At 59.8% G+C, this 56,310-nt stretch carries 52 protein-coding genes (2 of these 52 cut by a window edge); 26 read left to right on the forward strand and 26 right to left on the reverse strand.

Annotated features, from left to right (window positions below; all coding sequences use genetic code 11):
- Window positions 1–520, reverse strand: the 5' portion of a protein-coding gene (locus AC3WJW_RS16945) for a YciC family protein (protein WP_102673646.1). 155 nt of this gene lie to the left of the window's left edge; 520 of the gene's 675 nt are visible here — the first part of the coding sequence; it begins with the start codon at window positions 518–520; its stop codon lies beyond the left edge, outside the window.
- Window positions 521–698: 178 nt separating this feature from the next.
- Between AC3WJW_RS16945 and AC3WJW_RS16950 the strand changes: the two genes are divergently transcribed.
- The 3 genes from AC3WJW_RS16950 to AC3WJW_RS16960 all read left to right on the forward strand — a co-directional run bounded on the left by AC3WJW_RS16950 (window position 699) and on the right by AC3WJW_RS16960 (window position 2,799).
- Entirely contained in the window at window positions 699–1,475 is a 777-nt protein-coding gene (locus tag AC3WJW_RS16950) for a DUF2076 domain-containing protein (RefSeq protein WP_493726745.1), read from the forward strand.
- A 211-nt stretch (window positions 1,476–1,686) separates the two neighbouring features.
- A complete protein-coding gene (locus AC3WJW_RS16955; protein WP_015096943.1) occupies window positions 1,687–2,166 on the forward strand; it encodes a LabA-like NYN domain-containing protein in 480 nt (159 codons plus the stop codon).
- A 21-nt stretch (window positions 2,167–2,187) separates the two neighbouring features.
- Window positions 2,188–2,799 (forward strand): 3'-5' exonuclease, encoded by a 612-nt coding sequence (locus tag AC3WJW_RS16960; protein WP_493726746.1) that lies wholly within the window; start codon window positions 2,188–2,190, stop codon window positions 2,797–2,799.
- A gap of 126 nt (window positions 2,800–2,925) precedes the next feature.
- On the opposite strand, the gene AC3WJW_RS16965 is transcribed toward AC3WJW_RS16960, so the two are convergent.
- Window positions 2,926–3,378, reverse strand: coding sequence for an Lrp/AsnC family transcriptional regulator (locus tag AC3WJW_RS16965; protein ID WP_116581852.1), 453 nt, complete (start codon window positions 3,376–3,378; stop codon window positions 2,926–2,928).
- A gap of 165 nt (window positions 3,379–3,543) precedes the next feature.
- On the opposite strand from AC3WJW_RS16965, the gene yedA reads away from it, so the two are divergent.
- Window positions 3,544–4,476 (forward strand): drug/metabolite exporter YedA, encoded by a 933-nt coding sequence (gene yedA / locus AC3WJW_RS16970; protein ID WP_493726747.1) that lies wholly within the window; start codon window positions 3,544–3,546, stop codon window positions 4,474–4,476.
- A 78-nt stretch (window positions 4,477–4,554) separates the two neighbouring features.
- Entirely contained in the window at window positions 4,555–5,895 is a 1,341-nt protein-coding gene (gene rhlE1, locus AC3WJW_RS16975) for an RNA helicase RhlE1 (RefSeq protein ID WP_015096940.1), read from the forward strand.
- A 133-nt stretch (window positions 5,896–6,028) separates the two neighbouring features.
- On the opposite strand, the gene AC3WJW_RS16980 is transcribed toward rhlE1, so the two are convergent.
- Entirely contained in the window at window positions 6,029–7,267 is a 1,239-nt protein-coding gene (locus tag AC3WJW_RS16980; RefSeq protein WP_493726748.1) for a TIGR03862 family flavoprotein, read from the reverse strand.
- A 282-nt stretch (window positions 7,268–7,549) separates the two neighbouring features.
- Window positions 7,550–8,470, reverse strand: coding sequence for a histone deacetylase family protein (locus AC3WJW_RS16985; RefSeq protein WP_218502569.1), 921 nt, complete (start codon window positions 8,468–8,470; stop codon window positions 7,550–7,552).
- 79 nt (window positions 8,471–8,549) lie between these two features.
- On the opposite strand from AC3WJW_RS16985, the gene AC3WJW_RS16990 reads away from it, so the two are divergent.
- The 3 genes from AC3WJW_RS16990 (at window position 8,550) to AC3WJW_RS17000 (ending at window position 10,684) form a co-directional block, all read left to right on the forward strand.
- A complete protein-coding gene (locus AC3WJW_RS16990; RefSeq protein ID WP_126047689.1) occupies window positions 8,550–9,119 on the forward strand; it encodes a GNAT family N-acetyltransferase in 570 nt (189 codons plus the stop codon).
- Window positions 9,120–9,224: 105 nt separating this feature from the next.
- Window positions 9,225–10,094: an acyl-CoA thioesterase II gene (gene tesB, locus AC3WJW_RS16995; RefSeq protein ID WP_493726749.1), complete on the forward strand. Its 870-nt coding sequence runs from the start codon at window positions 9,225–9,227 to the stop codon at window positions 10,092–10,094.
- Window positions 10,091–10,684: an HAD family hydrolase gene (locus AC3WJW_RS17000; protein ID WP_493726750.1), complete on the forward strand. Its 594-nt coding sequence runs from the start codon at window positions 10,091–10,093 to the stop codon at window positions 10,682–10,684. The genes tesB and AC3WJW_RS17000 overlap by 4 nt, the downstream gene beginning before the upstream one ends.
- 123 nt (window positions 10,685–10,807) lie before the next feature.
- Here the strand turns inward: AC3WJW_RS17000 and AC3WJW_RS17005 are convergent, their stop codons facing one another.
- Both AC3WJW_RS17005 and ypfJ read right to left on the reverse strand, forming a co-directional pair.
- On the reverse strand, window positions 10,808–11,767 hold the full coding sequence (locus AC3WJW_RS17005; protein WP_493726751.1) for an alpha/beta hydrolase: 960 nt from the start codon (window positions 11,765–11,767) through the stop codon (window positions 10,808–10,810).
- The gene (ypfJ, locus tag AC3WJW_RS17010) at window positions 11,768–12,661 is read right to left on the reverse strand and encodes a KPN_02809 family neutral zinc metallopeptidase (RefSeq protein WP_218502562.1); all 894 of its coding nucleotides are present in this window, start codon (window positions 12,659–12,661) and stop codon (window positions 11,768–11,770) included.
- 166 nt (window positions 12,662–12,827) lie between these two features.
- Here ypfJ and AC3WJW_RS17015 point away from each other — a divergent pair, with 166 nt between their 5' ends.
- The gene (locus AC3WJW_RS17015; protein ID WP_493726752.1) at window positions 12,828–13,604 is read left to right on the forward strand and encodes an IclR family transcriptional regulator; all 777 of its coding nucleotides are present in this window, start codon (window positions 12,828–12,830) and stop codon (window positions 13,602–13,604) included.
- Between the two features lie 125 nt (window positions 13,605–13,729).
- Window positions 13,730–14,614, forward strand: a complete 885-nt coding sequence (locus tag AC3WJW_RS17020) for a DMT family transporter (protein WP_493726753.1) — start codon at window positions 13,730–13,732, stop codon at window positions 14,612–14,614.
- Between the two features lie 126 nt (window positions 14,615–14,740).
- Here AC3WJW_RS17020 and AC3WJW_RS17025 read toward each other — a convergent pair whose 3' ends face one another.
- A complete protein-coding gene (locus AC3WJW_RS17025) occupies window positions 14,741–16,078 on the reverse strand; it encodes an MFS transporter (protein WP_493726754.1) in 1,338 nt (445 codons plus the stop codon).
- A 365-nt stretch (window positions 16,079–16,443) separates the two neighbouring features.
- Here AC3WJW_RS17025 and quiC point away from each other — a divergent pair, with 365 nt between their 5' ends.
- Both quiC and AC3WJW_RS17035 read left to right on the forward strand, forming a co-directional pair.
- Complete coding sequence (gene quiC / locus AC3WJW_RS17030; RefSeq protein WP_493726755.1) at window positions 16,444–18,345, forward strand: 3-dehydroshikimate dehydratase QuiC; 1,902 nt, start codon at window positions 16,444–16,446, stop codon at window positions 18,343–18,345.
- 102 nt (window positions 18,346–18,447) lie between these two features.
- Window positions 18,448–19,125 (forward strand): TetR/AcrR family transcriptional regulator, encoded by a 678-nt coding sequence (locus AC3WJW_RS17035; protein ID WP_015096928.1) that lies wholly within the window; start codon window positions 18,448–18,450, stop codon window positions 19,123–19,125.
- Between the two features lie 79 nt (window positions 19,126–19,204).
- Here the strand turns inward: AC3WJW_RS17035 and AC3WJW_RS17040 are convergent, their stop codons facing one another.
- The 3 genes from AC3WJW_RS17040 to AC3WJW_RS17050 all read right to left on the reverse strand — a co-directional run bounded on the left by AC3WJW_RS17040 (window position 19,205) and on the right by AC3WJW_RS17050 (window position 21,555).
- Window positions 19,205–20,059, reverse strand: a complete 855-nt coding sequence (locus tag AC3WJW_RS17040) for a shikimate dehydrogenase (protein ID WP_429519622.1) — start codon at window positions 20,057–20,059, stop codon at window positions 19,205–19,207.
- Window positions 20,060–20,064: 5 nt separating this feature from the next.
- Window positions 20,065–20,505 carry a type II 3-dehydroquinate dehydratase gene (gene aroQ / locus AC3WJW_RS17045; protein WP_008022574.1) on the reverse strand — a complete coding sequence of 147 codons (441 nt, stop codon included), beginning with the start codon at window positions 20,503–20,505 and terminating at the stop codon, window positions 20,065–20,067.
- A 138-nt stretch (window positions 20,506–20,643) separates the two neighbouring features.
- A complete protein-coding gene (locus AC3WJW_RS17050) occupies window positions 20,644–21,555 on the reverse strand; it encodes a LysR family transcriptional regulator (RefSeq protein WP_104451373.1) in 912 nt (303 codons plus the stop codon).
- A gap of 226 nt (window positions 21,556–21,781) precedes the next feature.
- Between AC3WJW_RS17050 and AC3WJW_RS17055 the strand changes: the two genes are divergently transcribed.
- Together AC3WJW_RS17055 and AC3WJW_RS17060 are read left to right on the forward strand one after the other, a co-directional pair.
- A complete protein-coding gene (locus AC3WJW_RS17055) occupies window positions 21,782–22,210 on the forward strand; it encodes a DUF4160 domain-containing protein (RefSeq protein ID WP_493726756.1) in 429 nt (142 codons plus the stop codon).
- Complete coding sequence (locus tag AC3WJW_RS17060; protein ID WP_493726757.1) at window positions 22,207–22,653, forward strand: DUF2442 domain-containing protein; 447 nt, start codon at window positions 22,207–22,209, stop codon at window positions 22,651–22,653. The genes AC3WJW_RS17055 and AC3WJW_RS17060 overlap by 4 nt, the downstream gene beginning before the upstream one ends.
- 54 nt (window positions 22,654–22,707) lie before the next feature.
- Here the strand turns inward: AC3WJW_RS17060 and trmA are convergent, their stop codons facing one another.
- Both trmA and AC3WJW_RS17070 read right to left on the reverse strand, forming a co-directional pair.
- The gene (gene trmA / locus AC3WJW_RS17065; RefSeq protein ID WP_493726758.1) at window positions 22,708–23,787 is read right to left on the reverse strand and encodes a tRNA (uridine(54)-C5)-methyltransferase TrmA; all 1,080 of its coding nucleotides are present in this window, start codon (window positions 23,785–23,787) and stop codon (window positions 22,708–22,710) included.
- Window positions 23,784–25,079 carry an NCS2 family permease gene (locus AC3WJW_RS17070; protein WP_223459172.1) on the reverse strand — a complete coding sequence of 432 codons (1,296 nt, stop codon included), beginning with the start codon at window positions 25,077–25,079 and terminating at the stop codon, window positions 23,784–23,786. Before AC3WJW_RS17070 ends, trmA begins: the two co-directional genes overlap by 4 nt.
- A gap of 222 nt (window positions 25,080–25,301) precedes the next feature.
- On the opposite strand from AC3WJW_RS17070, the gene AC3WJW_RS17075 reads away from it, so the two are divergent.
- Window positions 25,302–25,748 carry a DUF4879 domain-containing protein gene (locus AC3WJW_RS17075; protein ID WP_493726759.1) on the forward strand — a complete coding sequence of 149 codons (447 nt, stop codon included), beginning with the start codon at window positions 25,302–25,304 and terminating at the stop codon, window positions 25,746–25,748.
- Window positions 25,749–25,816: 68 nt separating this feature from the next.
- The gene (locus AC3WJW_RS17080) at window positions 25,817–26,368 is read left to right on the forward strand and encodes a DJ-1 family glyoxalase III (RefSeq protein WP_007975779.1); all 552 of its coding nucleotides are present in this window, start codon (window positions 25,817–25,819) and stop codon (window positions 26,366–26,368) included.
- A gap of 5 nt (window positions 26,369–26,373) precedes the next feature.
- Here AC3WJW_RS17080 and AC3WJW_RS17085 read toward each other — a convergent pair whose 3' ends face one another.
- Window positions 26,374–27,624 carry an MFS transporter gene (locus tag AC3WJW_RS17085; protein WP_104451444.1) on the reverse strand — a complete coding sequence of 417 codons (1,251 nt, stop codon included), beginning with the start codon at window positions 27,622–27,624 and terminating at the stop codon, window positions 26,374–26,376.
- Between the two features lie 485 nt (window positions 27,625–28,109).
- On the opposite strand from AC3WJW_RS17085, the gene AC3WJW_RS17090 reads away from it, so the two are divergent.
- The 3 genes from AC3WJW_RS17090 to AC3WJW_RS17100 all read left to right on the forward strand — a co-directional run bounded on the left by AC3WJW_RS17090 (window position 28,110) and on the right by AC3WJW_RS17100 (window position 30,798).
- A complete protein-coding gene (locus AC3WJW_RS17090) occupies window positions 28,110–29,546 on the forward strand; it encodes a cytochrome ubiquinol oxidase subunit I (RefSeq protein WP_007975777.1) in 1,437 nt (478 codons plus the stop codon).
- A gap of 3 nt (window positions 29,547–29,549) precedes the next feature.
- Window positions 29,550–30,557 carry a cytochrome d ubiquinol oxidase subunit II gene (gene cydB / locus AC3WJW_RS17095; protein WP_056728750.1) on the forward strand — a complete coding sequence of 336 codons (1,008 nt, stop codon included), beginning with the start codon at window positions 29,550–29,552 and terminating at the stop codon, window positions 30,555–30,557.
- A gap of 73 nt (window positions 30,558–30,630) precedes the next feature.
- The gene (locus AC3WJW_RS17100) at window positions 30,631–30,798 is read left to right on the forward strand and encodes a DUF2474 domain-containing protein (RefSeq protein ID WP_007975773.1); all 168 of its coding nucleotides are present in this window, start codon (window positions 30,631–30,633) and stop codon (window positions 30,796–30,798) included.
- Between the two features lie 64 nt (window positions 30,799–30,862).
- Here the strand turns inward: AC3WJW_RS17100 and AC3WJW_RS17105 are convergent, their stop codons facing one another.
- Both AC3WJW_RS17105 and AC3WJW_RS17110 read right to left on the reverse strand, forming a co-directional pair.
- On the reverse strand, window positions 30,863–31,987 hold the full coding sequence (locus AC3WJW_RS17105) for a methyltransferase (RefSeq protein ID WP_493726760.1): 1,125 nt from the start codon (window positions 31,985–31,987) through the stop codon (window positions 30,863–30,865).
- Window positions 31,988–32,162: 175 nt separating this feature from the next.
- On the reverse strand, window positions 32,163–32,876 hold the full coding sequence (locus AC3WJW_RS17110; protein WP_493726761.1) for a helix-turn-helix transcriptional regulator: 714 nt from the start codon (window positions 32,874–32,876) through the stop codon (window positions 32,163–32,165).
- Between the two features lie 308 nt (window positions 32,877–33,184).
- Here AC3WJW_RS17110 and AC3WJW_RS17115 point away from each other — a divergent pair, with 308 nt between their 5' ends.
- Window positions 33,185–33,961: a ferredoxin--NADP reductase gene (locus AC3WJW_RS17115; protein WP_493726762.1), complete on the forward strand. Its 777-nt coding sequence runs from the start codon at window positions 33,185–33,187 to the stop codon at window positions 33,959–33,961.
- A gap of 43 nt (window positions 33,962–34,004) precedes the next feature.
- Here AC3WJW_RS17115 and mscL read toward each other — a convergent pair whose 3' ends face one another.
- Window positions 34,005–34,418, reverse strand: a complete 414-nt coding sequence (mscL, locus tag AC3WJW_RS17120) for a large-conductance mechanosensitive channel protein MscL (RefSeq protein WP_493726763.1) — start codon at window positions 34,416–34,418, stop codon at window positions 34,005–34,007.
- A gap of 608 nt (window positions 34,419–35,026) precedes the next feature.
- On the opposite strand from mscL, the gene radA reads away from it, so the two are divergent.
- Window positions 35,027–36,394, forward strand: a complete 1,368-nt coding sequence (gene radA, locus AC3WJW_RS17125; protein WP_007981045.1) for a DNA repair protein RadA — start codon at window positions 35,027–35,029, stop codon at window positions 36,392–36,394.
- A 103-nt stretch (window positions 36,395–36,497) separates the two neighbouring features.
- Here radA and AC3WJW_RS17130 read toward each other — a convergent pair whose 3' ends face one another.
- Window positions 36,498–36,866 carry a PilZ domain-containing protein gene (locus AC3WJW_RS17130; RefSeq protein ID WP_493726764.1) on the reverse strand — a complete coding sequence of 123 codons (369 nt, stop codon included), beginning with the start codon at window positions 36,864–36,866 and terminating at the stop codon, window positions 36,498–36,500.
- A gap of 160 nt (window positions 36,867–37,026) precedes the next feature.
- On the opposite strand from AC3WJW_RS17130, the gene AC3WJW_RS17135 reads away from it, so the two are divergent.
- From AC3WJW_RS17135 to yjiA, 3 genes are all read left to right on the forward strand, one after another.
- Window positions 37,027–39,093, forward strand: coding sequence for a carbon starvation CstA family protein (locus AC3WJW_RS17135; RefSeq protein ID WP_493726765.1), 2,067 nt, complete (start codon window positions 37,027–37,029; stop codon window positions 39,091–39,093).
- A gap of 15 nt (window positions 39,094–39,108) precedes the next feature.
- Window positions 39,109–39,306, forward strand: coding sequence for a YbdD/YjiX family protein (locus AC3WJW_RS17140; protein WP_008052036.1), 198 nt, complete (start codon window positions 39,109–39,111; stop codon window positions 39,304–39,306).
- Window positions 39,307–39,468: 162 nt separating this feature from the next.
- Complete coding sequence (yjiA, locus tag AC3WJW_RS17145) at window positions 39,469–40,440, forward strand: GTPase (RefSeq protein ID WP_493726766.1); 972 nt, start codon at window positions 39,469–39,471, stop codon at window positions 40,438–40,440.
- A gap of 123 nt (window positions 40,441–40,563) precedes the next feature.
- On the opposite strand, the gene AC3WJW_RS17150 is transcribed toward yjiA, so the two are convergent.
- The 6 genes from AC3WJW_RS17150 to AC3WJW_RS17175 form a co-directional block, all read right to left on the reverse strand.
- A complete protein-coding gene (locus AC3WJW_RS17150; protein ID WP_493726767.1) occupies window positions 40,564–41,244 on the reverse strand; it encodes a GntR family transcriptional regulator in 681 nt (226 codons plus the stop codon).
- 25 nt (window positions 41,245–41,269) lie between these two features.
- Entirely contained in the window at window positions 41,270–41,974 is a 705-nt protein-coding gene (locus AC3WJW_RS17155) for a FadR/GntR family transcriptional regulator (protein ID WP_493726768.1), read from the reverse strand.
- A 48-nt stretch (window positions 41,975–42,022) separates the two neighbouring features.
- Complete coding sequence (locus tag AC3WJW_RS17160) at window positions 42,023–43,336, reverse strand: C4-dicarboxylate transporter DctA (protein ID WP_102702058.1); 1,314 nt, start codon at window positions 43,334–43,336, stop codon at window positions 42,023–42,025.
- A gap of 280 nt (window positions 43,337–43,616) precedes the next feature.
- Window positions 43,617–44,198, reverse strand: a complete 582-nt coding sequence (locus tag AC3WJW_RS17165; RefSeq protein WP_493726769.1) for a hypothetical protein — start codon at window positions 44,196–44,198, stop codon at window positions 43,617–43,619.
- 240 nt (window positions 44,199–44,438) lie between these two features.
- Window positions 44,439–45,692 carry a serine hydroxymethyltransferase gene (gene glyA, locus AC3WJW_RS17170; RefSeq protein ID WP_102701738.1) on the reverse strand — a complete coding sequence of 418 codons (1,254 nt, stop codon included), beginning with the start codon at window positions 45,690–45,692 and terminating at the stop codon, window positions 44,439–44,441.
- A 209-nt stretch (window positions 45,693–45,901) separates the two neighbouring features.
- Entirely contained in the window at window positions 45,902–49,750 is a 3,849-nt protein-coding gene (locus AC3WJW_RS17175; RefSeq protein WP_493726770.1) for a sensor domain-containing protein, read from the reverse strand.
- 288 nt (window positions 49,751–50,038) lie between these two features.
- On the opposite strand from AC3WJW_RS17175, the gene ettA reads away from it, so the two are divergent.
- Together ettA and gdhA are read left to right on the forward strand one after the other, a co-directional pair.
- Entirely contained in the window at window positions 50,039–51,703 is a 1,665-nt protein-coding gene (gene ettA, locus AC3WJW_RS17180; protein ID WP_007970893.1) for an energy-dependent translational throttle protein EttA, read from the forward strand.
- A gap of 347 nt (window positions 51,704–52,050) precedes the next feature.
- Entirely contained in the window at window positions 52,051–53,388 is a 1,338-nt protein-coding gene (gene gdhA, locus AC3WJW_RS17185) for an NADP-specific glutamate dehydrogenase (RefSeq protein ID WP_102701736.1), read from the forward strand.
- On the opposite strand, the gene AC3WJW_RS17190 is transcribed toward gdhA, so the two are convergent.
- From AC3WJW_RS17190 to AC3WJW_RS17200, 3 genes are all read right to left on the reverse strand, one after another.
- The gene (locus AC3WJW_RS17190; protein WP_493726771.1) at window positions 53,385–53,879 is read right to left on the reverse strand and encodes a GreA/GreB family elongation factor; all 495 of its coding nucleotides are present in this window, start codon (window positions 53,877–53,879) and stop codon (window positions 53,385–53,387) included. The two genes, gdhA and AC3WJW_RS17190, sit on opposite strands and share 4 nt — an antisense overlap.
- A 70-nt stretch (window positions 53,880–53,949) precedes the next feature.
- Window positions 53,950–54,306, reverse strand: a complete 357-nt coding sequence (locus tag AC3WJW_RS17195) for a hypothetical protein (protein ID WP_493726772.1) — start codon at window positions 54,304–54,306, stop codon at window positions 53,950–53,952.
- Window positions 54,307–54,489: 183 nt separating this feature from the next.
- Window positions 54,490–56,310, reverse strand: partial view of an Lnb N-terminal periplasmic domain-containing protein gene (locus AC3WJW_RS17200; protein ID WP_493726773.1) — the 3' portion only. 33 nt of this gene lie beyond the right edge of the window; only the last 1,821 of its 1,854 coding nucleotides appear in the window; its start codon lies off the right edge, out of view; it ends in the stop codon at window positions 54,490–54,492.

Raw genomic sequence — 56,310 nt, forward strand, 5'->3', positions numbered from 1 at the left:
CCCCCTTGAGCAGCCACAGCGGCCCCATTACACACAGAATGCACAGCAGGATGCGCAGGAAGTGACCTTGGGTCATGCGCAGGCTTTCCTTCATGGCCGCCAGCGGTGCCATGCCGCGCAGCACCAGCAGATATTCGCCAAACGCCAGGGTCACCATCAGATAGATACCCGGCAGGAAATACAGCGACAGGCCCAGCAGAATCAGTACGGTATTGAGCGCCGTCAGCAGGGCGAAACGCGGCCACAGGCTCGCCGCCATCGCCAGCAGGTCGCGGTTGCGCGGTGATTCACCCCGGCTGCGGGCGTCGAGAAACAGGATCAGCGCGGCGGTGTACAGCGGATACACCAGCAAGCCGACAATCACGCTGATGCCGGGGAAACTATCCGGCTCCGTGGAGTGGTCGACCACTTGTTGCAGCAGCGCCTCAAAAATGACCAGCGGCAGGCACAGCTGCACGATCTGGCCCAGATTGCGCTTGAAGAAATACAGAGAGTCACGCAGCACATCTAACGGATTCATCGGTTGGTATCGCAGGTTGGAAGCAGTGGTCCACTTTAACCGATCAAGTGCCGGGAGACGCAAACGTAAACGTTCAGTAAAGGTCATTGAAACAGTTTGTTTCAGCCTCCATTAAGGTCGTGCACCTTATCCTCATTGGATAAAGGCAACGATTTTCCCGGCAATCTACGAGGTCGCCATGAACAGCGAAGAACAAACCCTGATCGATGGACTGTTTTCCCGGCTGCAACAGGCCGAAACGGACTCAGCCCCGCGCGACGTCCAGGCCGAGGCGCGGATCAAGGAACACCTGACGCGCCAGCCTGCGGCAGGATATTTCATGACCCAGGCGATTCTGGTGCAAGAGGCAGCGATCAAGAGCCTCGATGAGCAGAACCAGCAACTGACCCGGCAAGTCCAGCAATTGCAGGCCGAACTGCAACAGGCCAAGGCCCAGGCGACCCCGGCTCCGGCGTCGAGCAGCGGTGGCTTCTTGTCGAGTATCTTTGGCGGCGCTTCCCGTGATCCACAACCGGCACCGACCCAGAACTCGATGCCATCGAGCGGTGGCTGGCGTGAACCGGGGCGCTCGTCGTTCGGTTCGCAAGCGCCACAGCAGAACTTCGGTGCTCCGCAACAGAACTCTCCACAACAGGGCTATGCCCCGCAGCAGCAAGCACCGGCAGCGGCCGGCAGCAGTTTCCTCGGTGGTGCGCTGAAAACCGCCGCTGGCGTGGCGGGTGGCGTGATGCTGGCACAAGGCATCAGCAGCCTGTTCCATCACAATCAGCAACCGGAAGTCGTCGAAGTCATCAAGGAAGAGCCGGCCCAGGTCAACGACCAGGGCAACAATGGCTGGGGCGATGACCAGCGCATGGCCGGTAACGACTCCTACAGTAACGATCAGGGCAGCTTCAGCGACGCTGACTACAGCGATGACTCGTTGTTCGGCGGCGACGACGATTCCTTCGTCTGACACCCAGTGGCGAGGGTGCTTGTCGGATCGCCGCACCGTCCCGCTGGGGTGCGAAGCAGCCCCCTTACTTTAGAACCCGCGGGGTTGCTACGCAGTCCAACGGGAGCAAGCTCCCTCGCCACATAGCCGATTATTCGCGGAACAATCCTCTGGGCTGGCATACTGGGCGACCTTTCGGGCCTGGTGCCTGATTCAGCCTTGAGGAAAGCCGGTGAAAAAAATCGCAGTGTTCGCCGATGTCCAGAACCTCTACTACACCGTGCGTCAGGCTTATGGTTGCCACTTCAACTATGCCGCGCTGTGGGCGGACATCAGCCAGCAGGGCGAGATCGTCGAAGCCTACGCCTACGCCATCGACCGTGGCGACAGCAAACAGCAGCAGTTCCAGCAGATCCTGCGTAACCTCGGTTTCACCGTGAAACTCAAGCCGTACATCCAGCGCAGCGATGGTTCGGCCAAGGGTGACTGGGATGTGGGCATCACCCTCGACATCATGGATGCCGCCGACCATGTCGATGAAATTGTCCTGGCCTCTGGCGATGGCGATTTCGACATGCTGCTCGAACGCATCATCAGCAAGCATGGCGTGCAAGCCGTGGCCTACGGCGTGCCGGGGCTGACGGCCAATTCACTGATCCGCGCCGCCAGCCGCTACGTGCCGATCGAAGGCGCGTTGTTGCTCAAGAATTGATTTTTACGGAGTTGAACCAGGTTGGAACGCATCGCAGTCATCGACTTTGAAACCACCGGGATCTCCCCGAGCAGCAGCTGCCGGGCCACGGAAATTGCCGTGGTGATCCTTGAACAGGGGCGCATCGTCGAGCGTTACCAAAGCCTGATGAACGCCGGCGTGCGCGTCCCGGCTTTCATCGAGCAGCTAACCGGCATCAGCAACGCCATGCTGCGCACCGCGCCGTCGGCGGAGCAGGTGATGAACGAAGTGAATGAGTTCGTCGGCACCACACCGTTGCTCGCGCATAACGCCGCGTTCGACCAGAAATTCTGGGACTTCGAACTCGGGCGAATCAAACGCACCCGCTTGCAGAACTTTGCCTGTTCGCTGCTGTTGGCCCGCCGCCTGATGCCTGCCGCACCGAACCACAAACTCGGCACCCTCACCATGTTTGCCAACCTGCCGCACACCGGCAAGGCTCACCGGGCCATGGCCGATGCCGAGATGGCGGCCAACCTGACGGCGCATCTGGAGGAAGAGTTGCTCCAGAAGCATGGCCTGCGCGAGCTGTCCCATGACTTGCTGTGCAAGTTGCAGAAGGTGCCAGCGGCGAAAGTGGGTGAACATCTCAAGCGCTATCGCGGCTTTTGAATACACCGCGAATCCCCTGTAGGAGCTGTCGAGTGCAACGAGGCTGCGATCTTTTGATCTTGATCTTAAAAAATCAAAGTCAAAAGATCGCAGCCTCGTTGCACTCGACAGCTCCTACAGGGGGCGTTATTTGCCGTTGCCTTCGATATGCCCCAACGGCACCCGCTTCTCTATCGCACTGGACAACACGATCGACGTCTTGCTGAACCCGAACGTGGCAATCCGGTTGATCAGCTCTTCCAGCTCCGGCATCGAACCCACCGCGGCCTGCATGATCACGCATGGATCGCCGGTCACCCGATGGCATTCGGTCAGTTGCGGGATTTTGATCAGGTCGTCGTAGGCCTTCTGGTTGCCGTGCTGGTTCAGACGCAGTTCGATCACGCACTGGATCGGCAGGCCGAGCTTGGCCATGTCGACCTTCGCCTGATAGCCGGTGATCACGCCGTTGGCTTCAAGCTTGGCCACGCGCTCGGCCACCGCCGGGGCGGACAGGTTGACCTTGCGCGCCAGGTCCGCGTAGGACGCGCGACCATTTTCCAGCAGGGCGCTGAGCAGCATGCGGTCGTATTTGTCCATGGTGCGACTCCTGAAAGTGGTCGACTTTCGAAAACACGGTTTATAGCGCTGAACTCCGTGTTTTGAAAAGTGTACTGGCGCTTTAAACAGGTTTTGTAACTTATTTTCCGTCGCCAGCCTTTCTAGAATAGCCGTTCACTTGTCCTTGCCTGTGAGCTGCCCCCCATGTCCGGCCTTCGTCGCTTTCCCTTACCTTTGATCGCTGCCTTTTTCGCCTTGTACGTGATTTGGGGCTCGACTTACCTGGTGATCCGCATCGGTGTGGAATATTGGCCACCGCTGCTGCTCGCCGGCATCCGCTTCGTCATAGCCGGGACCTTGATGTACGCCTTCCTGCGCTGGCGCGGGGCGCCGGCACCGACCTGGGCACAGTGGAAAGCCGCCGGGGTCATCGGGATTTTGCTGCTGGCGTGTGGCAACGGCGCGGTCAGTGTGGCAGAGCACACGGGCGTGGCCTCCGGGGTGGCGGCTTTGGCGGTGGCGACGGTGCCGCTGTTTACCCTGCTGTGCGGATATTTCTGGGGCGCACGTAATACCCGTCTCGAATGGGCCGGGATTGTGCTCGGGCTGATCGGCATTGCCATGCTCAACCTGGGTTCCAACCTGCAATCGAGCCCGTTGGGTGCGGCGTTGCTGATCTTTGCGGCGGCGACCTGGGCGTTTGGCTCTGTTTGGAGCAAACACCTGCCGTTGCCTCAGGGCGCGATGGCCAGCGCGGTGGAAATGCTGGTGGGCGGCGTCGTGTTGCTGTTTGCCAGCGCAGTCAGCGGTGAACACCTGGAAAAGGTACCACCCATCGAAGGTTGGGCAGCCCTGGCGTACTTGACCGTGTTCGGCTCGATCATCGCCTTCAACGCCTACATGTACCTGTTGAAACACGTGCGCCCGGCGGCGGCTACCAGTTATGCCTACGTCAATCCTGCAGTGGCGGTGTTGCTGGGGATCGTGTTCGTCGGCGAGACCATCGGCATCGAAGAAGCCCTGGCGATGGCGGTGATCATCAGCGCCGTGGTCTTGATTGGCCTGCCGCAGTGGCGCCGCGCACCAGAGCGGCCGGTGGTGACGTCGGCAGTACCGACAGAATCCCGAGTGAATTAGGGTAAACTGCGCGGCATTGCATCTTGTTTTGCACACTTGTTTTGAACAACCCGCGCTGAATTTTCCTACGGTACTCCCATGACTTTCGCCACCCTTGGCCTGATCGAACCCTTGCTGCGCTCCCTCGAGACGCTCGGCTACCAGACTCCGACGCCGGTTCAGGCGCAAGCCATTCCGGCGGTGCTGGCCGGTCGCGACCTGATGGCCGCCGCCCAGACCGGCACCGGCAAGACTGCCGGTTTCGCCCTGCCGCTGTTGCAACTGCTGGCCATGGAAGGGCCGAAAGTCACCGCCAACTCGGTCCGCGCGCTGATCCTGGTACCGACCCGCGAGCTGGCCGAGCAGGTTCACGAGGCCGTGCGCCAGTACGCCGAAAACCTGCCGCTGCGTACTTACGCGGTGTACGGCGGTGTCAGCATCAACCCGCAAATGATGAAGCTGCGCAGCGGTGTCGATCTGCTGGTGGCAACCCCAGGCCGCTTGCTCGACCTGTTCCGCCAGAACGCGCTGAAGTTCAACCAGCTGCAAACCCTGGTGCTGGACGAAGCCGACCGCATGCTCGACCTGGGCTTTTCCGAGGAGCTGGCGAACATTTACCGCGCGCTGCCGAAGAAGCGCCAGACGCTGCTGTTCTCCGCGACCTTCTCCGATGACATCCGCCTGCTGGCCGGGCAGATGCTCAACGACCCGCTGAGCATCGAAGTCAGCCCGCGCAACGTGGCGGCCAATACGGTCAAGCAATGGATCGTGACGGTGGACAAGAAGCGCAAGCCGGAGCTGTTTGTGCACCTGATGCGCAAGGGCAAGTGGAAGCAAGTGCTGGTATTCGCCAAGACCCGCAACGGCGTGGACGCGCTGGTGGAAAAACTTCAGGGGCTGGGCATCAACGCCGACGGCATCCACGGCGACAAACCCCAGGCGACCCGTCAGCGCGCACTTGACCGCTTCAAGGCGAGTGAAGTGCAGATCCTGGTCGCTACCGACGTGGCGGCCCGTGGCCTGGACATCGAAGACCTGCCGCTGGTGGTCAACTTCGACCTGCCAATCGTGGCCGAGGACTACATCCACCGCATCGGTCGTACCGGCCGCGCGGGCTCGACCGGCGAGGCGATTTCCCTGGTGTGCGCCGATGAAGTGAATCTGCTGTCGGCCATCGAGATGCTGACCCGCCAGACCTTGAAGCGGCAGAACGAGCCGGACTTCGAGCCGGAGCACCGCGTGCCGGACACCGATGCCAGCGGTCAGGTCGTCAAGAAGCCGAAAAAACCGAAGAAGCCCAAGGCTTCCGGCGGTGGCGGTGGTAAACGTAATCTTGGCAAGTGGGTGGATAGCGGAGAGGTTGCACCGGCGGAGCCTTCGATCAAGCCTGTGCGTAAAGTGCCGGTGTTCAATACCGGGCCGCGTAAGCGTAAGCCTTAATAGCAGTAGCGTCGGCTAGACCGCTTTCGCGAGCAGGCTCGCTCCCACACTGGATCTGTGTCGTTCACAAATTCTGTGTTCACAGAAGATCAATGTGGGAGCGAGCCTGCTCGCGAAGGGGACGCCTCGGTCTTCAGCCCTCGCGCCGCAACCACTCCACCATCCCCAACCCCGCCGCCCGCCCACTGGCAAAGCACGCGGTCAGCAGATAGCCGCCCGTCGGCGCTTCCCAATCAAGCATTTCCCCGGCGCAAAACACGCCAGGCATTTGCTTGAGCATCAGGCGCTCATCCATCGCCTCGAACAACACACCGCCAGCGCTGCTGATGGCCTCGTCCAGCGGACGTGTTTTCACCAGTGACAGTGGCAATGCCTTGATCGCCTTGGCCAGCAAGGCCATATCGGCAAAGCACTCGGCGCTGGTCAGTTCACGCAAAAGCGCCGCTTTTACCCCATCGATGCCCAACTGACTGTGCAGATGCTTGGCCATCGAGCGTGAACCTCGTGGTTTGCTCAACGCCGCGAGAACTTTATCCACAGGGCGGCCCGGCAACAGGTCCAGATGAATCGTTGCCAAACCGTGCTGGTTGATCGCTTCACGAATAGGCGCCGACAGGGCATAGATCAAACTGCCCTCGATCCCGGTGGCGGTCATCACACATTCGCCGAGCCGTGGCACGTCATCGTTCAAGCCGATGGCGATATTTTTCAGCGGCGCGCCGGCGAATTTGCTGACCATCAATTCGCTCCAGACCTGCACCTCGAAGCCGCAATTGCTCGGTTGCAACGGCGCCAGTCCTACGCCGTTCTGCTCCAGTGCCAGCGTCCAGGCGCCGTCCGAACCCAGCCGTGACCAACTGCTGCCACCGAGGGCGAGCAGGGTGGCATCGGCTTGAACGGTCTTTTCGCCTTCCGGGCTGTCGATGCGCAAACCGCCATGCTCATTCCAGCCGAGCCAGCGGTGGCGGGTGTGGATAACTACACCGCTGTCGCGCAGGCGCTTGAGCCAGGCGCGCAGCAGCGGTGCGGCTTTCATGTCGGTGGGGAACACCCGGCCGGAACTGCCGACGAAGGTCTCGATGCCTAGCCCGTGAATCCACTGGCACAGCGCTTCGGCGCCGAAGCCGCGCAACAGTGGGGCGATTTGCGGGGCGCGTTCGGCGTAGCGCGAGAGAAACGCCGGGTAGGCTTCAGAGTGTGTGATGTTCATGCCGCCGACACCGGCCAGGAGAAATTTTCGTCCAACCGAAGGCATGCCGTCGTACAGGTCGACCTTGATCCCGGCCTGGCTCAGCACTTCAGCTGCCATCAAACCGGCGGGACCGCCGCCGATGATGGCGACGTTAGGGAGGAGGGCTGGTGAATGAGTCATGGGATGCACTGCGGTCTGGCGGGATAAGCCGGGCATTCTACCAGCCCGAATCCCTGTGGGAGCGAGCCTGCTCGCGAAAGCGTTGTATCAGTCGACATCCATGCTGAAGGACAGATCGCCTTCGCGAGCAGGCTCGCTCCCACAGTTGACTTGTGGTGTTTTCAAAAGGTGGTTAAAAAACAACCACCGATCTGTAGCCTATACGCCGTGGGGCCTGCAGGCCCTTTCACTCAGGTTATCCACAGGCAGCTCCACAGGCATTGTGGGTAAAGCATCCACAACTCAGTGACAACCTGATGACTGCCAGACGCGCTGCGCGCTGTGATGGAGGATGCCGTGGCGGCGGGCCAAGGCCTGGCGGTCCTTGCTGTAGCCGCCGCCGATCACCCCGACCAGCGGGATGTCCCGGCCCAGGCAATGGCGCATCACGCTTTCATCGCGGGCGGCGACGCCTTCGTCTGTCAGCTTCAGATAACCCAGGGCGTCGTCCTTATGCACATCGACCCCGGCGTCATACAGCACCAGGTCCGGTTGGTAGAGCGGCAGCAGGTAGTTGAGCGCATCGTCCACTACCTTCAGGTAGTCGGCATCGCCCATGCCGTTGGGCAGCGGAATGTCCCAGTCACTTTCGGCTTTGCGTGCAGGAAAGTTCTTTTCGCAGTGCAGGGAAACGGTTACCGCTTCCGGGGTGTGGTGCAGGATTCGTGCGGTCCCGTCGCCTTGATGCACGTCGCAATCGAAGATCAGCACCCGATTCACTCGACCACTTTCCAGCAGGTAATGGCTGATCACCGCCAGGTCATTGAAGATGCAGAACCCGGCCGGGTAGTCGTAGTGCGCATGATGGGTGCCGCCCGCCAGGTGACAGGCCAGACCATGCTCCAGCGCCTGCTCGGCCGCCAACAGCGAGCCGCCGACTGCCCGCACCGTGCGCCGGGCCAGGGCTTCGCTCCAGGGCAGGCCGAGGCGACGCTGGTCTTCGCGGGACAATTCGCCACTCATGTAGCGTTCGATATACGAAGGGTCATGGGCGAGGGCGAGAATGTCTGCCGGACACAGATCCGGGCGCAGCAGGTCGGCGTCGCGGGTTAGGCCGCTGTCCACCAGGTGATCGCGCAGCAGGCGGAACTTGTCCATGGGGAAGCGGTGATCCGCCGGAAACTCGGGACTGTAGTCTTCGTGATAAATCAGCGGCAGTGGCATGGTCATTTCATGTAGGAATGAGAGAAGGATCCTACCAGCGTTGTAGACTGGCGACATTGTAATGGAGGGGCGGGGCACGATGGAGCCAATACTGGAGCTTGAAAGCGCTCGGCTGCTGTTGCGCCAGTGGCGCGATGAAGATTTGGCGGACTTTGCGGCGATGTGTGCCGATCCGCAGGTGATGCGCTATTTTCCAGCCCCCCTGAGTCGGCTGGAAAGTGCGTCATTGATCGGGCGAATCCGTGGTCATTTCGCCGAGCATGGTTATGGGCTCTGGGCCTTGCAGCGAAAGGACTCTGGCCAGTTCATCGGGTTTACCGGGCTCAATGTGGTCGGATTCGACGCGCCATTCACCCCTGCGACGGAAATCGGCTGGCGCCTGGCCCGCGAGCACTGGGGCCTCGGTTATGCCAGTGAAGCGGCGTGGACCGCTCTGCGCTGCGGGTTCGACCGCTTGCCGCTGAAAGAGGTGGTGGCCTTCACGACGCAAACCAACCTGCCGTCAGAGAAAGTCATGCAGGCCATCGGCATGCACCATGACCCGGCGGATGACTTCGATCACCCGCGACTCGAAGCCGATCATCCGTTGCGTCGGCACGTTCTGTATCGCATCAGCCGCGAACAATGGCTGCAAACCTTGCATGGATAAGCTGGCACGGACGTTTACAATGGCCCCATGCTGGCCCGGGCCGGAAACTGAATCGACCGTTGCAGCCAAGACTGCGCGGCAATGTTTTGCGTGAGGAGAGTCTGAATGAGCCAAGTGTTGGAAGATCTGGTCGACTTGCTGACCCTGGAACCGATCGAAGAAAACCTGTTCCGCGGCCGTAGCCAGGACCTGGGTTTTCGTCAGCTGTTCGGTGGCCAGGTACTCGGCCAGTCGCTGTCGGCGGCGAGTCAGACGGTAGAAGAGGCGCGCCATGTGCATTCGATGCACGGCTATTTCCTGCGTCCGGGTGATGCCGGGTTGCCGGTGGTGTATCAGGTTGACCGGGTGCGTGACGGCGGCAGTTTCAGCACCCGCCGGGTGACGGCGATCCAGAAGGGCCACCCGATCTTCACGTGCAGTGCGTCGTTCCAGTACGACGAGGAAGGCTTCGAGCACCAGAGCAAAATGCCGGTTGTGGTTGGCCCGGAAAATCTGCCTTCGGAGCTGGAAATCACCCAGCAGCGCGCGCACCTGATTCCCGAGAAAATGCGCGAAAAGCTGTTGTGCCCCAAGCCGATCGAATTCCGCCCGGTGACTGAAAAAGATCCCTACAACCCGCTGCCGTCCGATCCGGTCAAGTACGTCTGGTTCCGCGCCGACGGGGCGTTGGCCGATTCGCCGGCGCTGCATAAATACCTGCTGGCCTATGCATCGGACTTCGGCCTGCTGGTCACCTCGATGCAGCCCCACGGCAAATCGGTCTGGCACAAGGACATGCAAGTCGCCAGCCTCGATCACGCATTGTGGTTCCACCAGGATCTGCGTGCCGATGACTGGCTGCTCTACGCGATGGACAGCCCGTGGGCCGGCAACTCGCGCGGATTCTCCCGAGGCAGCGTGTTCAATCGTGCCGGGCAACTGGTGGCCTCGGTCACCCAGGAAGGCTTGATCCGTCACCGCAAGGATTGGGCGTGAGCCTGGCCGACGTGCGTCACTGGGTGTTCGACATGGACGGCACCCTGACCGTGGCCGTGCACGACTTCGCGGCGATTCGCGTAGCCTTGGCGATTCCTGCCGAAGACGACATCCTGACCCACCTCGCCGCACTGCCGGCCGATGAGGCCGCAGCCAAGCATGCGTGGCTGCTGGAGCACGAACGGGACCTGGCCCTCGGTTCGAAGCCGGCGCGGGGCGCGGTGGAGTTGGTGCGCGAGCTGGCCGGGCGCGGTTATCGCCTGGGCATTCTCACGCGCAATGCCCGGGAGCTGGCGCATGTCACGCTGGAGGCCATTGGCTTGGCCGACTGCTTTGCGGTCGAGGACGTGCTGGGGCGTGATGAAGCACCGCCGAAGCCGCATCCGGGCGGTTTACTGAAACTGGCCGAAGCGTGGAAGGTGCCGGCAAGCGAGATGGTGATGGTCGGTGATTACCGCTTTGATCTGGATTGCGGACGGGCAGCGGGCACGCGGACTGTGTTGGTGAACCTGCCGGATAATCCTTGGCCGGAATTGACCGATTGGCATGCGGCGGATTGTGTCGAGTTGCGGCAGATGCTGTCCGCTTGAGTGCCTTCGCGAGCAGGCTCGCTCCCACATTTGATTTCTGGTGTTCACAAATGATGTGTTCACCGCAAAATCCTTGTGGGAGCGAGCCTGCTCGCGAAGGCGTCAGATCAGGCAGTGCAACACCTACTGCCCAAACAATGCCTTCTGCCCCTCCGGCGAGGTAAACATCCCGTCCCCGTCATGCCCGACGCCGGGCACTTCTATCAATTGCTGCTTCAACCCTTGCGGTTGCAGCCGCTTCAGATAATCAAAGTAAAAACGCCCGCGCGCCAACCGATACGGCCCTTGCGCCTTGGCCTCACAGCTTTTATCCAGTGCCGGATGATTCGGGTCGGTGTCCTGCTGGCCCAGGAGGTAAACGACGTCACGCTTAAGGTACTTTTCCTGCAGTTGTGCGGGCGCTTGTCCTTCGGCGTAGGCGGGCAAATCCGCTAGCCCATATTTCCAGCGATTGAATTGCGGGCAACCGGCGTGGCTGAACGCCACGGGCCGACGCTCATCGAAATAGGCGTAGGACGACGGGTTGGCAATCACGTATCGAACCTGTACGCCGGCCGCCTCGAGAGCCGGCTGATCATGACCGAGCACTGCATAGCGCTGAACCACCTGCGCGCCACCGGAGTGCCCGGCGATGACGATTTGCTTCACATCCGGAAACTGCTGGCGATCTCCCAGGCGGGCAATGATTTCGTCGAGCGCCGCATAGGAACTCAGCCGAAACGGCGCCGTGGATTCGCCGCCGGCCATCCATTCATTGCCTTGCCAGCGCAAAACCGTGTCGGCCACCGGATGAGCCGCAATATCGGTTTCATTGAGGAATTGTGGGGCGATCACCAGGGTCGTTGCGCTTTGCCCGGCCAGTTCGGCCGCGTGCTCACCGCTCTGCAGATAGGTTTGCGCGTTGCGCAAGCGACCGTGGAGGATGATCAGTACCCGTTCGATTTTTGCCGGGGCGGGGCTGATGCCCACCGCGATTTCACCTGATTTCAACAGCAGGCGTCCGGGACTGAGCTCCTTGACCTCATGCTCGGCGGCCTGGGACGTTGCGCAAGTAAACAGAACAACCAACAACCACTTCTTCATTTACAGATTTTTCGTCGCAAAGGTATCGCACTGGCTTACCTGGCCTTGGGCGAAACCGGTTTTGAACCAGCGCACCCGTTGCGCCGACGTACCGTGGGTGAACGAGTCCGGGACCACCCGGCCCTGACCCTGCTGCTGCAAACGATCGTCACCGATGGCGTTCGCTGCGTTCAGTGCTTCTTCGATGTCGCCCGGTTCCAGCCAGTTCAGGCGCTTCTGCGCATTGTTGGCCCAGACACCGGCCAGGCAATCGGCTTGCAGTTCCTGACGAACCAGCAAACCACCGTCGCCTTCCATCTGCCGGCCTTGTTGGCGGGCTGCCTGGATTTTTGCGGACACCCCAAGCAGGGTTTGCACATGGTGTCCGACTTCGTGTGCGATGACGTAGGCCTGGGCGAAGTCGCCCGCGGCGGAAAAGCGTTGGGACATTTCCTGGAAGAACGCCATGTCCAGGTAGACTTTCTGGTCCGCCGGGCAATAGAACGGCCCGGTCGCCGAAGTGGCCAGACCGCAGGCCGAATTCACTCGGTTGCTGAACAGCACCAGGGTCGGTTCTTTGTACTGACGGCCGGCCTGCTGGAATATCGTGCCCCAAGTGTCTTCGGTGTCGCCGAGGATCGAGCGCACGAACTCCGCGCCTTCGTCATTGGCCGGTGGTGCCTTACGGCTCTGGTTGGTGGCGGGGGCCGATTGCTGGTCCATTTGCCCGGTCAGTTGTCCGAGGATTTGCAGCGGATCCTGGCCGGTGATCCAGCCGATGCCGACGATCAGCAGGATCGCCGTCAGGCTCAGGCCCTTGCCACCGCCGAAGCGCATCCCGCCGCCGCCACTGCCGACATCATCACCACGGGCATCGACCACGTTGTCGCTGCGTCGGCCTTTTTTCCATAGCATGTGGGAATCCTCTTCTGTTCCGGGTAACGAGCCGTGCGATGAGTGTTGCTGCCAAGTGGGAGCCGCGCCAGTCCGGTCGTCAGACTGCCGGTTGAGCGACTGGTTCCACATTTTGCTTCGTGGGGCTTCTCTTCTAGAATCAGCCAAATTTTGTTTGGGACATACCATGGCTGGCAGTCAGATCGAACGTGTCTTCAGCGTGCTGGAAAGCCTGACCGGTGAACCGCAGGGTTTGCCGATGCAGACGTTGGCCGAGCAACTGGGAATCCCTAAAAGCGCGACTCATCGTTTGCTCGCTGAACTGATTCGCCTGGGGTACGTGCGGCAGAATCCGGACAACCTGCGCTATCACCTGTCGACCAAGCTGGTGGCCATGGGCTTTCGATACTTGTCCGGCAGCGGCGCGGATATCATCCAGCCGGTGCTCGATCGTCTGGCCGGGGAAACCGGTGAGCTGGTGCGTCTGGGGGTGATCCAGGGGGAACGCCAGGTGTGGATCGCCAAGTCCCAGGGTGCCCGTTCCGGTCTGCGCTACGACCCCGACATGGGTCGCGATGCGCCGTTGTTCTACACGGCTTCCGGGCACGCGTGGCTGGCGTGCATGAGCGATGCCGAGGCGCTGTCGCTGGTCGAGCGGCAAGGGACGAAATTGCCTCGGGACGTCGGGCCTAATGCACCGCGTTCGAATATAGAACTGCTGGAGCGCTTGCGTCTGGCGCGGGAGCAAGGTTATGCCTGGGTCGAGGAAAGTTCGGCGGTGGGCACCTCGGCGATTGCCGGCGTGGTGCGTCATCCACTGGATGGCCGGGTCATCGGAGTGCTCAGTATTGCCGGGCCAAGCGCGAGAATGCCCGGCGCGCGATTGCATGAGTTGGCGCCGACCTTGTTGAAATACGCCGAAGAACTTTCGCTGGCGAGCCAGGCGTCAGAGTTGTTCAGTTGAACCTGGAATCTGCTTGAATAAACAGTGTGCGGTATTCGCCCACTTTCTTGAGTCGTCGATATCATAAAGTGGAACCAGGTTCTAAATTATTCAGGTCTCGCCTCAACCGATAAAAGGACTTTGTCTTGACGTCGCCCAGCAGCACCCCGCTTTCCGGCGTCAATCAGCCCTTCAAAGGGATCCTGCTGATCGTTGTCGCGACTTTCCTGTTTTCCAGCCACGACGCCTTTTCCAAATACCTCTCAGGTTTCTATCCCATTGTCATGGTGGTCTGGGCGCGCTACGTGGTTCACACCTTGCTGATGGCCGGGATTTTCCTGCCGCAATCCGGGCTGCGGGTGCTGCGTACCAAGCGGCCATTTCTGCAACTGGCCCGGGCATTGTGCCTGCTGGGCACCAGTCTGTTTTTCACCACGGGGCTGATGTACATCCCGTTGGCCGAGGCCACGTCGGTCAACTTCCTGGCGCCGGTGCTGGTCACCGCGCTGTCGGTGCCGCTGCTTGGCGAGCGTGTGACGCGGGGGCAATGGCTGGCGGTGATCTGCGGTTTTATCGGGGTGCTGATCATCGTTCACCCGGGGGGTGATCTGTTTACCCCGGCAGTGTTGCTACCGTTCTGCTCGGCGCTGTTTTTCTGCTTCTATCAACTGCTGACGCGCAAGCTCAGTGAGATCGACAGCCCGACCACCAGCAACTTTTTCGCGGGTCTGTGCAACACGCTGGTGATGAGTGCGCTGGTGCCGTTCTTCTGGCAGACGCCGAACCTGGTGCATGGCGCGATGATGCTGGCGCTGGGGGCCTGCGGGATGACGGCTCACCTGTTCCTGACCCAGGCTTTTCGTCTCGCCGCACCGGCACTGCTGGCGCCGTTCAGCTATTGCCAGATCATCTTCGCCGGCCTGCTGGGCTGGCTGCTGTTTTCCCACACGCCGACACTGACTACCGTGCTCGGTATTGCCGTGATCTGTTGCAGCGGATTGGCGGCCGCGTGGCAGCAAAGCCGCCGGTAGGAGGGCAACGATCAGAGACCTGTGGGAGCGAGCCTGCTCGCGAAGACGGACTGTCATTCAACATTGACGTTGGCTGACGTACCGCTTTCGCGAGCAGGCTCGCTCCCACAGGGACTGATGACTTCTTTAGTCGGTGATGGCTGGAATCTTGCGCGGTGCCATGAAGTACATCCAGGTCAGCGCAATGAAGTACATCGCCGGAATCAGCGTGAACAGCACGGTGTAGTTGTTGTTGGTGACGGTCAGGATGTGGCCGACCAACTGGGTCATGAACATCCCGCCAATCGCAGCACACATACCGCCGAAGCCGAATACCGTGCTCATCATGTGCTTGGGCGTGTAGTCCATCACCAGGCTCCAGATATTTGCGGTCCAGGCCTGGTGCGCGCCGATGGCCAGGGAGATGGCGGCTACGGCGACCCACAGATTGCTGGAGCCGGCCGCCATGACCACGCCGATGATGCAGCAGGCGAACAGCAGCATCGACACTAGCCGCGCCTTGATCGGGTTGATCCCGCGACCGATCAGGAACGAGGAGAGGATGCCGCCGCCAACGCTGCCGAAGTCGGCGGTGAGGTAAATGATGATCAGCGGAATGCCCATCTGGGTCACGTTGATGCCCAGGTTGTATTGCTGATTGAGGAACGGCGGCAGCCAGTACAGGTAGAACCAGAACACTGGCGCGGTCATCGAGTAGGCGAGGGCGAAGGCCCAGGTGCCGCGCATGCGCAGGATTTTCGAGAACGGTACGCGGGTTTGTTCCGGTTCGACTTCGTTCTGGATGTAGTCCAGCTCCGACTGTTTGACGTTCGGGTGGTCTTCCGGGTTGAAGTACTTCAGGCCCCAGAACAGCAACCAGATCCCGCCCAGTGCCGACATGCACAGGAACGCGGCTTGCCAACCCCAGACGTGCAGGATCAGTGGCAGCAGCATCGGGGTGAACATCGCACCAACGTTGGTGCCGGCGTTGAAAATGCCAGTGGCCACGGCGCGCTCGCCGGCCGGGAACCACAGGCGCGTGGTTTTCACGCAGGCCGGATAGTTCGCCGCTTCGGTCAGGCCGAGGATGAAACGGCAGACCATGAAGCCGACCGCCGAAGTGGCCAGGCCGTGGGCGCCGGTTGCCAGGCTCCAGAGCAACACCGCGCAGAAGAACACGCGCTTGACGCCGACCCGGTCGATCAGCCGGCCCTGCAGCACGAAACCAATGGCATAGCCGACCTGGAACCAGAAGTTGATGTTGGCGTAATCCATCGCCGTCCAGCTCATTTCCTTGGCCAGGATGGGCTGCATCACACCCAGTGCGGCGCGGTCGATGTAGTTCAGGGTAGTGGCGAAAAACACCAGCGCCAGCATGCCCCAACGGGTTTTGCCGACCGCCATGGCGCCGCGGATCTTGTCGCCGATACCACCGGCAGTGACGCTCATGGCCGGAGCCATGCGTGAGCTTTGGGAAGGAAGCATATGTACCACCCGTTTTTTTGAATTTGTTATTTGGTGTTTTGGACATCGCGGCCGGTGCTGCGAGTCCGGACTCAATGTGGGGTCGATGTTGGGCAGTGGACAAAAAATCGTCAATTCGCCAACCACCATTGTGTTCGATAATCGAACACAAAACTAACCGGATAGTACACTTTGAATTGCTGTGCGGGATCGCCAAGCCAATAATTTACCCAGGACAAACGCTACCCCCTGTAGGAGCTGCCGGAGGCTGCGATCTTTTGATTTTATTTTTCAAGATCAAAAGATCGCAGCCTCCGGCAGCTCCTACAGGATCCGTGCGTGCGATGCCCCCTAACAAGATGGTCCCCATTACCGGGAGTCGAAATATGCAGCGTTCCATTGCCACCGTATCCTTGAGCGGTACCCTGTCGGAAAAACTCGAAGCCATTGCCGCCGCCGGGTTCGACGGTGTGGAGATTTTCGAGAACGACCTTCTCTACTACGACGGCAGCCCACGGGAAATCAAACAGATGTGCGCCGATCTCGGGATCGCCATCACCCTGTTTCAACCTTTCCGTGATTTCGAAGGCTGCCGGCGTGATCGGCTGTCGCGCAACCTGGAACGCGCCGAGCGCAAATTCGACCTGATGCAGGAACTGGGCACCGACCTGGTGCTGGTGTGCAGCAACGCCTCGGCCGACTCCATCGGAGATGAACAGATTCTGGTCGACGATCTGCGCCTGCTGGCTGAGCATGCCGGGGCCCGTGGTCTACGCATCGGTTATGAGGCGCTGGCCTGGGGCCGGCACGTGAACACGTATCAACAGGTTTGGAACATCGTGCGTCAGGCCGATCATCCAAGCCTTGGCGTGTTGCTGGACAGCTTTCACACGCTGTCGCTCAAGGGCGATCCGAGCGCTATCGCCGAGATTCCCGGCGACAAGATCTTCTTCGTGCAAATGGCCGACGCACCGATCCTGGCCATGGACGTGCTGGAGTGGAGCCGGCATTTTCGCTGCTTCCCGGGGCAGGGGGAGTTCGACTTGCCGGGGTTCCTCGCGCCGATCATCCAGAGCGGCTACACCGGGCCATTGTCGCTGGAGATCTTCAACGACGGCTTCCGAGCCGCGCCGCCACGGGCCAATGCCGCCGACGGTTTGCGCTCGTTGTTGTACCTGGAAGAGAAGACCCGCGAGCGTCTGGCACAGGAAACCAGATCTGCGGCCACCCCCGGGATTCTGTTCGAAACACCCAAGGCCAGCGAGTACAACGGCATCGAATTTCTCGAATTCGCCGTGGATGAAAGCCTCGGCGCCAAGCTCTCCCATTGGCTGGAGCGACTGGGTTTCGTCAAGGCCGGGCAGCATCGCTCCAAGAGCGTCAGCCTGCTGCGTCAGGGCGATATCAACCTGATCCTGAACTCGGAGCCTTACTCTTTCGGCCACAGCTTTTTCGAAGCCCACGGCCCTTCGCTGTGCGCTACGGCCGTGCGGGTCAAGGACAGCGCCAGCGCACTGGCCCGCGCCGTGGCTTACAAGGGCCAGCCCTATCGCGGGCTGGTCGGCCCCAACGAACTGGAGCTGGCGGCGGTACGCGCACCGGATGGCAGCCTGATCTATCTGGTGGATCGACACGCCGATGTCTATGGCACGGACTTCAATCTGTACCCGCAAGCGCCGGTCAGCGGCGGCCTCAAGCGTATTGACCACATGGCCATGGCGCTGCCGGCCGACAGCCTCGACAGCTGGGTGCTGTTCTACAAGAGCCTGCTGGATTTCGAGGCGGACGATGAAGTGGTGCTGCCGGATCCTTATGGTCTGGTGAAGAGCCGTGCCTTGCGCAGTCGCGACAGTTCGATCCGCCTGCCGCTGAACATTTCCGAGAACCGCAACACCGCGATCTCACACGCGCTGTCGAGTTATCGCGGCTCCGGAGTGCATCACATAGCCTTTGATTGTGATGACATCTTTGCCCAGGTCAGCCGTGCAAAAGAGGCGGGCGTGCCGCTGCTGGATATCCCGCTCAACTACTACGATGACCTGGCGGCGCGCTTCGATTTCAACGATGAGTTCCTCAGTGAGCTGGCCTATTTCAACGTGCTGTATGACCGTGACGCCCAGGGTGGCGAGTTGTTTCACGTGTATACCGAGCCGTTCGAGGGGCGGTTCTTCTTTGAAATCATCCAGCGCAAAAACGGGTATGCCGGCTACGGCGCGGCCAACGTGGCGGTGCGGCTGGCGGCCATGGCCAAATCCCGAAGCGGAGCCATCCGTCAGGCCAAGTTGTAGGAAATTCGTAAACGCGGGATTAAACGTAGGCCGCGCGGCTTCCTTCACCGTGCCGCGCAGCCCATAATCGCCAGCCTGTGCAGTGATGGCCGTGAGCCCGCAATGACAATGACTTCAGAACTCCCCGCAGCCTCCGTAGAACCCGGGACCGAGCCGCGCAAGAGTCGCAAGAACAACCCGGAAAAGACCCGCGAAAACATCCTGCAGGAGGCGATTGTCGAATTCGTCCAGCAGGGGCTTTCCGGGGCCCGCGTCGATGCCATCGCCGAGCGCATCCACACCTCCAAGCGCATGATCTACTACTACTTCGGCAGCAAGGAACAGCTCTACGTCGAGGTCCTGGAAAAACTGTACGGCGATATCCGCAGCACTGAAAGCCGTTTGCACCTGACTGAACTGGCACCGGTGGAAGCGATTCGGCGGCTGGTTGAATTCACATTCGATCACCACGATCGCAATGTCGATTTCGTGCGCATCGTCAGCATCGAAAACATTCACAACGCCGAGTACGTGAAGCGCTCCGATGCGATCAGGGCGATGAACAACACCGTTCTCGATTCCCTCGATGTGATCCTGCGTCGGGGCGTTGAAGAGGGTGTATTCCGCGCCGGCCTGGTGCCGCTGGATGTGCATCTGCTGATCAGTTCGTTCTGCTTTTATCGCGTCTCGAACCGCCATACCGTGGGTGAGATTTTCCAGATTGACTTGCCGGATGAGCGCATCAAGCAGCGTCATCGGGAGATGATTTGCGAGTCGGTGCTGCGCTATTTGCAGGCTTGAAAAGATCGCAGCCTTCGGCAGCTCCTACGTCAATCGCATTGATCTGTAGGCGCTGCCGAAGGCTGCGATCTTTTGATCTTCAGTCATTCATGCCCTGGAAATGTTCGAGCATTCTCTGGGCATCCGGCACCACGCCGCTGAACAACTCGAATGCCTTCACCGCCTGAAACACGGCCATGTTGCCGCCGTCCAGCGTCCGGCAACCGAGGGCGCGGGCGTTGCGCAGCAGTTCGGTTTCCAGCGGGAAGTAAACGATCTCCGCCACCCACAACTCGGCTCGAAGCAACTCGACCGGCACCGGCATGCCGGGCAGTTTTTTCATGCCCATCGGCGTGGTATTCACCAGGCCGTCAGCCTGGGCCAAGGCGTTTGACAGGTCATACCCGGCCACCGCCAGAGCGACACCGAAATGCTGATTGAGGTTGTCGGCCAGATCCTGGGCGCGGCGGATGTCCACGTCAAAAATGCTCAGTTGTTGTACGCCTTCGCTCAACAGGGCGTGGGCCACCGCCGCTCCTGCGCCGCCGGCGCCCATCTGGACGACACGTTCAACGGCAACGCCTTTCAGACCCCGTCGGAAGCCTTCGGCAAAGCCCAGGCAATCGGTGTTGTGGCCGATGCGTTTGCCATCCTTGAGCACCACCGTGTTGACCGCACCGATACCGCGGGCCTCCGGCGAGAGTTCGTCCAGCAGCGGGATGATTGCCTGCTTGCAGGGAAAGGTGATGTTCAAGCCGGTGAAATTCATGCGCTCGGCAGCCATCAACAGGTCGGGCAGGGCGTTGCTGTCGAGTTTCAATTGATCAAGATCAATTAGGCGATAGAGGTAGCGCAGCCCTTGGGCATCGCCTTCATGCTCGTGCAGGGCCGGTGTGCGGGAAGCCTGGATGCCGGCGCCGATCAGCCCGGCCAGTACCACGTTGTTCTGAGTCACGGCGATCACCCCTTCAAACGATGACTGAAGTGTTCCAGCGCCAGGCGATAGCCGTGACTGCCGAAACCGGCCATGACCGCTGTTGCAATAGCGGATACGAACGAGTGGTGGCGGAAGGGCTCGCGGGCGTGCACGTTGGACAAGTGGACTTCGATGACCGGCAGCTCGCTGGCGACCAGGGCGTCGCGGATGGCGACCGAGGTGTGAGTCCACGCGGCGGGATTGATGACGATCCCGGCGCAGCGACCGCGGGCCGCGTGAATCCAGTCGAGCAATTCGCCCTCATGGTTGGTCTGGCGAAACTCCACCGCCAGGCCGAACTCTTCGGCGGCGCGTCCGCACAGGGCCGAAATGTCTGCCAGGGTTTCGTGACCGTAAGTCGCCGGTTCACGGGTGCCGAGCAGGTTCAGGTTCGGGCCGTTCAGCACCAGAACGATAGGGGACATCGGAATCTCTCCACTTATTATTGTTGGAATCGGCCAGGTTTCAGCCTGTGGAGATAAATTGTACTAACTAGTTAATTCGGTCAATTGAAGAGAGGGCACGCTGGCGGTTTGTGGGCGATGATCGGACACTTTCTGTGTTCAGCGCGGCAAATGCTCCACCAGAAAATCAATGAACGCCCTCAAGCGCAGCGGTACATGTCGACTTTGCGGGTACAGCAGGGTGAATGGTCGCGAACGCCCGCCATAGGGCTTGAGCACTTCCACCAGTGAGCCGTCGGCCAGCTCCTTTTCCACGATAAAACGATAGGTCTGAAACAACCCCGCCCCGTGTTTGGCCAGCGTCACCCCGCCCAGTACATCATCGGAGCAACTGAGGTTGCCCTCGGCCAGAATCTCCCGGGGCACGCCTTCATCGTTGAACAACCAGGCAATGCGCCGGCCGCTGCTGGGCAATTCATACTGAATGCATTCGTGGTGTTCGAGGTCATCGAGGGTTTGCGGAGTGCCTGCCTGTTTCAGGTAATCAGGGCTGGCGATCAGCACAAGGGCGGCATCCTCCAACTGTCGGGCGATCAGGCCGGAATCCGGGATGGCTCGCACGCGAATTGCCATGTCGTATCCTTCGCCGACGAAATCGATGTTGCGATTGCTGATATGCGACTCGACTTTCACTGCGGGATAGCGCGCCCGAAATTCGGGCAGCAGCGGCAGGATCCGATGATGCGCGTAGGTCGTCGGAATACTGATGCGCAAAGTACCGGACGGCACTTGTTGTTGGCCCATGACCTCACGCTGGGCCTCGACCAGTTGCGCAAGGGCCTGGCGACATTCTTCGTAATAACGGCGACCACTGTCAGTGAGCTTCACGCTACGCGTGGTGCGCGCGAACAGGCGCACGCCCAGGCGTTCCTCCATGCGCGACACCGATCGGCTCACGGCGGCGGGCGTGACACCTGCCACCAGCGCCGCGGCAGTAAAACTGCCAGCCTCGGCGGCCAGGCAAAACAGCTCGATGCTGCCCAACTGAAGATCGTCGAATTGTCGCTGCATGATTGATGACACCGGGGATCAAATGAAGAAGCTGGATCAGCAATTATCAGGTGCCAGCGCTGTAAAGAAAGGATTTCTTACCAATTCGAGTGGTGTTCCGCAGGTCCGGGAATTGCCGGGACGCTAGCCTGAGGACAGAAGAAATGATTCGGCTGCCAAGGCCAGCGGTCGGATTTTCCAGGGAATGCCGGATTCTCGGATTCAAAAACCTAACGGATGGGTTAGCATGAAGGTATGCAGTTTCAAAGGACTGTCGGTAGTGATCATGTTGCGAGACGAGCATTGTCCGCCTCATGCGCATTTGGAAGCGGGGACGTGGAGTGCGAGATTCAGGTTCAGCTTTTGGCACAACGGTGTCGAGCTCTGGGATGTCGTTCCGCTATCGTGTCGGCCACCATTGGCGGTGCTTGAGGGTTTGCGCCAATCGCTCAAGCAACCTGCCCATTTGCGACGCGCCCGCGGCATCTGGTGGCGAAAACTACAAACGGCCTGTCTTGATAATCAACTGTGGGACTGGCAAAGCAACGAAGTCGTTGTGGTGAAAAGGGTTGTCAGCACGACCAATATGATTGGATCGGCTTGCTACGTACCTGAATCGAACAAGACATTGCTGTCCCTGATCGGTGCACAGGAAGGTGTGGAGATCGAGTTATGAAAACGATAAAGGCCAAGGTTCAGGCCGATAATCCCGTAACGGAAAGTAGCCTGGACAAGGCCATTGAACGTGGTGAGTTACGTAGAAAAAATAGCCTGCAAGCGACAGCGGTGACCTACCTGGCTCCCTGTCTGGCAGTGCTCTTCGAAGACGGCAGCGGCGTATTGCTGCCCGTGGTCAACTATCCGGAGTTCGATGATTTTGAGGTAGAGGACTATGCCAGTCTGACTGTCGGCTATGCGGGGACTGCACTGTGCCATGAAGGCAAGGACCTGCATGTGTCTATCGCCGGAATGATTTCTGCGAGCAAGCCGCTGATGGCCATGGCGGCCTCGGTCGTCGCTTCGCGCAATGGTCGCCAGAGCAGCGCCGCAAAGTCTGAAGCCGCGCGGGCCAACGGCAGGAAAGGCGGGCGCCCGCGCAAGGTCGATGTTGTCGTCTAGGTACCCATAAAAAAGCCGTCGTGAAGACGGCTTTTTTATGCCTGGCAGATGCCATCAACGCCGGGTCAACATCACCCCGGATTCCATGTGATGGGTCCACGGGAACTGGTCGAACATCGCACACCGGCTGATGCGGTGGGTGTCATGCAGTTGGGCGATGTTGGCTGCCAGGGTCTCCGGATTGCAGGAGATGTACAGGATGTTGTCGAAGCGCCGGGTCAGTTCGCAGGTGTCCGGGTCCATGCCGGCGCGGGGCGGGTCGACGAACACGCTGCCGAACTCGTAGCTCTTGAGGTCGATGCCGTGCAGGCGGCGGAACGGACGCACTTCGTTCAGGGCTTCGGTCAGCTCTTCGGCGGACAAGCGCACCAGGGTGACGTTATCCACCGCGTTTTCGCTGAGATTGCTCAGCGCCGCGTTGACCGAGGTCTTGCTGATTTCGGTGGCCAGCACTTTGCGTACTCGGGTGGCGAGGGGCAGGGTGAAGTTACCGTTGCCGCAATACAGCTCCAGCAAGTCATCGGAGCGATCGCCAAGCGCATCGTACGCCCAGTTGAGCATCTTCTGGTTCACCGTACCGTTGGGCTGGGTGAACGCGCCTTCCGGCTGGCGGTAGCTGAAGGTGCGACCGCTGACGTCCAGTCGCTCGACCACGTAATCGTGACCGATGACTTCGCGCTTGCCCTTGGAGCGGCCGATGATGCTGACGTTCAGGTCCGTCGCCAGTTTCGAAGCCGCCGCGTGCCAGTGCTCGTCCAGCGGGCGGTGATAGCACAGGGTGATCATTGCGTCGCCGGCCAGCGTGGTCAGGAATTCCACCTGGAACAGCTTGTGGCTCAGGGCCGCACTGGCTTGCCACGCGGCCTTGAGCTGGGGCATCAACTGGTTGATGCGCAGGCTGGCAATCGGGAACTCTTCGATCAGGATGGGCGTGCGTTTGTCTTCCTGGGAAAACATCGCGTAATGCCGCTCGCCGGCCTCGCGCCACAGGCGGAATTCGGCGCGCAGGCGGAAGTTTTTCAGCGGCGAATCGAAAACGGCTGGCTCCGGTGCATCGAACGGGGCCAGCAGGTCACGCAAACGCGTGACCTTTTCTTCGAGTTGAACGGCATAGGCCTGGGAATCAAAAGTCATGCGTTGAACCAACCCAGCTTGATCACGAACAGAATCGACAGGATCACCAGTGCCGGATTCAGCTCACGGCCACGACCGGACATCAGCTTGATGGCGGTCCAGGAAATGAAACCGAAGGCGATGCCATTGGCGATGGAATAGGTGAATGGCATCGCCAGCGCGGTGATCACCACGGGCGCGGCAACAGTGATGTCGTCCCAGTCTATTTCGGCCAGGCCGGATGTCATCAGCACGGCGACGAACAGCAGGGCCGGTGCAGTGGCGAAGGCTGGAACACTGGCGGCCAGTGGCGAGAAGAACAGCGCCAGCAGGAACAGGAACGCCACCACGATGGCGGTCAAGCCAGTGCGGCCACCGGCACTCACGCCAGCAGCGGACTCGATGTAGCTGGTGGTGGTCGAGGTGCCCAGCAGGGAACCGGCCATGGCGGCGGTACTGTCGGCGATCAGGGCACGGCCCATTTTCGGCATGTGGCCGTCCTTGCGCATCAGGCCGGCGCGCTTGGCGACGCCGATCAAAGTGCCGGAGTTATCGAACAGGTCGACGAACAGGAAGGCGAAAATCACGCTGACCAGACCGATGTCCAGTGCACCCTTGATATCCAGTTGCAGGAAGGTCGGGGCCAGGGACGGTGGCATCGACATCACGCCGCCGAATGGGGTGAAGCCCATCACGATCGAAACAATGGTCACCACCAGAATGCCGATCAGCACCGCACCGCGCACGGCAAGTGCTTCAAGCGCGACGATCAGGGCAAAACCGAGGGTGGCGAGGATCGGAGCCGGTTGTTTCAGGTCACCGAGGCCGACCATGGTCGCCGGGTTGCTGACCACGATACCGGCGTTGTGCAGGGCGATCAGCGCCAGGAACAGGCCGATGCCGGCAGCGATCGCCGAGCGCAGCGGCAGGGGGATGCTGTTGATGATCCATTCACGGATGCGGAAGATCGACAGCAGGAAGAAACACACCGCCGAGATGAACACCGCGCCGAGCGCCACTTGCCAGGTATGGCCCATATGCAGGACCACGGTATAGGTAAAGAAGGCGTTCAGGCCCATGCCCGGTGCGAGGGCGATCGGGTAGTTGGCGATCAGGCCCATGGTCGTCGAGCCGATGGCAGCTGCCAGACAGGTGGCGACAAACACCGCGCCCTTGTCCATGCCGGTCTCGCCGAGGATGCTCGGGTTGACGAACAGAATGTAGGCCATGGCCAAAAAGGTCGTGACGCCCGCCAGAATCTCGGTCCGCACGTTGGTATTGTGTGCCTTGAGTTGAAACAGCCTTTCCAGCATGTCTGCTCCCCGTGGCGCGCCGGGCGCCGTGAATGTATCGACCTCAACAGCAAAGCACAGGCAGCAGAACGCGCCTGGAAATTACTGTGGGCCGGAAAAAGCCGCGCATCATACCAGTAGCTTGGGCATATGGCTGCTTATGGCGGTGATCGTCGTCGATGTTTTGCGACAAAGCCAAGTGCGCCATACTGCGCGCTGGTTTTTCGGGGTGGAAAGTACTGCATGAAAAGGCGTCTGGTTAGCGTGTTCGGCGTATTGATGGCATTGCTTCTCGGGGCCCAAACGGCCACGGCGGCATCGGCCCCGCCATTGAGTCAATTGAAAGTGCTCAAAGTCGCGTCGCCTTCCTGTGGTGTTGAAAATATCGACGAAGGGCAAACCCGGACGCGCTGCGATCACAATGGCCCGAACATCACGGTGTACGTGCTGGAAGTGGGTTACGGGCGTGAGGCCCATGTCGCCATTGACGGTTTTGAGGTGAACGGCACGCGTACGCCGGTCTGCGCGTTCAAGAACGGCAACCTGACCAGTTGCACCCCCGGGGGGAAAACCGTCGGCTATTTGTATGCACTCGATCTGGCTGGCAAACAGGAAGGCACTCTGACCTTCAGCAATACCTCGATCAATGCGCCCGGCAATACGATGTCGACGCAGCTTTACATCCAGTAGCCACATGTCTCGAACAAGGCGCGGGAAAGCTGACTACGCTTAGAAGATCATTCCGTGGACAGTGCCTGATGACCTTTAGAGCCTTGATTGCCCTCGCCGAGGGCACCGATGACCTGCAGACCGTGACCCTGATCGACGTACTGCGCCGCGCCAAAATAGAAGTGGTGGTGGCCAGTATCGAAGGACGGCGCATGCTCACTTGCGCCCGCGGCACTCGGCTGACGTCCGATGCCATGCTGGTGGACTTGCTTGCGCAGCCTTTTGACCTGATTGCCTTGCCGGGGGGCGCGGTGGGGGCGCAGCACTTGGCAGCACACCAACCCCTGCAACAATTGATCAAGGATCAGGCGGCAGCCGGTCGCCTGTTCGCCGGCATCGCCGAAGCGCCCGCCGTGGCGCTGCAAGCCTTTGGCGTTTTGCGTCAAAGGCGCATGACCTGCCTGCCATCGGCCAGCCATCAACTGTTGGGCTGTAACTTCGTCGATCAACCGGTAGTGGTCGATGGCAACTGCATCACCGCCCAGGGTTCGGCTGGCGCATTGGCATTTGCCCTGGCGCTGGTGGAGCAACTCTGCGGCAAAGCCACACGTGCGGCGGTGGCAGGGGAGTTGTTGGTTTAGCCTGTTTAGACTTTCGCCTCTTCCTTCTCTTCATCTTTAGCCACGTGCATGCGATCGCGGCTGGCCAGGGTCGGGAACAGTTTGACCCACACCCCGGTCACCACCAGCGTGCCGATCCCGCCCATGACCACGGCTGGCACGGTGCCGAACCAGTGGGCCGTCAGGCCTGATTCGAACTCGCCCAACTGGTTCGAGGCCCCGATGAACAGACCGTTCACGGCGCTGACCCGGCCGCGCATTTCGTCCGGGGTTTCCAGTTGTACGAACGAGGCGCGGATCACCATGCTGATCATGTCTGCCGCGCCCAACACCACCAACACCGCCAGGGAAAACCAGAACGAGGTCGACAGGCCGAAGGCGATGGTTGCCACGCCGAAGATGCCCACGGCGGTGAACATCACCCGCCCGACGTTGCGTTCCACGGCAAACCGCGCCAGGAACAGCGACATCAGCAGCGCACCCACTGCCGGTGCCGAGCGCAACAGGCCCAGCCCCCACGGGCCGGTCAACAGGATGTCCTTGGCGAACACCGGCAGCAGTGCCGTGGCACCCCCCAATAGCACCGCGAACAGATCGAGGGAGATCGCCCCGAGAATGTCCGGGCGACTGCGGATGAAGCGGATGCCCGCGAGCAGTGAATCCAGTGTCGCCTTGCCCTTGTTCAGCGGCGTCTGCCGGGCCGGCAGGTTGAGCATCAGCGAACAGGCGATGACATACAGCAGCACCGTCGGGCCATACACCCAGACGCTGCCGAAGGCGTAGAGCAAACCGCCGAGGGCCGGGGCGACGATGGTGGCTGATTGCTGGGCCGATTGTGCGGCGGCCACGGCCCGGGGAAACAGTGCGCTGGGGACGATACTTGGCAGCAGGGCCTGGGTGGTCGGCATTTCAAAGGAACGCGCGGCGCCGAGCAGGAAGGCCAGGATGAAGATCATTTCCCGAGTGACATGGTCGGTGGCGCTGCCGATGGCCAGCGACAGGGCGATCAATGCCTGCAGAGACTGGCAGATCGCCGCGACCTTGCGCCGGTCATAGCGGTCGGCGACGTGCCCTGTGTGCAACATGAACAGCACGCGCGGGGCGAATTCGACCAGGCCGACCAGACCCAGGTCGAGCACGTTGCCGGTCAATTGATACAGGTTCCAGCCGATGGCCACGGTGAGCATCTGGAAGCCGCTGGCGGTAAATATCCTGGCCAGCCAGAACGCGAGAAAAGGGCGATGGTGGCGTAACAGCAAGGGCTCTTGGCTGGGCATCTGCGGGGAAATCTGGGGAGAGGGGGAACAGCGAGATTATCACCAACCTGTAACAAGAAGTTGCCATGACAAAAAATTTAGTTAGCCAGACATCGATATCGAGAACACTGCCATTAACTGTGGGAGCGAGCCTGCTCGCGATAGCGGTGTGACATTCAGCGTTGATGTTGACTGACAGATTGCTATCGCGAGCAGGCTCGCTCCCACAGGAATGTATTGCAGCTCATGACAGAGCCCATGAGGCAACTTGTCACGCGGCAATAGACCACGCGGTTCATCCCCGAAATTGGGACTACTCTTTCAACGTTGATTGATCCAGATCAAAACCCACAAAAGGAATTGATCCGGCGGCCGCAAGGCCAGACTCCCTGCGTTGTGATGCGTGCAAAAAAAGAACAAACAGAGATTCGCCACACTCCATATCCGTGGGGGCCGTGGGTGCAGGCTTCCAGCCAGCAGCCGTACTACCTGACAGAGGAAGACTTATGTTCGGTTTAGAGGCACTTGATCTCGCCCGAATTCAGTTCGCGTTCACCATCTCGTTCCACATCCTGTTTCCGGCCATCACCATCGGCCTGGCGAGTTACCTGGCGGTACTCGAAGGCCTGTGGTTGAAAACCCATAACGACACCTACCGTGACCTCTACCATTTCTGGTCGAAGATCTTTGCCGTCAACTTCGGCATGGGCGTGGTTTCCGGCCTGGTCATGGCCTATCAGTTCGGTACCAACTGGAGCCGTTTCTCGGACTTCGCCGGATCGGTTACCGGGCCGTTGCTGACCTATGAAGTGCTCACGGCGTTCTTCCTCGAGGCCGGGTTCCTGGGGGTCATGCTGTTTGGCTGGAACAAGGTCGGGCGTGGCCTGCACTTCTTCGCCACCGTGATGGTCGCCATCGGTACGTTGATCTCGACCTTCTGGATTCTCGCCTCCAACAGCTGGATGCAGACCCCGCAGGGCTTCGAGATCGTCAACGGGCAGGTCATCCCAACCGACTGGTTGGCAGTTATCTTCAACCCATCGTTCCCGTATCGCCTGATGCATATGGCCACGGCGGCGTTCGTAGCCACGGCCTTCTTCGTGGGTGCCTCCGCGGCCTGGCATTTGCTGCGCGGCAAGGACAACCCGGCGATCCGCAAAATGCTTTCGATGGCCATGTGGATGGCGTTGATCGTCGCGCCGATACAGGCGGTCATCGGCGACTTCCACGGTCTCAATACACTTGAGCATCAGCCGGCGAAAATCGCCGCGATCGAGGGGCACTGGGAAAACAAGGGTAACGAAGCGACTCCGCTGATCCTGTTTGGCTGGCCGGACATGAAGGAGGAAAAAACCAAGTTCGCCGTCGAGATTCCGTACCTGGGTAGCCTGATCCTGACTCACTCCCTGGACAAGCAAGTCCCGGCGCTCAAGGAGTTCCCGCCTGAAGACCGGCCAAATTCAACCATTGTGTTCTGGTCGTTCCGGATCATGGTGGGCCTGGGCATGCTGATGATCTTCACCGGTTTGTGGAGCCTGTGGCTGCGCAAGCGCGACACCCTCTACACCTCGCGGCCGTTCCTGTACCTGGCGTTGTGGATGGGGCCGTCCGGCCTGATCGCGATCCTCGCCGGCTGGTTCACCACGGAAATCGGCCGTCAGCCATGGGTGGTCTATGGCCTGATGCGTACGGCGGATGCGTCGTCCAACCATAGCGTCATGCAGATGAGCATCACCCTGATCCTGTTCGTCGTGGTGTATTTCGCCCTGTTTGGCGCCGGTCTTGGCTACATGATGCGCCTGGTGCGCAAGGGGCCGAAGATCGACGAAGGCAAGGAAACCAACGACGGAGGCCCCGGCCAGAAACGCACACCGGCCCGTCCGCTGTCCGCCGCCGACGACGATCACGCCGATGCCGGCCACAGCCTGACCAAGGAGATTTGAATCATGGGTATTGATCTTCCGCTGATCTGGGCCGTGATCATCATCTTCGGCATCATGATGTACGTGGTCATGGACGGCTTCGACCTGGGCATCGGCATTCTCTTCCCGTTCATTCCGGGCAAGACCGATCGCGATGTGATGATGAACACCGTCGCCCCGGTCTGGGACGGTAACGAGACCTGGCTGGTGTTGGGGGGCGCGGCGTTATTCGGCGCGTTTCCGCTGGCCTATTCGGTGGTGCTCTCGGCGTTGTACCTGCCGCTGATCCTGATGTTGATCGGGCTGATCTTCCGCGGCGTAGCCTTCGAGTTCCGCTTCAAGGCCAGAGACGACAAGCGCCACCTCTGGGACAAGGCGTTCATCGGTGGCTCGGTCACCGCGACGTTCTTCCAGGGCGTTGCGCTCGGCGCGTTCATCGATGGGCTGCCGGTGGTCAACCGGCAGTTCGCCGGTGGTTCACTGGACTGGCTGACACCGTTCACGATGTTCTGTGGCGCGGCGCTGGTGGTGGCCTATGCGTTGCTCGGTTGCACCTGGCTGATCATGAAGACCGAAGGCAAGTTGCAGGAGCAGATGCATGACCTGGCACGGCCATTGGCCTTCGTACTGCTGGCGGTGATCGGCATCGTCAGCATCTGGACCCCGTTGGCCCACACGGATATCGCCGCACGCTGGTTCACCATGCCGAATCTGTTCTGGTTCATGCCGGTGCCGATTCTGGTGCTGGTGACGATGTACGGCCTGATCCGCGCCGTGGCCCGCAACGCGCACTACACGCCGTTCCTGTTGACCCTGGTGCTGATCTTCCTCGGTTACAGCGGCTTGGGCATCAGCCTGTGGCCGAACATCATCCCGCCGTCGATCTCGATCTGGGATGCCGCCGCGCCGCCGCAAAGCCAGGGCTTCATGCTGGTGGGTACGCTGTTCATCATCCCGTTCATCCTGGGCTATACCTTCTGGAGCTACTACGTGTTCCGCGGCAAGGTCACCCATGAAGACGGTTACCACTAACCCTGTTGTGGGAGCGAGCTTGCTCGCGATGGCGTCGGATGCGACGCCATCAATCTTGAAGAGGATTGACGTTATGGCTGCCAAACATTCCCTGCACGACATTGAAGAAGCCGAAAAAAAACCGCTGTGGCAGCGGCTCGGCTGGTTGGCCCTGATCTGGGTCGGCAGCGTGGGCGCCTTGTTCATCGTCGCCAGCCTGATGCGTCTGTTCATGAACGCGGCCGGCCTGACGACGCACTGACATCTCCCCCGTAGCCTCAAGGCGCGGATTTACAACCCTCCGACCGGAGGGTTTTTTTTACCTGTTACTTACGCGCCTTGAGGATCACGAATTTCGGATTGGCTGCCACTTGCTCGACGCCACGGAACAATCGCGCCAGCTTGCTGTGGTAACCCAGGTGACGATTGCCGACGATGTACAGCGCGCCGCCCACAACCAGCGCTTCGCGCGCTTGCTGGAACATCCGCCAGGCCAGGAAGTCGCCCACGACCTGTTGCTGGTGAAACGGCGGATTGCACAGCACCACGTCAAGCGATTGCGGTTCCTGGCCGGCCAGGCCATCGCCGGCACGTACGGTCACTTCCCGTTCACCCAACGCTGCGCGCCAGTTTTCGGCGGCCGATTGCACGGCCATGAACGATTCGTCCACCAGCGTGTAGTGGGCCTCGGGGTTTTGCAGGGCGCTGGCGATGGCCAGGACGCCGTTGCCGCAACCGAGATCGGCGACCCGCGCCGAGCCAAGGTTTTTCGGCAGGTGTGGCAAAAACGCCCGGGTGCCGATGTCCAGGCCTTCGCGGCAAAACACATTGGCGTGGTTGAGCAGTTCGATAGCGGGTTCGTCGAGTCTGTACCGCGTCGGGTAAGGCGACACAACCGGGGTTTTGTCTTCCGCCGTGGCAATCAATAACCGCGCCTTCTTCACCGCCAGCGAGGCCTGCACGGGGCCGATGTAACGCTCCAGCAAGTCGCCCGCCGCCCGGGGCAGGTGCTTGATCATGGCCGCGGCGACCACTTGGGCGCCGGGTGCCAGTTGGCCTTGCAGGCGGATCAGTTGCTCTTCCAGCAATGCCAGGGTTTTCGGTACGCGGATCAGCACGCAGTCGAATGGCCCGACGGGTGCCTCGCTGGCGGGGACGCTCGGTACCGCATCAAACGCCAGGCCGTTGCGCACCAGGTTCTTTTCCAGACCCTGCAAGGCCAGGAACGAATCTCCGCTGCTGACCACCCGCACCTTGCCCGCCAGGCTGGCCGCCAACGCGCCGAAACTGTCGTTGAGCACCAATACCCGCATCTCGGCCGTGGGCTGCTGTTCGGCCAGATAGTTGAGCAAGTATTCATCAGCCGCATCGAAAGCCTGCAACGGTTCGTTCTGCTGTTCAGGCTGGCGGATCAGGTCGAGGCTGGCGAAGGGTGTTTCGAGCAAAGGCATGGGGCGGGGCTCTGGGTAATCAACGGATGTCCCGCTGCCCTAAGGCGTTGGTGCGGGCGGAGCCGTCCGAGTGTACTGCGTCGTGAAGGTCTACACGCCATCACTCAGGAGGGACCGCAAATGGTACGTTTTTTTTGCCTGGATTACCCGAAGGTTTTCCCGTAGTCGGGCGCTTTCAGATGGCTCCGGACCGGGCTGCGGCCATGACTGCCGCCATCTTGTTGTTGACGCCGAGCTTTTCGATAGCCCTGTGCACATGAAAGTTGACCGTGCGTTCACTCAAATTGAGGATCCTGGCGATTTCATAGGCCGTCTTGCCATCGGCCGACAGTTTCAAGACTTCGAGCTCCCGCCGTGACAAGTGGGGGACCTGAAGGCGAGCCGGTTTTTTCGGTTGCATTCCTATCGCCAACGCGTGCAGATGGCGACTGATGAACACCGAGAATCCAAGATTCTCGTACAGCTCATAGGCTGAAATCGGGCAATGACTTCGGGCCAGGCTGAGAATGCTGCACAGACCGCTTTCTTCATCGTGGATTGCTTGCGACCAGCCATGCGCCAAGCCTTGCTGTTGCAGCAGTTGCCATAACCACGGGGTTGCGCAGAAGAGCTCTTTGCTCCAGAGCACGGGTAGCATGGAGTGATTGCAATAGGCCGCTACGGGGTCAATCTCGCTGGCATTGCTTTGTTCATACTGTGTGTTCCAGTCATGTGGATAATTGTTCAGGTTGACGGGGCAGCAATCAGTGCGACTGTTGGCTGAAATGGTTGAAAAGGCACAAAATTTATATCCAAGGTTCCTGACGAAATTCAGTGATATTCGATAGGCCGTATTAATATCCTGTGTTTGAGAAAGCAGTTGAAGCTGTGACTCCTTCCAGATTTCCATATACGGGGTCTCCAACAGTATGTTCCGGGAGGGTGCTGAGTTTTGGATCCGAGATCCGGCACGTGACGGAGTGTAGGATATATCCGACAAATGTAGTTCGACGATTTTGCTCTTTTAACTGCTGAAAAAGTGTGTGTCAGGTTCTTAAGCCGTGTGTGAAATATAAAATGCCATTTGTCATTTTATATTGGCTGGTGTTTCTCTCATCGAATAATCAATAAGTTGCACACTTAATAACACTACAAAATGTCTGTGGTTACGCTGCCGTCTTTGCGGGACACTGGGGTATCTTTCGATTGGAGCCTTCCATGTCCGTCAGCGAAGAAAAATTTACCCGTCAGACCTTGCTCGAGGTTCATCCGTTGACGCCGAACCTGTTTACCCTGCGTGCCACGCGGGATGCGGGGTTTCGTTTTCGGGCGGGGCAGTTTGCCCGGTTGGGCGTCACCAGGGCTGATGGCAGCACGGTATGGCGCGCCTACTCCATGGTGTCCTCACCCTATGACGAGTTCCTCGAGTTCTTTTCCATCGTCGTACCGGACGGTGAGTTCACCAGCGAGCTCAGCCGGCTGGTCGTTGGCGACAAATTGCTGGTCGACCGCCAGGCCTTTGGCTATCTGACGCCGGACCGTTTTGTCGATGGGCGCGATCTATGGCTGTTATCCACCGGCACCGGCGTGGCGCCGTTCCTGTCGATACTGCAGGACTTCGAAGTCTGGGAGAGATTCGAGCGGATTATCCTGGTCTACAGCGTTCGTGAAGCCCGGGAGCTGGCTTATCAGGAGTTGATCGCGGGGCTGACGCAACGTGACTATCTGGCCGAGTACGCACACAAACTGCAATTCATCACCACGGTCACTCGTGAACAGCATCCTGGTTCATTGAACGGGCGGATCACCACGCTGATTGAAAGCGGCGAACTGGAGCGCACCGCGGGTGTTGCGCTGACGCCTGAACACTCACGGGTCATGCTGTGCGGCAATCCGCAGATGATCGATGACACGCGCAAGCAGCTTAAACAGCGGGACATGCACTTGAGCCTCAGCCGGCGACCCGGTCAGGTGGCGGTGGAAAACTTCTGGTAAAAAAAACGGCGCCTCGAAGGCGCCGTTTTTTATGCGGGTGCGGTCAAGGCCGGTTGTTCTGGACCTTGAGCAAGTCGCGGATCTCGCCCAGCAACTCTTCTTCCTTGGTTGGAACCGGCGGCAGGCTGGGGGCCACGGCCTCTTCGCGCTTCAGGCGGTTGATGGCCTTGACGCCTACGAAGATCGCGAGAGCGACGATGATGAAGTCGATGATGGTCTGGATGAATTTGCCATAGGCCAGCACCACCGCCGGCGTCGCACCCTCAGCTGCCTTGAGCGTTATGGCCAAATCACTGAAGTCCACGCCACCGATCAGCATCCCGATTGGCGGCATGACCAGATCACCGACAAACGATGTGACGATCTTGCCGAAGGCTGCGCCGATGATGATGCCGACGGCCATGTCGACCACGTTGCCTTTGACCGCGAAGGCCTTGAACTCGTTTAGCACGCCCATAGGTTATTTCCTTGTTACAGATGAGGTTGATGAACGCAGTGTAATTCAGCCAATCGCATTCTGCTCGAATCAACGGCCTGCCGTGCTTGCCAGCAATCGATCCGGGTGCTCATGGAAATCTCACCGATTGATTTCATCTGTGGGCCAGCCAGCCCGTCTGCGACGGTTCACCTACGGCTTTTTTTCAGCGATATGACTTGGCTTGTGTGAGCGAATCAGGTTGAAGGACCATCCTTGAGTTGGGGGGTTGAAACTGTTCGGGTAATTGTTAAACAAAAAAACGGTATTGAAAATTAATTGCGGCTGCAATGCTGTTAACTGTTTCGTTAGTTTGGAGTGCGCTTTGTATGAGTGTTTTTGAAGTTATGCATCAGGTGTGTAAATGATTAAAGTTTGTATAGGTTTTTAAGAGGGGTAGTAAGGCGCGTCTCAAGCATTTGTTGAGTGTGTTGGATAAAAACCTATACAAGGTTTTGTATAACGGTCGTATCTCAAGAAAAGCACGAATGTAATAAGGCAATTTGGAATCATCAAAGAGGTTACAAAATATCTGGCCGCACTCGCATGCCTCAGCTGAGCTATCATCGCGTTTTTTTCCGGGAGTTCCGATGGCCAAGGCCAAGCGCATGTACGGCTGCACCGAGTGCGGCTCAACCTTCCCCAAATGGGCCGGCCAGTGCGGTGAATGCGGGGCCTGGAACACGCTCACCGAAACCATGGTGGAAAGCGGCGGGGCAGCCGCCCCCAGCGGTCGTACCGGCTGGGCCGGCCAGCAGGCGCAGATCAAGACGCTGGCTGAAGTCAGTGTCGAAGAAGTTCCGCGCTTCTCCACCGCTTCCAGCGAGCTCGACCGGGTTCTGGGTGGTGGTCTGGTGGATGGCTCGGTGGTGCTGATCGGTGGCGATCCGGGCATCGGCAAGTCGACCATTCTGTTGCAAACGTTGTGCAACCTCGCCAAGAGCATGCCGGCTTTGTACGTCACCGGTGAAGAATCCCAGCAGCAAGTGGCCATGCGTGCGCGACGCCTGGGCTTGCCTCAGGATCAACTGCGGGTCATGACCGAAACCTGCATCGAAGCCATCATTGCCACGGCCCGTCAGGAAAAGCCCAGGGTGATGGTGATCGACTCGATCCAGACGATCTTTACCGAGCAACTGCAATCGGCACCGGGCGGTGTATCCCAGGTGCGTGAAAGCGCGGCGTTGCTGGTGCGTTATGCCAAGCAGAGCGGTACGGCGATTTTTCTGGTGGGCCACGTCACCAAGGAAGGCGCGCTGGCTGGCCCTCGGGTGCTGGAGCACATGGTCGACACCGTGCTGTATTTCGAAGGCGAGTCCGACGGCCGCCTGCGTCTGCTGCGGGCGGTGAAGAACCGTTTCGGTGCAGTCAATGAGCTGGGCGTGTTCGGCATGACCGACAAGGGCCTGAAAGAAGTCTCCAACCCGTCGGCGATTTTTCTGACCCGCGCCCAGGAAGAAGTTCCGGGCAGTGTGGTAATGGCGACGTGGGAAGGCACGCGGCCGATGTTGGTGGAGGTACAGGCGCTGGTGGACGACAGTCATTTGGCCAACCCGCGGCGGGTCACGCTGGGGCTGGATCAAAACCGGCTGGCGATGTTGCTGGCGGTGCTGCACCGTCATGGTGGCATTCCGACCCACGATCAGGACGTGTTTCTCAACGTGGTCGGCGGGGTCAAGGTGCTCGAAACGGCGTCCGATCTGGCGTTGATGGCAGCGGTGATGTCCAGTTTGCGCAACCGGCCGCTGCCTCATGATCTGCTGGTGTTCGGCGAAGTGGGGCTTTCTGGTGAGGTGCGACCGGTGCCGAGCGGTCAGGAGCGTTTGAAAGAGGCTGCCAAGCACGGCTTCAAGCGGGCCATCGTGCCCAAGGGCAATGCGCCGAAGGAGGCGCCACCGGGGTTGCAGATTATTGCGGTAACCCGTCTGGAGCAGGCCCTCGACGCACTCTTCGAGTAACGCCTGTCTCCCCGTAGGAGCTGCCGCAGGCTGCGATCTTTTGATCTTGCATTGAAAAGATCAAAAGATCGCAGCCTGCGGCAGCTCCTACACAGGGGTAGGTTCAGATTTCGATCAGCGCGCCCAGCTCTCGCTCGAGTTCGACCTCGTCGCCCAGGTTGAGCTCGATCAGCCGCCGCAGCTGTTCTATGGATTCCAGACTGATGTGCAGGCAGACAAAGCCGAGTTGGCCATGGTCATCGTGGGCCAGTTGCGCATCCATGGTGATGTCGACGTCCTCACTCAGATGAATGTCGACCAGAAAATCCTGCTGCGGATTGCCCAACCAAGGATCGGGCCGCTCAATCAGCAACCCCTTGAGCGACAGATCAATCAACTTCACCGGCCAGGTGGACTCGCCCTGGCTCAGCTCGGTTCGGGCATCGAACGCAATACGTTTGAAGCGGCGACGTTCGGCAGGGTGCTCGCTCATGGCACGATCCTCGTAGATGTACGCTGACTATAGACCTGCATTCTTCAAGGCTGCCAGCGCTGGCAGGTGTCCAGACCTATGTCGGGGTATGGCCTTTGTCGTCAGGAGCGCTAAACTCGGGGTGGCTGTCTTTCTTGTCCACTCTGGCTGGAATAATAAAATGAAAAATAATAATAGCCCGCTACGCCATCTGCCCTGGCTGGTGCTGGCAATCGTAGGTGCATGCGCCCTGGGTGTCGTGGCATTGCGCCGAGGGGAGGCAATCAATGCCTTGTGGATTGTGGTCGCTGCCGTGGCCATCTATCTGGTCGCATACCGTTACTACAGTCTGTTCATCGCCAACAATGTCATGCAACTCGATGCGCGACGGGCCACGCCGGCTGTGCTCAATAACGATGGTCTGGACTACGTGCCGACCAACAAACACGTGCTGTTCGGTCACCACTTCGCGGCCATTGCCGGTGCGGGGCCGCTGGTCGGCCCGGTACTGGCGGCGCAGATGGGCTACCTGCCCGGCACGCTGTGGCTGATCGCCGGTGTGGTGCTGGCCGGTGCCGTTCAGGACTTCATGGTCCTGTTCATGTCCACCCGCCGCAACGGCCGCTCCCTGGGCGACATGGTCCGTGAAGAAATGGGCCGCATCCCCGGCACCATCGCGCTGTTCGGCTGCTTCCTGATCATGATCATCATCCTCGCGGTGCTGGCGCTGATCGTGGTCAAGGCCCTGGCCGAGAGCCCATGGGGCATTTTCACGGTAATGGCGACCATCCCGATCGCGATGTTCATGGGCATCTACATGCGTTACATCCGCCCGGGTCGCATCGGTGAGATCTCGGTGATCGGCGTGCTGTTGCTGCTGGGTTCGATCTGGCTCGGCGGGCAGATTGCCGCGGATCCGGTGTGGGCCAAGGCGTTCAGCTTTACTGGCGTACAAATCACCTGGATGCTGATCGGCTACGGTTTTGTCGCGGCGGTGTTGCCGGTGTGGCTGATCCTGGCGCCCCGTGACTACCTGTCGACCTTCCTGAAAATCGGCACCATCGTCGCCCTGGCCATCGGCATCCTGGTGACCATGCCCGAGCTGAAAATGCCGGCCCTGACCCAATTCATCGACGGCACCGGCCCGGTCTGGAAGGGCGGTCTGTTCCCGTTCCTGTTCATCACCATCGCCTGTGGCGCGGTCTCGGGTTTTCACGCGCTGATCTCTTCCGGTACCACGCCGAAGCTGCTGGATAACGAAACCAATGCCCGCTACATCGGTTACGGCGGCATGCTGATGGAATCGTTTGTGGCCATCATGGCCATGGTCGCCGCGTCGGTGATCGAGCCTGGTGTGTACTTCGCCATGAACAGCCCGGCGGCCGTGGTCGGCGGTGATGTGGTGGCCGTTGCGACAGCCGTCAGTAACTGGGGTTTCGCCATTACCCCGGAAGCCCTGCAAGCGGTGGCCCATGACATTGGTGAAACCACCATCCTGGCCCGTGCCGGTGGTGCGCCGACCCTGGCGGTGGGGATCGCGCAGATCCTGCACAGTGTTCTGCCGGGCGAGAACACCATGGCGTTCTGGTACCACTTCGCGATCCTGTTCGAAGCGCTGTTCATCCTGACCGCAGTCGACGCCGGTACCCGTGCCGGGCGCTTCATGCTCCAGGACCTGCTCGGCTCGTTCGTGCCGGCCCTGCGCCGCACCGAATCCTGGACCGCCAACCTGGTCGCCACCGCCGGTTGCGTGGCCATGTGGGGTTATCTGCTGTACCAGGGCGTAATCGACCCGCTGGGCGGCATCAACACCTTGTGGCCGCTGTTCGGCATCTCCAACCAGATGCTGGCCGGTATTGCGCTGATGCTCGGCACCGTCGTGCTGATCAAGATGAAACGCCAGCGCTACATTTGGGTGACCCTGGTGCCAGCCATGTGGTTGCTGATTTGCACCACCACCGCCGGCTTCATCAAGCTGTTCGATGCCAACCCGGCGATCGGTTTCCTCGCCCTGGCGAAAAAATACAGCGACGCATTGGCTAACGGCCAGATCCTCGCCCCGGCCAAGGACATCACGCAGATGCAACACGTGATCTTCAACGCCTACACCAACGCCACGCTGACCGCGCTGTTCCTGTTCGTGGTGTTCAGCATCCTGTTCTATGCGCTCAAGGTCGGTATTTCCGCCTGGGGCAGCAAAGAGCGTACGGATAAAGAAGCGCCATTCCAGGCTCTGCCGGAAGCGTGATCGAGGATTTGCATCATGTTCAATGACCTGAGTCGCCTCGGTAAATACCTCGGTCAGGCCGCGCGCCTGATGGTCGGCATGCCCGACTACGACAACTACGTCGAGCACATGCAGAGCAAGCACCCGGACAAACCGGTGATGAGCTACGAGATGTTCTTCCGCGAACGTCAGGAAGCCCGTTACGGTGGCAAGGGCGGGCCGAAGTGCTGTTGATCCGGCTTTCGGATTAACGGCAATCCCTGTGGGAGCGGGCTTACTCGCGAAAGCGGTGTGTCATTCAACATTCATGTCGACTGACACGACCCCTTCGCGAGCAAGCCCGCTCCCACATTTGTTCTGTGTTGTGTTTTCATCTTGTGAAAAAGGAGATCCAGTTTGTCCTCCCCCATCCCGGTCACGATCCTCAGCGGCTTCCTCGGCGCCGGCAAGACCACCCTGTTGCGCCACCTGCTCAAGGCCGAGCACGGCCTGAAAATCGCCGTGATCGAGAACGAATTCAGTGACGCCGGTATCGATACCCAGTTGTTGGGTGATGAACCGGTCCAGGTGATGACACTCTCCAACGGCTGCGTCTGCTGCACCATCCATACCGACCTGACCAAAGCGCTATATCTGCTGCTCGAGCGTCTGGACCAGGGCGACATTGCCTTCGACCGCCTGGTGATCGAATGCACCGGACTGGCCGATCCTGCACCCGTGGCGCAAACCTTCTTCATCGATGAAGAACTGCGCGAGCGCTACATCCTCGACGGCATCATTACGCTGGTCGACGCGGCACATGCCGACTTGCACCTGACCCAGACCATCGCCCAGGCGCAGATCGGTTTCGCCGACCGCTTGCTGGTGAGCAAGCGCGATCTGGTAGACGAGCCGACCTTCAGCGCGTTGAGCGAGCGCCTGACCCGCATCAACCGTCGCGCCCCGATCCGCGTGGTCGACCACGGCAAGATCGACCTGGCTGAATTGCTGGATGTGCGCGGTTTCAATCTCAACGCCGACCTTGGTGGCGGTGTGAGTTTGCGACCGGTCAGCCTGGCACCGTCCATCGATCGTATTTCCAGTCTGGTCCTGCGCACTGAAAAGCCGCTGGATATCGACAAGCTCAGCGAGTTCATGAACGAACTCCTGGAAGAGCATGGCAAGCAGTTGCTGCGCTACAAAGGCGTATTGAACATCCTCCACGAACCACGGCGCATGGTGTTTCAGGGGGTACTGAAGCTTTATGGTTTCGACTGGGATACCGAGTGGGCTGAAGACGAAGTGCGCGAGAGCGTGATCGTGTTCATTGCTGACGATTTGCCGGAAGAGAGAATTCGTGAGGGGTTTGCACGGGTGGCGGCGGCGTGAGGTTTTTATGGCGTCTATGAGGACGCCATCGCGGGCAAGCCCGGCTCCCACAGGTTTCTGGTTGAACACAATTTCTGTGCTCATCCTCGAACACTGTGGGAGCGGGCTTGCCCGCGATGCAATCTAGCCGGCAACACAATGTTCACGGGTTGTATTGAGCAGTGTCTGTTCCAGATGATCCAGATACCGGTTAATCAGCATGGTCGCTGTCGCAGTATTTCCACGTTCAACAGCATCAATAATCGCCAAATGATCCTGCCAGGCACAACAACTGTGCATCTGCTCCTCACACTGCGCAATCGCCAACGAAGTCAACGGGACAAGGCTCTCAAGAAAATGCGCTAGCGGTGCATTTCCCGCCATTTGTGCCAACTGCAAATGAAACTCTCCCGACAAACGAATCGCCCGGCCACGCTCGGCGCATTGACGCTCGTTTTCGACCAGTGTCCGCAGGTGCTTCAAGTCTTGCGCGCACGCACGCTGACCGGCCAGGCGCAATAGCATGATCTCGGCCAGCCGCCGGGCATGCAGTGTCTGCCGGGTCTGCTCGACATCAGGCTCGGTGACGCGGGGACGATGGTTGGCGCGAAGGAGGATGATGTGCTGATGGGACAGGCGCATCAGCACCTCACGCATGTCGCTGCGTCGAGCACCGAACATCTGCGCAAGGCTTTCTTCCGTAAAGCGACTGGCCGCATGGATGCGCTGTTCGAAAATGGCCTCGAGGACCCGTGAATACAGATCATCCACTGAAGGACGGACGGGCAGGGTGGCGAGTGTTTGTGGCGAGGCGAAGCTGTTCATGGCCGATCTCCAGTTCGAAGAGGTTTCAACTGCCGAGGTTGTCTTCCGGGATGTTCAGTTCGATGCCCATACGTTGGCCTTCGCGCAGAATATGCCGGCGCATCTCGGCGCTGGCCTGGGCGCTGTTCTTGCTGCGGATGGCCCGCACCACGGCTTCGTTTTCTTCAAGTCGCTCGGCCAGATGCTCCGGAGAGTTGCGCAACACTTCGGCGCTTTGCTTGAGGGCATTGCTGGTTTGCTGCACCACACTCTGGAAGATCGGGTTCGACGTCAGCGTGAACAGTTCTTCGTGGAACGCGATATAGGCGGTTACGCCGGCTTCACTGTCATTGGCCTCCAGGGCTTCGCGCATGTCCATCAGGGTCAGGCGTAGTTGCCCGACCTCCTTGCTGCTGATGGACTGTGCGACGAGGCCGACGATGAATGGCTCAAGGGTGTAGCGCAGTTGCAACACGTCTTCCAGGCTCGCTGCGGCCACCGCGCTGTCATGCGCCTGGCTGTCGGCCAGATTGGCTTCGAGCACCACCACGCCTTTGCCCGGCATCGAGCGCACCAGTCCGAGGGTTTCCAGAACGATGACGGCTTCACGCAGGCTCGGACGGCTGATCCCCAGTTGTTCGGCCAGTTCACGTTGCCCCGGCAGCATTTCGCCGGAGCGCCACTGACCTCGGGCCAAAGCGGCCCGAAGTTTTTCTACCACTGAGTTGACGACGGTTGATGAGGTAATCACTTGTTCGCTCCATGAGCCGTGCCTGCGGTCGGCAGGCACGGCGATCATTCAGAATTCTTTGGCTGCCGCTTGAGCAACCGGTTTTCTCGGCTGAAAGGTGTAACCGGCCTGACCGGAAAGTACCTTGTTCGCCCGCTGCACATCGATGTCCTTTTCCCAGCGCGCGATGGCCACGGTCGCCACACAGTTGCCAATCAGGTTGGTCAGCGCCCGGCCGATGCCCATGAACCAGTCCACGGCCAGCACCAGTACCAGACCCACCACCGGAATTGCCGGAATGGCTGTCAGGGTGGCCGCCAGAATCACCAGTGCCGAGCCGGGAATACCGTGGGCGCCTTTGGATGTGATCAGCGACACCAGCAGAATGGTCAGCAGGTCAGTCATGGCCAGCGGCGTGCCGGTGGCGTTGGCGATGAACACGATGGCCAGGGTCAGGTAGATCGAGAAACCGTCGAGGTTGAACGAGTAACCCGTTGGAATCACCAACCCGACCGTCGAACTGCCGATGCCCAGGTGCTCAAGCTTGCGCATGATTTGTGGCAGCACCGCGTCGGACGAAGCGGTGCCCATGACGATCAGCAGTTCTTCACGCAGGTACTTGAGCAGCGGCCACATCTTCAAGCCGGAAAGGCGCATCACCAAGCCGAGAATCAGGGCCACGAAGGCAACACAGGTCAGGTAGAAGAGACCGACCAGGCTGCCCAGGTGCTGCAGCGAATCCAGGCCATATTTGCTGGTGGTGAAGGCGATCGCACCGAATACACCGATCGGTGCCAGTCGCACGATCATGCCCATGATGCGGAAGATTACGTGGCTGAGTTCATTGATCAGCCGCGAAATCCCCGATGCCGCCTCGCCCACCAGGTTCAGGGCACTGCCGAACAACACTGAAAACAGCAGGACCTGCAGGATGTTGTTATCGGCAAAGGCACCGATCACCGAAGTCGGAATCAGGTCCATCAAGAACTGCGTAGTGGTGTGCATGTGCTGACTACGCTGGGCAATATCGCCCATGTCGGCTGCGGAAAGCTGCTCCAGGTGAATGTTCGCGCCGCTGCCGATACCGGTGCTGAAGGCGAACACCAGGCCAATCACCAGGGCGATGGTAGTCAGCACTTCGAAGTAGATCACCGATTTCAGACCGATGCGCCCGACCTTTTTCAGGTCGCCGGCACCGCTGATGCCGCTGACCACCACGCAGAACACGATCAAGCCGATGAGCATCTTGATCAGCTTGATGAAGCCGTCGCCGAGGGGTTTGAGTTGGGCGGAGTATTCGGGAAGGGTCAGCCCGCAGACGATGCCGAGCACCAGTCCGAGAACCACTTGAAGGAAGATTGAACGCGAGCACCATCTGAGCATGGGAGGAATCCTGGTCGGTGTCCTGGCTGCCGTGTGCGGGGCACATCAGATTCAGGACTTAATTATTGTGGTCTTACCGGTATGTCCAGTGCGGGTGCAGTTTAGGCGCTGATTTTGGTGGGTCGCAAGCGAAATTTACAAAATTGGCATGACCGGTCTTACCAGTTGGGCGCATTGCCCCGGCCTTGAGCGGTTACCGGAAAAGTTTTTTGCAGACGGTTGAGGCTGCCCGGAAAGGAAGCCTGCGGGCTACACGTTGAAAGTCGCGCTTTGATATTTTTTAGACGTTGATGTGCGGCTCAAATGGAGCTTGAGGGACTTTTCTTTCGAGGATGCTCAGGATGAAAGTTATCTTCGACCGTTCTTCTGTTTTGCCAAGATAAACATAGGGCGAGCCGTTTAACTTAAGTCCGCCCACGTAATGGTTTTCTTTTGTCTTGAGCGAGATTGGCGAGTGAGTATCCGGTAAGTTATCCAGCGTCACGGGTTTGCCTTGAGGGTTGAGCAATATAAAAGTTGTCGGCTCGTCAGTGTATGTATTCATGCCTTCGAAAGTATCCAGCGCGTTCTCGGTGATGAACCGATTGTAATACTCCCCGTTATTTTTTATTGTAAGTATGTAACCGTCAGGAGTATGCAGAAAGTGCAGTTTCAAGCTTGTTACCTCACCGATCTGCTCGTTGGGTCGTATGCCGAGCACGTGGGAGTGGTCCTGGGTCTGCGGTCTGCCTGTGTAAAAGCCGCCGCTGAACAGACGTATCGTGGCCAGCGCCGGTTTGCCATGGAGCACTTCAAGAACGTTCACTTTATGGTCAAACATTCTCAGTGTTGCGATAAAGGATTTTTCAGTATTGCCATTCATGATATGACCCGTTCGTAATTTTTTGGATTGAATCGGGTATCAGATTAAGCGGTTTTTGTAGGTGGCAGGATTTGAGAGTGTTGCAAGGATTTTGGATTTGTAAGTGCTTGGCGGTCTTCGCAGGTGATTTCGATTTATTAGGCGTTATGTTTTGTTAGTGCCTGTCGCTTATTAAACTCCAGGCAATAAAAAACCGGCCATCTCTGGCCGGTTTTCATTACTGCGGTTTAGCGGGGCTGATTAAGCGCCGTACACCGGCAGCTTCTTGCAGATAGCTTTTACTTTCTCACGAACGGCGTCGATCACCGCTTCGTTGTTCAGGTCAGCCAGGATGTCGCAGATCCAGCCGGCCAGTTCCTTGCACTCTGCTTCCTTGAAGCCACGAGTGGTCACGGCCGGAGTGCCGAAGCGCAGGCCGGAGGTGACGAACGGGGAGCGTGGATCGTTTGGCACGGAGTTCTTGTTCACGGTGATGAACGCTTTGCCCAGAGCGGCGTCGGCGTCTTTACCGGAGATTTCCTGCTTGATCAGCGACAGCAGGAACAGGTGGTTTTCAGTACCGCCGGAAACCACGTCGAAACCGCGCTCGATGAATACGCCGGCCATGGCCTTGGCGTTTTTCACCACTTGTTGCTGGTATGCCTTGAACTCAGGCTGCAGCGCTTCCTTGAAGCAGATCGCCTTGGCTGCGATCACGTGCTCCAGCGGGCCGCCCTGGGCACCCGGGAATACCGCGGAGTTCAGCTTCTTCTCGATGTCGGCGTTGGCGCGAGCCAGGATCAGGCCGCCACGTGGACCGCGCAGGGTCTTGTGGGTGGTGGTGGTCACGACGTCAGCGAATGGAACCGGGTTCGGGTAGACGCCAGCGGCGACCAGACCGGCCACGTGGGCCATGTCGACGAACAGGTACGCGCCAACCTTGTCGGCGATTGCACGGAAGCGCGGGAAGTCGAGGATCTGCGAGTAGGCAGAGAAACCGGCCACGATCATTTTCGGCTTGTGCTCAACGGCCAGGCGCTCGACTTCGTCGTAGTCGATCAGGCCGTTGGCGTCGATACCGTACTGGATGGCGTTGTACAGCTTGCCGGAGGACGAAACGCTGGCACCGTGGGTCAGGTGACCACCGTGGGCCAGGCTCATGCCCAGGATGGTGTCGCCAGCCGACAGCAGGGCCAGGTAAACGGCGCTGTTGGCTTGCGAGCCGGCGTGCGGCTGAACGTTGGCGTAGTCGGCACCGAACAGCTCTTTGGCGCGGTCGATAGCAAGCTGCTCGACGATGTCGACGTACTCGCAGCCACCGTAGTAGCGCTTGCCCGGGTAGCCTTCGGCGTACTTGTTGGTCAGTACCGAGCCTTGAGCTTCCATCACAGCAGGGCTGGTGTAGTTTTCCGAAGCGATCAGCTCAATGTGCTCTTCCTGGCGCTGAGCTTCTTGCTCCATGGCGGCAAAGAGATCGGCGTCGTACTTGGCAATAGTCAAATCACGGCTGAACATGGCGGTCCTCAGGGATCGGGGGCGGAAAAGGGGGGCATTCTAACCCAATGGGTTTTAGATGGCATATGAAACGGCATCATGTCGCAGACAAGTGGCGTTCATGACCTCAAAGTCAAAAACATCGCAGCCTGCGGCAGCTCCTACAGGGAAACGCATTCAAATGTAGGAGCTGCCGAAGGCTGCGATCTTTTCAGGTTCAACACCGAGTTTCAGTCAAACATGAACAGCGCATCATTGCTGAACTGCCCTTCAAACCGCCCCGCCGGCATCGGCCGGCCGAACAGATACCCCTGCACCTCGTCGCAACCATGTTCCCTCAGAAAATCAAGCTGCTCGTGGGTTTCCACACCCTCGGCGATCACCGCCAGGTTAAGGCTGTGGGCCATGGCGATGATCGCCCGGGCGATCTGCGCATCCTGTTCGCCCGACGGCAATCCGTCGACGAAGGTGCGGTCGATTTTCAGTACGTCGATCGGGAACTGCTTGAGGTAGTTGAGCGATGAGTAACCGGTACCGAAATCGTCGACTGCAATGCTCAGGCCTAGGTTCTTCAGGCCATCGAGGATCTGCATCGCCTCGCTGACTTCGCGCATCAGGATACTTTCGGTGAGTTCCAGTTCCAGGCACGCCGGCGGCAGGCCGGTTTCCTTGAGGATGGTGGCGATTCGCGTACCGAGCTGGCCGTCGGAGAACTGCCGCGCCGAGATGTTCACCGACACCTTCGGCACCCGTACCCTGGCCTGATGCCAGGCCTTGAGTTGACGGCAGGCTTCGCTGATCACCCAGTCGCCGACATCCACCACCAGCCCGAGCTCTTCGAGCACCGGAATGAAATCCCCCGGCGGCACCAGCCCGCGGCGGGGATGACGCCAGCGCAGCAGCGCCTCGGCACCGGTCAGGCGCTTGCCATCGCCGCTGAACTGCGGCTGGTAATACAGCACGAATTCGTTCTGTTCCAGGGCATGGCGCAAATCGCTTTCCAGTTCCAGTCGCTCCAGGGCGCTGGCGTTCATGTCCGCCTGATAGAACTGGAAGTTGTTCTTGCCACGCTCCTTGGCGTGGTACATCGCCGTGTCGGCGTTCTTCATCAGCTGGCTGAGCTCGTTGCCGTCCTGCGGGCTCAGGGCGATGCCGATACTGGCCGTGACGAAGAACTCGCGGCCCTCGAGCACAAAGGGTTTCACCAGGCTGGCGAGTATCTGTTCGGCCACATGAATGGCCCGGTTCAGGGCGATTTCACGGTTGGCTCGTGGTTGCAGGAGCAAGGTGAATTCGTCACCGCCCATGCGCGCCACCGTGTCGTCATCGTCGACGCAACCAAGCAGGCGCGTGGCCATCTCCTTGAGCATGCGGTCGCCGGCGGCGTGGCCCAAGGAGTCGTTGATCGGCTTGAAACGATCGAGATCGAGGAACATCAGCACCACCCACGACTTCTGTCGTTCGGCCGATTGCAGTGCCGTGTGCAGGCGATCCTGAAACAGCGTGCGGTTGGGCAGGTGGGTCAGGGCGTCGTAGTAGGCGAGGCGATGAATCCGCTGCTCGCTGGCCTTGCGCTCGCTGATGTCGCTGAAGAAACACACATAACTGGCCAGGTCGCCTTCGTCGTCGAGTACGGCGGTAATCCCGACCCAGGCCGGGTAGTGCTCGCCATTGCGGCGCTTGAGCCAGACTTCGCCTTCCCAGGTACTGTGCTGGCCCAATTGCTTGAGCACATAACGCAGATGCGCTTCCTGCTGCTCGTCGACGGTCAGCATGTTCGGCAACTGGTCGAGCACCTGTTCCACGGCATAGCCGCTGACACGGCTGAAGGCTTCGTTGGCCTGGACGATGTAGCCGGCCGGGTCGGTGATCAGGATCGCCGAGGTCGAGTGCTCGAATACCGTGGCGGCCATGCGCAAGTCTTTTTCGGCCCGGCGTTGCTGGCTGATGTCGCGGCCGACGCCGAGCACGCCTTCGAACGTCCCGTGTTCGTCCCAGACCAATACCAGGCGCAGTTCGATGGGGATCTTGCGCCCGTCGGCCCGCAGGCAATCGAACAGGAACAGTTGGGTTTGTACCTGGTTGCGTAACACGGCCAGTTGGTCTGGCTGATCCAGCGCCTTGCTGACCCGGTCCATCAGGTGGTAGATGCCGGTCAGTTGTTGCGGGTTGGCGATGGTCGATTGCCAGCCGTTCTGGAAAATCCACTCGGCGTCATAGCCCAGCACGGCTTGCACCGATGGGCTGACGTAATTGAGGTTAAGGCGGCTGTCAGTGGAGAAAATCACGTCGCTGATGCTTTCGGCGAGCATGCGGTAGCGCTGCTCGCTGTCGCGCAGGGATTCGCTGGCTTCGATCTGGTCGGTGATGTCCTTGGCCACGCCGATGATCCGCGTGACCTGGTCCTCGTTGTCCCGCGCCAGTGCCTGCTCGCGAATCTCGAAGCGACGCCACTGGCCGTCCCGATGGCGGAAACGCAACTGACACTGCATCAACTGGTGATAACCGGCCTGGCGCTGGACCTGGCGGGAGCGGTGGTAATAGTCGGCGTCTTCGGGGTGCAGGAGGATTTCCCAGAAGTATTCGCCCATCTGGTGCAGTTCGGTACGGTTGTAACCCAGCGTCTGGCCTAGATGGTGGTTGCTGTAGATCATGCGCTGGCTGATCACATCCTGCACATACAGGTGATCCGGTACGGTGCGCACCACGTCCGACCAAAACCCTTCGCGCTCCTGCAACGACAGTTCGATGAGCTTGCGGCTGGTGATGTCGGTGATGCTCAAAATCACCGATTTATAATCGTCCTGGGTTTGCGGCAGGCGCAGTACCAGCCACAGGTGCTGGTCGCGCCCGCCGGCATCCTGCAATTTGATTTCCAGCTCAAGCTGTTGCTGCTGGTTGAGCACCGCGTCGAGCACCTGGTTGCCGATGGCGGTGCCGTCCAGCGGATGGCCGTCGATCAGCAGCTTCCAGGCTTTATGGGCGTTATCGACATTGAGCAACTGCAGCGCGACCTGGTTGACCTCGGTGATCCGCAGCTCCTGCAGCAGTTGCCGGCGTTTTTCCGGGATCGCCAGCCACGCTTGCAGTTGTTCGCTGTCCTGCAGTTGTGCCTTGTCGAAAAAGCTCTTCAGCCCGGACATGTCGAGGACACACAAGGCCACGCCGGTGCCTTCGAAAATGTCCTGATAACGTCGGCGGCCTTCATTCAATTGGCGTTGACGCCGGCGCATGTTCAGCAACGCGATGAACGGCAGCATGGAAAACGCCAGGCCCAGCAGGCATTTGCCGATGAACGCCGGCAGCAGTTCTTCCAGTACGCGCTGACGGTCAAACAAGCCGCGCAATTGCCAATCGCTGTTGCTCAGCGGAACCGTCAGCACACTGTTGGCGACATCGTCCTCGGTCAGTGTGCCCGGATTGACCGAGGGCAGCCCTTCGTCACGGCTGATGATCTGATGATTGATGCGGTTTTCCACCAGCCACAGCGGACGGCTGCCCATCTCGCTTTGCTTGGTCAAAGTGGAAAAGAAGGTCGGTGTCAGGCGCAAGGCCCAGTAGCCCCGGGAACTGCCGCTGGCCTGATGCAACAATAAATGCACCACGGAACCATCGGTGGCATTGCTGAAGTAGTGCGCCTGGGCGTGGCTGCGGCGTACCAGTTCACCCAGGTAGTCGCTGTCATCGCTGTCGGGAGCGCTGTCACTGATGATTTTCCCCGAGGGGCTGAGCAAGGCCAGGCTGCGCAGTTCCGGTAGGGACTGTTGCAGTTTGCGCAGCAGGGCCTGCAGCTCATCGGCATCCTGCGGTTGCTCTACGATGGGCAACAGGTTGAGGGCGATCTGCGCGTTGAGTGCCATGTTCAGGCTGACCTGAGCGGCCAGATCGGCGGTGTAGTCGATGGTGTACTGGCGCTGGTTTTTCTGGGTTTCGCGCAACTGATCGAGCAACTGCCAGAACAGCAATGCCAGCAACAACAATGCAAGTGTCGCCAAGGTGCCCTTCAAGGTCCCGCGCAGGGGGGAGCCGGGCGCTATGGTCGGCGCACTGGAAGTCAGGGGCGGAGGGACATTGGACAAGCTGTAATCCTGCGGTTTGGCTGGACTGGCGCGACGTGCACTATAAGCCGGACGCCCGAAGGGCGGCTAGCATGCCTTGAGTTGTGGCGAAGTGCCAGCCCCAGCCCGTCGGCTGGACTGCCATCGGTCATTAAGGTAGCTTTGCCGGTTACGCGGGAGCGTTCCAGCTCCTAGACTCAGGCTTTTTCAGCGCGCACGTATTGATAGCCTCAAGCGAGCGACGCGCACAGCCTGGCCAGGCATCACCTGCGCCCTAATCATTCATCAGTCACTGACCCTAGGTTCTCCATGGCTCAATACGTATTCACCATGCATCGGCTGGGCAAAGTTGTTCCGCCGAAGCGGGAAATCCTGAAAAACATTTCTCTGTCGTTCTTCCCCGGCGCCAAGATCGGTGTCCTCGGCCTCAACGGTTCGGGTAAGTCCACGCTGCTGAAAATCATGGCTGGCGTTGACACCGAATTCGAGGGCGAAGCCCGTCCGATGCCGGAGCTGAACATCGGCTACCTGCCGCAGGAACCACAACTGGATCCGACCAAGACCGTGCGTGAAGTGGTCGAGGAAGCGGTCAGCGTGATCAAGGACGCCCAGGCGCGTCTGGACGAGGTCTACGCGGCCTACGCCGATCCGGATGCCGACTTTGACAAGCTGGCCGCCGAACAGGCCAAGCTCGAAGCCATCCTGCAAGCCAGCGACGGCCACAACCTGGAGCGCCAGCTGGAAGTCGCCGCCGATGCGTTGCGCCTGCCGGCCTGGGATGCCAAGGTCGAACACCTGTCCGGTGGTGAAAAACGTCGCGTGGCCCTGTGCCGCCTGCTGCTGTCCGCCCCGGACATGCTGCTGCTCGACGAACCGACCAACCACCTGGACGCCGACTCCGTTGCATGGCTCGAGCATTTCCTGCACGACTTCCCGGGCACTGTGGTTGCGATCACGCACGACCGTTACTTCCTGGACAACGTCGCTGGCTGGATTCTGGAACTCGACCGCGGCGCGGGCATTCCGTACGAGGGCAACTATTCGGGTTGGCTGGAAGCCAAGTCCGATCGTCTGGCTGCCGAATCCAAGCAGCAGTCGGCTCATGAAAAGGCCATGAAGGAAGAACTGGAGTGGGTGCGCAAAGGCGCCAAGGCCCGCCAGTCGAAATCCAAGGCTCGTCTGCAACGCTTCGAAGAAATGCAATCGCAGGAATTCCAGAAGCGCAGCGAAACCAACGAGATCTACATCCCGGCCGGTCCGCGCCTGGGTGACAAGGTCATCGAATTCAAGAACGTCACCAAGGGCTACGGCGATCGCGTGCTGATCGACAACCTGTCGTTCTCCATGCCGAAAGGCGCCATTGTCGGCGTGATCGGCGGTAACGGTGCCGGTAAGTCGACCCTGTTCCGCATGCTGATGGGCAAGGAAACGCCGGATTCGGGCAGCATCGAAGTCGGCGAAACCGTGCAACTGGCTTGCGTGGACCAGAGCCGCGAAGACCTGGACGGCAGCAAGACGGTGTTCCAGCAGATTTCCGACGGTTCCGACCAGATCCGCATCGGCAACTACGAGATCCCGTCGCGCACCTACGTCGGTCGCTTCAACTTCAAGGGCGGCGATCAGCAGAAGTTCGTCAAGGACCTGTCCGGTGGTGAGCGTGGTCGCCTGCACCTGGCCCTGACCCTGAAAGAGGGCGGCAACGTCCTGCTGCTCGACGAACCGTCCAACGACCTCGACGTTGAAACCCTGCGTTCCCTGGAAGAAGCCCTGCTGGACTTCCCGGGCGCTGCCATTGTGATCTCCCACGACCGGTGGTTCCTTGACCGCGTCGCGACGCACATCCTGGCGTACGAAGACGACTCGCAAGCGGTGTTCTTCGAAGGCAACTACACCGAGTACGAAGCCGACCGTAAAAAGCGTCTCGGCGAAGCAGCTGCCCAGCCGCATCGTGTACGGCACAAAAAACTGGCCTGATATCGGGTTGGTTGCATAAAGAGCGGAGCCTTCGGGCTCCGTTTTTTTTGCCTGTGCTTTTTCAATGACACCGAGTCGCGCCATTCGCGAGCAGGCTCGCTCCCACATTTGAATGCGTTTCCCTGTGGGAGCGAGCCTGCTCGCGAAGGCGGTATTCCTGATGGTGCAGGAATTGAATGGTGAATCCCCATTCAGGTGCAATATCAGGCTAAAAAGCAGTCTGTTTTATATCCTGTGCACCATTTAATTTCATGAATGCGACATTTTGCTCTGTTCTTGTGCGCGAATCGTTTGTTACAGTCCGGCTCAATCTCCTCCAACGACAATAAATTTGCCGAGACTTTTCCATGATCGAATCCGTCGAATCCTTCCTTGCGCGCCTGAAAAAACGCGACCCGGATCAACCCGAATTTCACCAGGCTGTCGAAGAAGTCCTGCGTACCCTGTGGCCCTTTCTTGAAGTCAATCCGCATTACCTGACCTCCGGCATCCTGGAGCGCATCTGCGAGCCGGAGCGGGCGGTGGTGTTTCGCGTGTCGTGGGTCGACGATCAGGGCAAGGTCCAGGTCAATCGTGGTTTCCGCATCCAGATGAACAGCGCGATCGGTCCGTACAAGGGTGGCCTGCGTTTTCACCCGTCGGTGAACATGGGCGTCCTGAAATTCCTCGCCTTCGAACAGACCTTCAAAAACTCCCTGACTTCACTGCCCATGGGCGGCGGCAAGGGTGGTTCGGACTTCGACCCCAAAGGCAAAAGCGACGCGGAAGTCATGCGCTTCTGCCAGGCCTTCATGAGCGAGCTGTACCGCCACATTGGCGCGGACGTTGACGTGCCGGCCGGGGATATCGGTGTCGGCGCGCGGGAAATCGGCTTCCTGTTCGGTCAGTACAAGCGCCTGAGCAACCAGTTCACCAGCGTGCTGACCGGCAAAGGCCCAAGCTACGGCGGCAGCCTGATTCGCCCGGAAGCCACCGGTTTCGGTTGCGTGTACTTCGCCGAGGAAATGCTCAAGCGCCGCGGTCTGGCCGTGGAAGGTAAGCGCGTAGCGATCTCCGGCTCTGGCAACGTCGCGCAATACGCGGCGCGCAAGGTCATGGACCTGGGCGGCAAAGTGATTTCGCTGTCCGACTCCGAAGGCACGTTGTATTGCGAAAGCGGTTTGACCGAGGAGCAATGGCTGGCGGTGCTGGAACTGAAAAACGTACAGCGCGGACGCATCCGTGAACTGGCCGGCCGTTTTGGCCTGGAGTTCCGCGCAGGTGAGCTTCCGTGGAGCCTGAGCTGCGATATCGCGCTGCCGTGCGCGACGCAAAACGAACTGGATGCCGAAGCCGCTCGCACCTTGCTGCGCAACGGCTGCATTTGTGTGGCCGAGGGTGCGAACATGCCGACCACCCTGGAGGCGGTGGACCTGTTCATCGAGGCCGATATTCTGTTCGCGCCGGGCAAGGCGTCCAATGCCGGTGGCGTGGCGGTGAGCGGGCTGGAGATGTCGCAGAACGCCATGCGCCTGGCGTGGACCGGTGGTGAAGTGGACAGCAAACTGCACGCGATCATGCAGTCGATCCACCACGCCTGCGTGCATTACGGCGAAGAGAATGGCCGGGTCAACTACGTCAAGGGCGCGAACATCGCCGGCTTCGTCAAAGTTGCCGATGCCATGCTGGCCCAGGGCGTGGTCTAAGCCGGTTCGATACGGATCACTTCAATCAGTTGATCCCCGGCAGGGCGCTGCCACAGCACTTCATCGTTGAGTCGTGCACCGAGCAGTGCCCGGCCCAGCGGTGAACCCCAATTGATCAGGCCGTGGGCGGCATCGGCCTGATCTTCGCCCACCAGTTGTACCCGGCGTTCGGTGGCGTGTTCATCGGCGTAGGTCACCCAACTGCCGATCTGCACTTTTTCGGTCGAGGTCGCGGCGGGCACCACCTGAGCACTTCCCAAACGCTGCTTGAAGTAGCGTAAATCACGCTCGAGATCGGCCAGGCGCTGCTTGTCGGCCTGCTCGCCTTTTGCCGATTGTTCGGCGTGCAGGGCTTGCAGTTCGGCGACTTTGCCCTGCAACAGGCTCAGGCCTTGCGGCGTCACGTAATTGGGCTGCGCGCTGACCTGTCGTTCGACAGGCTGATCGGCCTGCGCGGCAGCGTTATCTTCATTGACGAAGGCTCGGCTCATGAAATTCTCCCGATATAGGATTTGGGCCATGGTCGCAGGCATTTGGTTTCACTGGATGTCTGAAAGCGACTTACGGCGAGCGATAGGCCCGGGCAGCGTCCTGGTCTTTCTGCTGCTGCCAGGCTTTGTCCCGTTCTTGCAGATGACTGTTGCGCCCATCCCCGCTGTCCTGGTTATCCCGCATGGCCTGGCACTGGCGAAAGCCATCGCCCCAGCCTTCGGCGTACAACGGATCCTTGAGGTAGCGCGGGACATTCTTGCGGAACTCGCCAGTGATCGCCCCGGCGGCCTGCCGGCCACTGCTGCAACCGTCATCGAAGCCATCGGCGAAGGCGGGCGGGTAACCTTTGGCGAGCAGGTCATCGTGGGTTGACTGGCAACCTGCGATCAGCAACAACACAGCCAACCATCCTGCAGGCCGCCACATTTCACTCTCCGAGGCCGATAAGCGGCTGATAGGGAAAGTCTAGAAGTGGATTCGTCGGGCGTCACATAACCTGTGTGGGAGCGAGCCTGCTCGCGAAGGCGGTGAGTCAGTCCAATAGATGTTGGCTGACACTACGCCTTCGCGAGCAGGCTCGCTCCCACAGGGATTTGCGGTGCGTTTGGGTCAGTAGTGATACCACTTCAGCTCAAGCATCACTTCGTTCTCGGCCGTCGCCAAATGGCTGAACTCGCGCTGGGCGCTCAAGCGCAGCCCGAGATTGCGGGAGATTTCCCACTGCTGATTCAGGCTCAAGCTGCGGCGCACTTCACCATTGGTGAAGTAATCGCCCTTGGCTTCGAGGCTCAGATTGCCCAGCGGGTTTTTCCACAGCACCCCACTGTTGAAACCGGCGGCCGGCGCGATGAATTCGGCGAAGTCGTTGTTGTGCTCGATGCGCACAGTGCCCAGGACAAATCCGAGCATGTCCTCGCTCAGTTGCCAGGTTCCACCACCACCGCCGTTGACATGGCTGACCAGGGTTTGGTCATCGTGCTTGCCCGGCACCCGTTCCAGGCCACCCGTGACTTGCCATGACAGCGGTTGCAGCAATTCGTTACGCGGGGTCAGGGAGCGAATGGTTGCCAGGTCCAGTTGCTGCACCTGCCAGTCGTTGCCTTCGTACTGGCGCAGTTTCAATTGCAGGATTTCGATCTGCGCGCCAAGGGGAAAGCTTTCGCTGTTGTCATTGAGGTCGTGATAGGCCATGCGCAAGCCGTACTCGCCAAAGGCCTTGTCTCCAAGGGTGCCGAGACCGAGCTGCCAGGTGCGCGACTCGTGACCGTCTTCGGGCAGGCCGGGTTGCGGGATATTCAGCTCCGGCGCCGGGTTCTGGTTGATCGCCCGCAGCAGTTCGAAGCTGCGCTGGGCGCGCGCCGGATCGCGTTCCTGGCCGTTGGCGCGATAGCGCTCCAGGCGATAGGCGGCATCGATGATCAGCGCCTGGCGGTCGCGGGGCTGAGCCTTGAATGTCGGATCCTGCAATCGATTCTGGTCGGCGCTGACTTTCAGCACCCATTGCTGCTCTTCAGGGTTCAACGGCTCGGCGCGACTGAGCAACTCGCGCTCCCGGGACGGGCGATACTGGATCGATTCCACCAGTCCGGCCGCTTTCACGGCCTTGACGGTGTCGGTGGGGATGGCCGTGAGAGGGAATTGCTCGGTCAGGCGCAGGCCCGGGCGAGCCACTTGCAGCAGTTCCAGCAAGCGGTACGAGCAGTTTTCATCGAAGAAGAAATAGTCGAATTTGATCTGCTTCAGCTCCCAGACATGCTCGACCATGCGCGCGGTTTCCTGTGGGGTCAGGTTAAGGCGGTACTCCCACAGGTCGCGGTTTTCCAGGCTGCGGTATTCCGAGAGCTTCTCCTGATAGGGCACCATTGCGAACAGGCCGGGATAACCGCCCATCAGGCCTTTCCAGGCATAAATGATGCTGTTGTCCGAGCCCTCGATGTAGGCGCCGAAGTTGATCGCGTAACTGAGCAGCGAAGTCTTGTCGCTCTTCACTTCGGCCTGGTCGATGCGCAGCAGGGTATGGCCGAACATCGAGGAAGGGCTGTTCAGGTAGGCCGCCGGGAATATCATCACCGCGCTGTCGGGCGAGACGTCCTTGAACCATTGTTTGAACGCTGCGCAGTCCGGCGTTGGCAGACCGGTCAGGTCGAGTTGTTCCTTGAGCCAGCGGGTACGGGCCGGGTAGACGCACTGCGCGTGTTGTTCACCGGCACTGGCCGGAGCGTACAAGGCTTGTACAGTCGCCGCCAGTTCATGGTCCGGATGTTCATTGCCATCGGCGGCGAGGAAGAATTTCCGGTCGCTGACATAGCTGCGCCAGCCGCCGAGCTTGGCGGTTTCGTAATGGCCCAGGGATATCCAGAAAGGGTCGTTGGCCAGTTGCTGCAAACGTTGTGGATCGATGTGAGGCGCGGCGGACAGCGGGGCGCAGAC

Source organism: Pseudomonas sp. GW821-FHT07G06 (assembly GCF_058986625.1).

What these genes read in the sequence shown, in the direction of transcription:
- AC3WJW_RS16950 (WP_493726745.1), top strand. Translation starts at nt 699, where the DNA reads ATGAACAGCGAAGAACAAACCCTGATCGATGGACTGTTTTCCCGGCTG.
- AC3WJW_RS16965 (WP_116581852.1), bottom strand. Translation starts at nt 3,378, where the DNA reads ATGGACAAATACGACCGCATGCTGCTCAGCGCCCTGCTGGAAAATGGT.
- yedA (WP_493726747.1), top strand. Translation starts at nt 3,544, where the DNA reads ATGTCCGGCCTTCGTCGCTTTCCCTTACCTTTGATCGCTGCCTTTTTC.
- rhlE1 (WP_015096940.1), top strand. Translation starts at nt 4,555, where the DNA reads ATGACTTTCGCCACCCTTGGCCTGATCGAACCCTTGCTGCGCTCCCTC.
- AC3WJW_RS16980 (WP_493726748.1), bottom strand. Translation starts at nt 7,267, where the DNA reads ATGACTCATTCACCAGCCCTCCTCCCTAACGTCGCCATCATCGGCGGC.
- AC3WJW_RS16985 (WP_218502569.1), bottom strand. Translation starts at nt 8,470, where the DNA reads ATGCCACTGCCGCTGATTTATCACGAAGACTACAGTCCCGAGTTTCCG.
- AC3WJW_RS16990 (WP_126047689.1), top strand. Translation starts at nt 8,550, where the DNA reads ATGGAGCCAATACTGGAGCTTGAAAGCGCTCGGCTGCTGTTGCGCCAG.
- tesB (WP_493726749.1), top strand. Translation starts at nt 9,225, where the DNA reads ATGAGCCAAGTGTTGGAAGATCTGGTCGACTTGCTGACCCTGGAACCG.
- AC3WJW_RS17005 (WP_493726751.1), bottom strand. Translation starts at nt 11,767, where the DNA reads ATGAAGAAGTGGTTGTTGGTTGTTCTGTTTACTTGCGCAACGTCCCAG.
- ypfJ (WP_218502562.1), bottom strand. Translation starts at nt 12,661, where the DNA reads ATGCTATGGAAAAAAGGCCGACGCAGCGACAACGTGGTCGATGCCCGT.
- AC3WJW_RS17015 (WP_493726752.1), top strand. Translation starts at nt 12,828, where the DNA reads ATGGCTGGCAGTCAGATCGAACGTGTCTTCAGCGTGCTGGAAAGCCTG.
- AC3WJW_RS17025 (WP_493726754.1), bottom strand. Translation starts at nt 16,078, where the DNA reads ATGCTTCCTTCCCAAAGCTCACGCATGGCTCCGGCCATGAGCGTCACT.
- quiC (WP_493726755.1), top strand. Translation starts at nt 16,444, where the DNA reads ATGCAGCGTTCCATTGCCACCGTATCCTTGAGCGGTACCCTGTCGGAA.
- AC3WJW_RS17035 (WP_015096928.1), top strand. Translation starts at nt 18,448, where the DNA reads ATGACAATGACTTCAGAACTCCCCGCAGCCTCCGTAGAACCCGGGACC.
- aroQ (WP_008022574.1), bottom strand. Translation starts at nt 20,505, where the DNA reads ATGTCCCCTATCGTTCTGGTGCTGAACGGCCCGAACCTGAACCTGCTC.
- AC3WJW_RS17050 (WP_104451373.1), bottom strand. Translation starts at nt 21,555, where the DNA reads ATGCAGCGACAATTCGACGATCTTCAGTTGGGCAGCATCGAGCTGTTT.
- AC3WJW_RS17055 (WP_493726756.1), top strand. Translation starts at nt 21,782, where the DNA reads ATGAAGGTATGCAGTTTCAAAGGACTGTCGGTAGTGATCATGTTGCGA.
- AC3WJW_RS17060 (WP_493726757.1), top strand. Translation starts at nt 22,207, where the DNA reads ATGAAAACGATAAAGGCCAAGGTTCAGGCCGATAATCCCGTAACGGAA.
- trmA (WP_493726758.1), bottom strand. Translation starts at nt 23,787, where the DNA reads ATGACTTTTGATTCCCAGGCCTATGCCGTTCAACTCGAAGAAAAGGTC.
- AC3WJW_RS17070 (WP_223459172.1), bottom strand. Translation starts at nt 25,079, where the DNA reads ATGCTGGAAAGGCTGTTTCAACTCAAGGCACACAATACCAACGTGCGG.
- AC3WJW_RS17075 (WP_493726759.1), top strand. Translation starts at nt 25,302, where the DNA reads ATGAAAAGGCGTCTGGTTAGCGTGTTCGGCGTATTGATGGCATTGCTT.
- AC3WJW_RS17080 (WP_007975779.1), top strand. Translation starts at nt 25,817, where the DNA reads ATGACCTTTAGAGCCTTGATTGCCCTCGCCGAGGGCACCGATGACCTG.
- AC3WJW_RS17085 (WP_104451444.1), bottom strand. Translation starts at nt 27,624, where the DNA reads ATGCCCAGCCAAGAGCCCTTGCTGTTACGCCACCATCGCCCTTTTCTC.
- AC3WJW_RS17090 (WP_007975777.1), top strand. Translation starts at nt 28,110, where the DNA reads ATGTTCGGTTTAGAGGCACTTGATCTCGCCCGAATTCAGTTCGCGTTC.
- cydB (WP_056728750.1), top strand. Translation starts at nt 29,550, where the DNA reads ATGGGTATTGATCTTCCGCTGATCTGGGCCGTGATCATCATCTTCGGC.
- AC3WJW_RS17100 (WP_007975773.1), top strand. Translation starts at nt 30,631, where the DNA reads ATGGCTGCCAAACATTCCCTGCACGACATTGAAGAAGCCGAAAAAAAA.
- AC3WJW_RS17105 (WP_493726760.1), bottom strand. Translation starts at nt 31,987, where the DNA reads ATGCCTTTGCTCGAAACACCCTTCGCCAGCCTCGACCTGATCCGCCAG.
- AC3WJW_RS17110 (WP_493726761.1), bottom strand. Translation starts at nt 32,876, where the DNA reads ATGGAAATCTGGAAGGAGTCACAGCTTCAACTGCTTTCTCAAACACAG.
- AC3WJW_RS17115 (WP_493726762.1), top strand. Translation starts at nt 33,185, where the DNA reads ATGTCCGTCAGCGAAGAAAAATTTACCCGTCAGACCTTGCTCGAGGTT.
- mscL (WP_493726763.1), bottom strand. Translation starts at nt 34,418, where the DNA reads ATGGGCGTGCTAAACGAGTTCAAGGCCTTCGCGGTCAAAGGCAACGTG.
- radA (WP_007981045.1), top strand. Translation starts at nt 35,027, where the DNA reads ATGGCCAAGGCCAAGCGCATGTACGGCTGCACCGAGTGCGGCTCAACC.
- AC3WJW_RS17130 (WP_493726764.1), bottom strand. Translation starts at nt 36,866, where the DNA reads ATGAGCGAGCACCCTGCCGAACGTCGCCGCTTCAAACGTATTGCGTTC.
- AC3WJW_RS17135 (WP_493726765.1), top strand. Translation starts at nt 37,027, where the DNA reads ATGAAAAATAATAATAGCCCGCTACGCCATCTGCCCTGGCTGGTGCTG.
- AC3WJW_RS17140 (WP_008052036.1), top strand. Translation starts at nt 39,109, where the DNA reads ATGTTCAATGACCTGAGTCGCCTCGGTAAATACCTCGGTCAGGCCGCG.
- AC3WJW_RS17150 (WP_493726767.1), bottom strand. Translation starts at nt 41,244, where the DNA reads ATGAACAGCTTCGCCTCGCCACAAACACTCGCCACCCTGCCCGTCCGT.
- AC3WJW_RS17160 (WP_102702058.1), bottom strand. Translation starts at nt 43,336, where the DNA reads ATGCTCAGATGGTGCTCGCGTTCAATCTTCCTTCAAGTGGTTCTCGGA.
- AC3WJW_RS17165 (WP_493726769.1), bottom strand. Translation starts at nt 44,198, where the DNA reads ATGAATGGCAATACTGAAAAATCCTTTATCGCAACACTGAGAATGTTT.
- glyA (WP_102701738.1), bottom strand. Translation starts at nt 45,692, where the DNA reads ATGTTCAGCCGTGATTTGACTATTGCCAAGTACGACGCCGATCTCTTT.
- ettA (WP_007970893.1), top strand. Translation starts at nt 50,039, where the DNA reads ATGGCTCAATACGTATTCACCATGCATCGGCTGGGCAAAGTTGTTCCG.
- gdhA (WP_102701736.1), top strand. Translation starts at nt 52,051, where the DNA reads ATGATCGAATCCGTCGAATCCTTCCTTGCGCGCCTGAAAAAACGCGAC.
- AC3WJW_RS17190 (WP_493726771.1), bottom strand. Translation starts at nt 53,879, where the DNA reads ATGAGCCGAGCCTTCGTCAATGAAGATAACGCTGCCGCGCAGGCCGAT.
- AC3WJW_RS17195 (WP_493726772.1), bottom strand. Translation starts at nt 54,306, where the DNA reads ATGTGGCGGCCTGCAGGATGGTTGGCTGTGTTGTTGCTGATCGCAGGT.